Origin of the sequence: Curvibacter gracilis ATCC BAA-807, from assembly GCF_000518645.1 — a bacterium.
GTDB classification, from domain to species: domain Bacteria; phylum Pseudomonadota; class Gammaproteobacteria; order Burkholderiales; family Burkholderiaceae_C; genus Curvibacter; species Curvibacter gracilis.
Map to the genome: position 1 here is coordinate 1 of NZ_JADZ01000029.1, position 56,640 is coordinate 56,640.

The window sequence follows — 56,640 nt, forward strand, 5'->3', positions numbered from 1 at the left end:
AGAATTTCTTCTTTTCGCAAACTTCGCTGCGATCAGCGAAGCCCTCTATTTTAGCACAGTTTTTAAGTAACTGGCAAAACATTTTTTCTTTTCTACTTTAGCAACACCACCAACTTGGCAGCACCGCTTTCTGCAGAGCCTCGAATTATACATCGCTTTTACAGCAGCAAACTCAAAACCAGAAAACTTCTCAAACCACTCACAACCACCACCCCAACCAGGCACCAGAGGCTTTCCACCTCCGACACCCGTAGAGCACTGTTCTGTGCAGCCGAGCCAGCTAGTATACACAGAGAAACGCGACGGAAAGATGAAACGGCGCAGAATTCATTAATAACCAAGATACTTCATTGGTTATTAAGTATCAAATTAAAAGATGCAGCCCTCTTCCAGGAGGGCGCTGCATCTTCCTATTTCAAGCGATTTCGCAGGGCCAGGATTTCACCCATGATGCCGCGCCTGAAGGCCAGCACGCAGATCACAAAAATCAGCCCCGTTACCATGGTGACCGACTCGCCCAGGGTCTTGAACCAATCGACCCCACTGATGGCCGCCAACAGATTGCCGATCTCACCGAGCTTGTTCTCAAGGACGACCACGACCGCCGAGCCGAGCAGAGGCCCCGACAAGGTGCCCAGCCCGCCGACCAGGGTCATGAGGATGACCTCGCCAGAACTGGTCCAGTGCACATCGCTGAGCGTTGCAAAACCCAACACCAGCGTTTTCAGCGAGCCGGCCAGCCCTGCCAGCGCTGCGGACAGAACAAAAGCCAGCAGTTTGTAGCGCTGCGTGTCATAGCCCAGAGAGATCGCCCGTGCCTCGTTCTCCTTGATGCCTTTGAGCACTTGCCCAAACGGCGAGTGGATGATGCGGACGATCAACAGGAAGGCGAGCACCACCACGGCCAGCGCCACGTAGTACATGGCCAGATCACTCTTGAGATCCAGCACACCGAACAAGGCCCCACGCGGAACACCTTGCATGCCATCCTCGCCGCCCGTGAACGGTGCCTGCAGGCAGACAAAGAACAGCATCTGAGCCAGGGCCAGCGTGATCATGGAGAAGTAGATGCCTTGCCGACGGATGGCCAACATGCCGAAGATCCACCCCAGAAACGCGCCACCCGCAGTCCCCAACAGCAAGGCCCACTCGGGGTTCAAACCCCAGACCTTGATCGAGTGGCCACACAGGTAGGCTGCACCACCGAGAAAGGCGGCATGACCGAAAGACAGCAGGCCGGTGTAGCCCAGCAACAGGTTGAAGGCTGATGCGTACAAGGCAAAGCACATCAGCTTCATGACAAAGACGGGGTAGGCGCCAAGAAACGGTGCCGCCACCAAGGCCAGCAACAGCACCCCATAAGCCAGCAGGTTGTTCGTGTTTTTGTTCATGCCCTGTGCTCCTCTTATTTTTCTTTGCCGAACAAGCCGGCGGGGCGAATCAGGAGAACGATGACCATGATGACAAACACGACCGTCGATGAGGCCTCCGGATAGAACACCTTGGTGAAGCCTTCAATCACCCCCAAGCCCAGGCCGGTGAGGATGGACCCCATGATGGAGCCCATGCCACCGATCACCACCACGGCAAAGACCACGATGATCAGGTTCTGCCCCATCAAAGGGGTGACCTGGATGACGGGCGCTGCCAGCACCCCGGCGAAGGCGGCCAGTGCCACACCAAAGCCGTAGGTCAGCGTGACCATCAACGGCACGTTGATGCCAAAGGCCTCGACCAGCCGCGGGTTCTCGGTACCCGCACGCAGGTAGGCACCCAACCGGGTCTTTTCGATGACAAACCAGGTGGCCAGGCAGACCACCACGGAGGCCACCACCACCCAGGCGCGGTAGTTGGGCAGCATCATGAAGCCCAGGTTGGTGGCCCCCACCAATTGGTCCGGAGTGTCATACGCCAGGCCCGAGACACCATAGATGGAACGGAAGACGCCCTCGATCAGCAGGGTCAGACCCAAGGTGAGGAGCAGGCCATACAGATGGTCCAGTTTGTAGATCCATCGCAGCAACAGACGCTCAATGAGGATGCCGAATGCCCCCACGATCAGAGGTGATGCGATCAACATCACCCAGTAGCTGATGTTGAAGTAGGTCATCGCCATCCAGGTGAGGATGGCCCCCATCATGAACAAGGCGCCATGCGCAAAGTTGATGACGTTGAGCAGGCCGAAGATCACCGCCAACCCCAAGCTCAAGATGGCGTAAAAGGACCCATTGACCAGGCCGAGCAACAACTGGCTCAACATGGCGGGCACGGAGACACCGAAGATTTCCATAAGGTACTGGTGGGTGGACGGTAAAAAGCAGTCAGGCCGGCAGAGGGGGAACACCCTCCGCCGGTTTCAGGAGATCATTTCCAAAGCGCACACTTGGATTCGGCCTTGGTCGTGAAGACCTGATCGCCGGCCATCTTCTTGACCACCTTGTAGTAATCCCAGGGCTTGGTCGACTCAGACGGTGCCTTCACCTGCATGAGGTACATGTCGTGCACGTAGCGCCCATCGGCCCGCAGCTGACCTGAGGCGAAGAAGTCGTTCATCTTCATGCCCTTCCAGGTCGTCATCACCTTGTCGGCATCGACCGTCTTGGCCTCTTGCACGGCCTTCAGGTAATTCATGGTGGCCGAGTAATCAGCCGCCTGGATTTCGGTCGGCATGCGCTTGGTCTTCTCGAAGAAGCGAGCCGAGAATTTGCGCGTCTCCTCGTTCAGATCCCAGTACCAGGGCGCCGTCAACAGCAGGCCCTCAGTGTTCTTCAAGCCCAGGCTGTGCACGTCAGAGATGAAGATCAGCAGACCCGCCAGCTTCATGGTCTTGCCAATGCCGAACTCTTTGGCTGCTTTGATCGAGTTGATGGTGTCGCCGCCGGCATTGGCCAGGCCCAGGATCTGCGCCTTCGAGCTTTGCGCCTGCAGCAGGAAAGACGAGAAGTCCGATGCGTTCAAGGGGTGGCGGACACCGCCCAGAACCTGGCCGCCCTTGCCCTTCACCACCGCACTGGTATCGGCTTCGAGGGCATGGCCGAAGGCATAGTCAGCGGTCAGGAAGAACCAGTTGCGGCCACCGCCATCGACCACCGCCCCCCCAGTGCCCTTGGCCAGGGCGACCGTGTCGTAAGCGTAATGAACCGTGTAGGGAGAGCACTGCTCGTTGGTCAGTGCCGATGACGCCGCCCCGTTGTTCACATAGACACGCTTCTTTTCCAATGCCACCTTGGCTAACGCAAGGGCGGTCCCGGAGTTCGTGCCGCCGAACACCATGGTCAGCCCCTGGGTGTCGATCCACTCGCGCGCCTTGGAGGCGGCAATGTCAGCCTTATTCTGGTGGTCGGCGGTCAGCAGTTCGATCGGCATGCCATTGACCTTGCCGCCGAAATCATCGATGGCCATCTGGATGGCCAAGGCCCCGTTCTTGCCTTCAACGTCGGCGTAGAGGCTGGACATGTCGGTGATGAAACCGATCTTGACCTTCTCCTGCGCTTGGGCGGCGGTCATGCCCGAACAGGCCAGCAAGGCGGCGAGGACGGTGAGTTTGGTTTTCATGTTTGTCTCCTGTGGATGGATCGAAAGGGCATTGCCTGGTATCGGGGTGAATGCCAACTCTGGGGCTCAGACACCCAGAAGTTCGTTGAGCACGGGCATCTTCTGGTCCAGTTCGGCAGCGCCAAACTGCTCGACCATCCGGCCATGCTCCATGACGTAAAAACGGTCGGCCAGCGGGGCCGCAAAACGGAAGTTCTGCTCCACCATGACCACGGTGTAGCCCTTGGCGCGCAAGGTGGTGATCATGCGGGCCAGCGCCTGGACGATGACCGGGGCCAGACCCTCGGAGATCTCGTCGAGCAAGAGCAATTTCGCCCCTGTTCGCAAAATGCGGGCTACCGCGAGCATCTGCTGTTCGCCCCCGGAGAGCCTCGTCCCCTGGCTGTGACGACGCTCCGCCAGGTTGGGAAACATGTCGTAGATCTCTTCCACCGACATGCCTCCAGTGGCACCTTTCAGGCGCGGCGGCAGCAGCAGGTTCTCCTCACAGCTCAGGCTGGAGAAGATGCCACGCTCCTCAGGGCAGTACCCCACGCCCAGGTGGGCAATGCGGTGCGTGGGCATGGCGATGGTTTCGACGCCATCGATCTTGAGCGATCCCTTGCGGGCCCCGGTGAGCCCCATGATGGCCCGCATCGTGGTGGTACGCCCCGCGCCATTGCGGCCCAGCAGGGTCACGACCTCGCCTGGGCGAACCACCATGTCGACCCCATGCAAAACATGCGATTCGCCATACCAGGCCTGCAAGCCCTGGATCTCGAGTGCCGCCGGCCCTGCGTTCTTGTGAAGTGCCTCGCTCATCTCAGTGGGCTCCCTGCAACTGGCCGTCGGTGGTGCCCATGTAGGCTTCCATGACCAAGGGGTTGCGTGACACTTCTGCGTAAGGGCCTTCGGCCAGGACGGCGCCACGCTGAAGCACGGTGATCTTGTCCGCGATGTTCGAGATCACGCTCATGTTGTGCTCCACCATCAGGATGGTGCGACCCAGCGACACCTTCTTGATCAACTGGGTGACGCGGTCCACGTCTTCATGCCCCATGCCCTGTGTGGGCTCATCGAGCAGCATCAACTCGGGCTCCATGGCCAGAGTGGTTGCGATTTCAAGGGCACGCTTGCGGCCGTAGGGCAGGTTGACGGTCAGCTCGGTGGCCATGTCTTCCAGACCCACCTCCGCCAACAGGGCCAGGGCGCGGTCATTGAGCTGATTAAGGGTCTTCTCGCTGCGCCAGAAGTGGTAGCTCGTGCCCAGCATGCGTTGCAGGCCGATGCGGACGTTCTCCAGCAAAGTCAGGTGCGGAAACACCGCAGAGATCTGAAACGAGCGGATGATGCCGCGGCGGGCAATCTGCGCCGGGCGCTCACGTGTGATGTCGATGCCGTTGAAAAGGATGCGACCGGAGCTGGGCTCCAGAAACTTCGTCAGCAGGTTGAAGCAGGTGGTCTTGCCAGCGCCATTCGGACCAATCAACGCATGGATGGACCCACGTTCAACTGCAAGATCCACCTGGCTGACCGCTGTGAAGCCCTTGAACTCCTTGGTGAGCTTCTGGGTTTGCAAAATGATGTCGCTCATCGTCTCTGGGGCGCTCCGGAAGATGGGGAAAGATGCAACAAGGTGCCGCTGGCTGCAACACACCTTGTTTCATGTGCATTGAAGTTCATGCTAATGCTGCGCCGCAGCGGCTGATACTGGGGCAAATGCCTAGGCTGGTCGCCAACCGGACATCAGCGCTTGGCACGGGCGTCACAGGGCCTCGCATCGCCCGCCCGGCTTGCAGATGCAATCCACCCACACCCCGTGCAAGCCCGCATGTGCGTCGCTTGTGAATTCCTATAAGGTCATTTGCGCATCAACCCAGAACAACGACCGGCGAGGAGGCCCCTGATGATCGAAGCACACACGCGATTGAACCTGTCTGCGCTCGCAGGCGGGCAGCCCCTGTCGCGCTGAAGCGCCCGCCCACCATGGCCCCGGTCGGCCCGATGCACCAGTGGAACAGCGCACGCCGTGGCGCTGCAAAGGCCCCCCTGCCCTGGCCTGCCACCGCCTTGCCCGCCACAACAGCCTCGGAAGAACTGCAGGCCCAGGTGTTGTGCGCTCTGCAAAAGCAGCCTCGGCAGTTGCCCTGGCCCTATCTCTTTGACCTGCAGGGGTCAGCCCTGTACGAACTGGCCACCGAATCACCAGACTACTTTCTGGCCCGAACCGAATTGAAGGTGCTGCACGAGCACGCTGGCGACATTGCGCGCCGCATGGGCCCCTGCCCCGAGCTGATCGAATACGGTGCGGGCGCCATGCGCGTGGTGCGGCGCCTGATTGAGGAAGCGGACCAACCCGTGCGCTACGTGGCCATGGACACCTCCGAGCAACACCTGCAGGCGCGGGTCTCAGGCCTGCAGCACGACTACCCCAGGCTGGACATCCAGGCCCTGGTCGGCGACTTCACACAGGCCCCGGCCCTGCCGGCGGCGCACCCCGACGCTGCGCGACGCATCGGGTTGATGGGCGGCTCAGGCTGGAGCCGGATCCCGCGACCAGCGAGGCTCCCCCTTCTTCAAGGGCTGGCCGGTGCGCTTCGAGGTGGGGCCTTGCTGATCACAGTGGACCAGGTGCTGGACCCGCTTTTGCAGGAGCGCGCCTACAACGATGCGCAAGGGCGCATGGCCGACTTCAACCTCAATGGCCTGCGCCGATGCCAGAGGGACTTTGCGCTGCGACTGAGCAACGGACAATTCCAGCATCAGGTGAAGGCAGACGCATCAGGGCACAGCGTGGTGTTGCAACTGGGCTGCAGCCGGGCCATGACACTCGAGCTGCACCACCATGGGCAGGTGACGCCCATCGCACTGGCCGCGGGCGAAGCCATCCAGACGCTGCAACTGCACCCCGGTACGGCCGGCGAGTTGCAGGCGTTGGCACGTCGCGCAGGCTTCGCACCCGGCCCCTGCTGGCAGGACCCCTTGAGCCGAGTGGCCCTGTGTTGGCTGGAAGCCCCGCCACTCTGATCAGCCGAAGCCCCCGTTTTGCCGACGCACTGGGGCTCAGTGAGCGCCAGCGGCGGCGTCGGCACTGCCCGCCGTTCCGGGCAGGGGATGGGAAAGCCAGACCAGCGGAATCAAGGCCAGGAAGATGAAGGCCGAGGCCAAAAACACGTCGTTGGCAGCCAGCATGAAGGCCTGCTGATCCACCAGGCGATTGACCTGCGCCAGGGCCTGCTCCGGGCTCAAGCCAGCGGCGTTCAAGCCCTGCAACGCGCCCATGGCGGTCGCATTGCCCTGCTGGATGGACTCCACCAACTGGGCATGGTGCAAGCTGGCCCGGTTCTCCCAGACCGTGGTCGAGATCGAGGTGCCAAAAGCACCCGCCGTGATGCGGGCAAAGTTGGACAAGCCTGATGCAGCCGGAATGCGGTCTGGCGTGATGCCCGACAGGGTGATGGTCACCAGCGGAATGAAGAAGAACGCCATGGCCACGCCCTGCACGATGGTCGGCACCATGATGGTGGCCAAGTCAGCCTGGGTGTTGAAGTTGGAGCGCATCCACAGCACCAGCGCAAACACCGCGAAGGCGAAGGTGGCAAAGTAGCGCGGATCGAACTTGGCGATGTTCTTGCCCACCCAGGGCGACAGCACCAAGGCCATCAGCCCCACCGGCGCCATCACCATGCCCGCCTGGGTGGCGGTGTACCCCATGTACTGCTGCAACCACAGCGGCAGCAACACCACGTTGCCAAAGAACAGGCCATAGCCCACCGACGTGGCCAGGGCCCCAGCCCAGAAATTGCGCCGCTTGAACAGGGCCAGATCCACCACAGGGTGGTCATCGGTCAGCTCCCACACCAGAAACAAGGCCAAGCCGACCACGGCCACCACGGCCAGGCCCACCACCAGGTCCGAGTGGAACCAGTCATTCTCCTTGCCGATGTCCAGCGTCACCTGCATGGCACCAATCCAGATCACCAGCAAGGCCAGGCCCACCGAATCGATCGGCAGTTGCTTGGTCGGTGTCTCGCGCTTGTGGTACAGCATCCAGGTCACCAGGGCCGAGGCAATGCCCACCGGGATGTTGATGTAGAAAATCCAGGGCCAGCTCATGTTGTCGGTGATCCACCCGCCCAGCAAAGGCCCCATCACCGGCGCGATCAAAGTGGTCATCGACCACATGGCCATGGCCAGCCCCGCCAGTGCACGTGGGTAGCTGGACAGCAGCAAGCCCTGAGACAGCGGGATCATCGGGCCGGCCACAAAGCCCTGCAGCGCCCGCAGCGCGATCAGGCTGCTCATGTTGGGGGCCAGGCCGCAAAGCCACGAGGCCAGAACGAACAGCAGCACGCTGATCACAAACAGGCGCACCTGCCCCACCCGCTGGGACAACCAGCCCGTGAGAGGCACGGCGATCGCGTTGGCCACGGCAAAGCTGGTGATCACCCAGGTGCCCTGATTCGGGCTCACCCCCAGGTCGCCCGCGATGGCGGGCAGCGACACGTTGGCAATCGAGGTGTCCAGCACGTTCATGAACGTGGCCGCCGACAGGGCAATCGTGCCCCAGGTGCGGGCCGCCCCCTCCAGCGGAGGTGGGGGCGAGAAGGCCGCAGAGTTGGACGACATGCTGTGGCCTTTCAATGGGCGTTCTGAGCCACCACGGGCGCCGCAGCAAAAGCGGCCTTGGACAGGCGCACCGGGTGCCCCACATTGGCCGAAATGACCCGGTTGATCAGCGCCGTGGCTTCATCATCGGGCACGGCATAGACCTGGGTCTGCACCGCAGCGTTGTCGCGCGGGGCATCGGCCAGCGACTTGCCATCGCGGTTCGTCACATCCACCTCGGCGTCCATGGACAGGCCGATGCGCAGGGGGTGCTTGGCCACCTCTTCAGGGTCCAGCGTGACGCGCACCGGCACCCGCTGCACCACCTTGATCCAGTTGCCGGTGGCGTTCTGGGCCGGCAGCAGCGCAAACGCGGCGCCCGTGCCCACACCCAGGCCAGCCACCTTGCCGCTGTACTCGACCTTCTTGCCCCACAGGTCTGCCGTGAGCTTGACCGGCTGACCGATGCGGATGTTGCGCAGCTGAACTTCCTTGAAATTGGCATCCACCCACAGCTGGTTCAGCGGCACGATGGACATCATCGGGTTGCCGGCGGCCACGCGCTGGCCCAATTGAACCGTGCGCTTGGCCACATAGCCATCCACCGGGGCCGGCAAAGCGGCACGGCGCGAAGCCAGGAAGGCCTCATGCACCTTGGCTGCCGCGGCCAGCACGCTGGGGTGGGTCTCCACCTGGGTGCCATCGGTCATGGCCTTGTTGCTGGCCAGTTGTTCGCGTGCAGCCACCACACCGGCCTGGGCGGCCGCCAGCACGCTGCGAGCATTGGCCAGTTGCGTCTGGGTATGGGCCAGCTCTTCGCGGGACACGGCGCCATTGCCGCTCAGCGACTGACGGCGGTTCAGATCGTCCTGGGCGCGCTCGATCTCCAGTTGGGCCTTGGCCACATCGGTTTCGCGCAGCTTGACCTGGGCTTCCAGCGAAGCGTTGTTGGCATAGACCGTGCGCACTTGGCGCACCGTTTGCGCCAGGTTGGCCTGCGCCTGCTCCAGGGCCACGGCCACGTCAGCGGTATCCAGACGCACCAGAGGTGCACCGGCCTTCACGAAATCCGTGTCGTCGGCCAGGATGGCCGTGACGGTGCCACTGATCTGCGGCGTGATCTGAATCAGGTTGCCTTGCACATAGGCGTTGTCGGTCGTCTCGTAATGGCTGGAAACCAGCCACTCATAGGCAGCCCAGCCTGCGCCGGCGATCACCACCAGTGCGGCAATCGACAGCAGGCCCTTGCGACGCGAGGCCTTGGCGGAGGAGGGATCGAGCGAGGGGGCAGCGTTGTTTTGTGGAGCGTTCATGATGAGGAATCCTGTGTGGGGGATGAGCGGGGCACATCAGCCATGGCCCGCGCTGAAATCAAAGGGGTCAGGGTGCTTTCAAGGGGTGGCCGGGGCCGTTGCGGTGTCCGGGCGCTGGCCGGCCAGCGCCGACTGCAGACGGATAGCGCCGTTTTCGAGGGCCCCACGGTCATTGGCCACCGCCACCGGCGAGGTCGGCAGGCCCCCACCCAAAGCACGCCACAGGGCCACCTGGGTGTCGATCACGCGGGCCTTCAGATCGACCGCCGCACGGCGCTGCTGCAGCACATTGCTTTCGGTGGCCAAGACCTGCAGGTAGGTGCTCAAGCCGGCCTTGTAACGCTGCACCGCGATCTGGTGGGCATCCTCCGCCGCTTGCTGGGCACTTTTTTGCTCAGCCTGCTGGCGCTCAAGCGATTGCACGGTCACCAGCTGGTCGGCGACATCGTGCACCGCTTCCAGCACCGTGCCGTTGTAAGACTCGATGGCAGTGTCCAGATCGGCGGTCTTCACGCGCAGATTGGCCCGCAAGCGCCCGCCTGAAAACAAGGGCAGATTGATGGCGGGGCCGACACCCCACTGCTCACTGCTGGACTTGAACAGGTTGGAAAACCCCAAAGCCGAGAAGCCGGCATAGGCCTTCAGGTTGATGTTCGGGTAGAACTGCGCGCGGGCCACATCGGTGTCACGGCTGGCCGCTTCGACCCGCCAGCGGGCGGCCACCACGTCGGCACGCTGACCGAGCAGGTTCAAGGGCACCTCCGCCGGAGCCGACACCCCCAAGGCCGCCGGCAGGGAGGGCACCTTGAGCCGCTGTGCAACAGAAGGGTCGCCGACCAGGGTGGCCAGCGCATTCTTGGCCAGGGCTTGCTGCTCACGCAGCGCCTCGATCTGCAGTTGAGCCTCGGGAATCCCGCCCTGGCTTTGGCGCAGCTCCAGCTGGGTGTCCAGGCCCGCGGCGAGCCGTGAACGGACCAGACCCAGCATCTCCTTGCGTTGCTCCAGGGTGCGTTCGGCCACCTCCAGTTGGGCCCCTGCACGAGCCAACTGGTAGTAGGAACGAACCACATTGCTCGCCAGCAGCAGCCGGGCGGCCTGCGCATCGGCCGCGGCCGCCTGCACAGAACCGATGGCCGAATCCAGGGCCGCCCGGTTCTTGCCGAAGAAATCCAGTTCCCAGGAGCCCGACAACTGCACCGTGCCGGAATTGTCCACACTGCCGGCCAGCGGCGGTGGGTACAGGCTGTTGGCGCTGTACAGCTCGCGGTTGAGCTCAGCCCCCGCCCCCAGTTGCGGCAGCAAGGCCGCCCGAGCCACGCCGGACTGGGCCTGGGCCCGTTCCAGGCGCAAGCGGGCCTGCTGCAAGCTGGGATTGCCGCTCAGGGCCTGTTCCAGCAAGGCGTCCAGTTGCGCATCGCCATACTCGCGCCAGACATCCGAGCGCAGCCAAGGCAAGGTCGGGCTTGCCTTGTCAGCCACACCACTGGCAGCCAGGCTTGCCGGCTCGCGCATCTTGGCGTGCCCTTGGATGCCGGAGAAGTCGGCACAACCTGCCAACGCGACCACGGCGCCGACGGCGGCCATGGCCAGGACAAAAGGTTTGCGCCGAACGGTATGGCGCTGAGGATGTTGGATCATGACTTGCCCTTCGCAGCAGCGGCTTCGACCTCGGCCTGGATGCGCTCTGCGTTCTTGAGAATGCGTTGAAGAAATTCGACGAGTTGCAGCCACTCCGCCTCCGAGAAGCCGGCGAGCATGGTGTTTTGCATGTTGCAAAGCACCTCGGGAATGGTGCGCGCAGCCTCCTCTCCTTCCGGTGTCAACTCGAGATTGACAACACGCCGGTCTGAAAGAGATCGCACCCGACGACACAGGCCCTTGCTCTCGACCCGGTCCAGCAGGCGGGTCATGGCCCCGTTGTCCAGCTGGCAAGAGCGGGCCAATTCCGCAACGCTGCCGCCTGGGCGTTCGTAAAGCTTGATCAGAGGAATCCACTGCGCATTGGTCAAACCGTGCGGCTCCATCTTGCGATCGATCTCCAGGCCCATCAGCCTGACGATGTGACGCATGGTGTAACCCACACTGATTTGGCCCCCGTAAGACTCGGGGCGGTAGAACCCGGGCGCAGAGGCGTCTTGCAGGGTGGAGGAATCAGAGGACATGGCGAAAATATTATTTGCCCAGGCAATTATTGTCAAGGCTGAGTTTGCTGAAGCAATGTTAATTTTTGGTAAACACAGCGTCTGTAGACCGGGAACGTTACAGTCGCGAAAACCCAGCACACTCGCTCCACCGCAATCCGCTCACAACGCAGGCATGTCACGATGAACACCCCCGCTCCCGCCAAAGCATCTCCCCGAGCACTCGGGGGTTTGCGACCCTTTCTGTCTCCGTACCGGGGTGCCATCGGGCTGGCCCTGCTGTTTCTGCTGCTGGCCGCCGGCGCAACGCTGGTGTTTCCACAAGCCCTGCGCAGCCTGATCGACGGCGGCCTGCTGCCAGCCCACCGCGACCAGCAGGCGCTGGCGCTGGGCCAGCACTTTGGCGCGCTGTTTGGCGTGGCAGCGGCCCTGGCGGTGTTCTCGGCAGCGCGCTTCTACACGGTGAGTTGGCTGGGCGAACGCATCACCGCCGATCTCAGAGATGCGGTCTATGCCCACGTGCTGGACCAAAGCCCGGCCTTTTTTGAAACCACGCAGACTGGCGAGGTGCTGTCACGCCTCACCGCCGACACCACGCTGGTGCAGACGGTGGTGGGTTCCTCCTTGAGCATGGGTTTGCGCAATGGCGTGATGGGCCTGGGCGCCCTGGGCATGCTGGTGTGGACCAATCCGCTCGTCATGGGCCAGGTCTTGCTGGCCCTGTTGCTGATCGTGGCGCCCTCCGTGTGGTTCGGGCGCCGGGTACGACGCCTGTCGCGGGCCAGCCAGGACCGGGTCGCGGACGCCAGCGCCGTCGCCGCCGAAGTGCTGAATGCAGTGAGCACGGTTCAAGCCAACAATGCGGGCCTGCGCGAGGCCACTCGCTTCACCGCAGCCACTGAAGCAGCGTTTCAAACTGCAGTACGTCGCAGCAAAGCCCGCTCCGTGTTGGTGGCCTTTGTGATCATGGCCACCAGCGCGGCCTTGCTCTGGGGGCTGTACGAGGGCACCCAGGCGGTGATGCGGGGCCGGCTGAGTGCCGGCGAATTGGGACAGACGGTGGTCTATGTGCTGATTCTGGCCAGCTCAGCCGCCGTGCTGGGCGAAGTGTATGGCGACCTGTTGCGGGCGGCCGGGGCCACGGAACGCCTGATGGAATTGCTGCACACGCCCCCCGGCATCCCCAACGGCCACCATGTTCCGGCGCCCGCTGACCTTGCAGCGGGTGTGGCGATCGACTTCGAGAATGTGCAGTTTCATTACCCCTCACGCCCCCAGCAAGCGGCGCTGAACCATTTCACGCTGCAGATCGCCCCGGGTGAGACAGTGGCCCTGGTCGGCAGCAGCGGCGCGGGCAAATCGACGGTGTTACAGCTGTTGCAACGCTTTTACGATGTGAGTCCGACACAGGCCATCCGCCTGGACGGTGTGCCCCTGGCCGACTGGGATCTGGACGCGCTGCGTGCCCAGATCGGTGTGGTCCCGCAGGACGCGGTGATCTTTTCGAACACTGCCCTGGAAAACATCCGATACGGCAGCCCCCAAGCCACCGATGCCGAAGTGATGGCCGCCGCCCGGGAGGCCTTTGCAGACGAGTTCATCCGCGCACTGCCCGAGGGCTATCACACGTTTCTGGGAGAGCGCGGCGTGCGCCTGAGCGGTGGGCAGAAGCAACGGCTCTCGATTGCCAGGGCCTTGCTGCGCCGGCCGCGCCTGTTGCTGCTGGACGAAGCCACCAGTGCCCTGGATGCCGAAAGTGAGCGCATGGTGCAGGCCGCACTGGACGCTGCCCTCAACGCAGGGGAACGCCAACGCACCACCTTGGTCATTGCGCACCGCCTGGCCACCGTCCAGAAGTCAGACCGCATTGTGGTGCTCGACCAGGGCCAGGTGGTGGAACAAGGCCGCCACGAAGACCTGATGGCGCTGGGCGGCGTCTATGCCCGCTTTGCCAGCATGCAGTTGCTGAGCTGAGGACTGCTCCAAGTGAGCCCGTCAGGCGGGCCTTACTGCAGCGTTTCCTTGGCAGCCGCCGGCATGGGCAGAGGCAACACCGGAATGCCCTCCTCCACCAGGGCCAAGGTCTCCTGGACCGTGGCCTGGCCCCGGATGCCGCGCTCGGGAGCCTCTCCGTGGTGGATGCGCCTGGCCTCTTCGGCAAAAGCCGTCCCCACATCTTCGGTCTGGCGCACCACTTCACGGGCCAGTTTCAGCCAGGCGGCCTGAAGCTCTCGTTGGTCAACTTGCGGGCCTGGCTGCGAACCAGGCCGGGAGACGGCTTGAGACTCAGCCCCAGGGGATGGGGCACGCGATGCGACCTCGCGGGACGCACTGAGATTCAATCGAGGTGCTGCGGGGAGCTTGTGGATGGTGTGATCGCCACAGACGGGGCAACTCACCAGGCCCTCGGCGAGCTGACGCTGAAACTCCGCCTCGGAGGCAAACCAGCCTTCAAACCCGTGTTGGGCAGCACACTGCAGGTTCAGAACCTTCATGACGGAAAACCTGAATCAGGCGCCGCGGCGGTGCTTGAGAAGATAGCGGTACACAAAGCCCGGAAAGGCCAGCGTGAGGAACAGGCAAAACGTGGTCGCATAGAACTCCCACCCTTGCGGGGCAGCCTGACCGGCACTTTGCTCCATGCCCCAGGCAAAAACACCCACCAGACCATAAAAGAACACCAGCTCCAGCAGACGCCAGGGCAAGGCTTTGTCTGCTGCAAACGGAATCACCGCCAGCAGGCGGTGATTCACAAAGGGCAGATTGGCGGCAAGCAATGCCGCCAAAATGACCAGCCAAACAGAAACCGTCTGGTTCACAGGCCGACTCAGGAACCCAGCGTCAGCACGATGGCGCGGGCACAGAGGGCCATCAGGCCACCAGGCAACAGACCCAGCACCAGGATCAGCGCAGCGTTGATCGACATCACGATCCGCACGTCAGCCGGTGCTGACACGGTGGTGGCCGTCAGAGGCTGGTCAAAGTACATGACCTTGACCACGCGCAGGTAGTAGAAAGCACCGATCAAGGACATCAGCACCGCAAACACAGCCAGGGCGATGTAGCCATTTTCACCCGTGGTCACCAAGGCCTGGAGCACCGACAGCTTGGCGTAGAAGCCTGCCAACGGAGGAATACCAGCCATCGAGAACAGGCACACCGACATCACCGCGGCGTAGAAGGGGCTGCGCTGGTTGAGGCCAGCCAGATCGGAGATCTCTTCGCTCTCGAAACCCTCACGGGCCAGCAGCAGGATCACACCGAAGGTGGCCAAGGTGGTCAACACGTAGACGACCACGTAGAACATCGCCGAGCTGTAGGCATTGGCCGCCGGCAAAGTGGTGCCATTGACCACACCGGGGATCAAACCGAGCAGGACAAAACCCATCTGGGAAATCGTCGAGTAGGCCAGCATGCGCTTGAGGTTGGTCTGAACCACCCCCACCAAGTTACCGATCAGCAAGGAGCAGACCGACAACACCAGCAGCATCTGCTGCCAATCGATGGCCAGCGGCAGCAGGCCTTCCACCAGCAGGCGAATCACGATGGCAAAAGCCGCAAATTTGGGTGCTCCACCGATCATCAGGGTGACAGCAGTCGGCGCACCCTGGTACACATCAGGCACCCACATGTGGAAAGGCACCACACCGAGCTTGAAGGCCAGACCGGCCACCACAAAGACCAGACCGAAGACCAGCACCTGATGATCCACCTGGCCCGAGCCCACGGCCTTGAACACCTGACCCAGGTCCAGCGAGCCGGTGGCGCCATACAACATGGACAGACCGTAGAGCAGGAAACCACTGGCCAGAGCACCCAGCACGAAGTACTTCATGGCCGCTTCGGAGGAGGTGGCATGGTCACGACGCAGCGCCACCAGGGCATAGCTCGACAGGGTGAGCAGTTCCAGGCCGAGGTAGATCAGCAGGAAGTTGTTGCCCGAGATCATCACGAACATGCCGAGCAAGGCGAACAGGCTCAGCGTGAACAGTTCGCCCCCGCGCAGCATGCCGCGCTCAGAGGCGTAAGGGCGACCATAAACCAGGGTCACCAGCACAGCGACTGAGGCAAAGCACTTGAGCCAGTTGCCCATCGGGTCGCTGACCACCATGCCGTTGAAGCCATAGAAGGTCTGACCGCTGTCAGCATACAGGGCCTGCATGCCCGCCACCACCACCAGGGTGATCACGGTCAGCAGGTAGGTGGCGGTGCGACGCGGGCTGCTCACGCCCAGGTCGAGAATGGCGATCACGCTGGCCATGGCCAGCAAAATGACCTCTGGGTAGATCGTGATCCAGCTGAGTTTGTCAATCATCTCGTTTCTCTCTGGTCAGGCTGGTCAGTTCAGCTTCGAGGCTGCGACGTGTTGCAGCAAGTCAGTGACCGACGCGTTCATCACATCGGTGAAAGGCTTGGGGTACAGACCCATTGCCAGAACAGCAATCGCCAGCAGGGTCATGATCAGGAACTCACGGGCGTTGATGTCCGTCAGTTCGCGCACATGGTCATTGGTCACGGGGCCCAGGTAGACGCGTTTGAACATCCACAGGGTGTAAGCCGCGCCGAAGATCAAGGCCGAGGCAGCCAGCAGACCCAACCAGAAGTTGGACTGCACGGCCCCCAGGATCACCATCCACTCGCCCACGAAACCAGCGGTGCCCGGCAGGCCGCAGTTGGCCATCGAGAACAGCAAGGCGAAGGCTGCGAACTTCGGCATGGTGTTCACCACACCACCGTAGCTGGCGATCTCACGCGAGTGGACACGGTCGTACAGCACGCCGATGCTCAGGAACATCGCGCCCGACACAAAACCGTGGGCAATCATCTGCACCAGACCACCGGCCACGCCGAGGTCGTTGAAGATGAAGAAGCCCAGGGTCACAAAGCCCATGTGCGCCACGGACGAGTAAGCCACCAGCTTCTTCATGTCCTTCTGGACCATGGCCACCAGGCCGACATAGATCACCGCCGTCAGCGACAGACCGATGATCAACCAGGCCCACTCACGCGAGGCGTCGGGGGCGATGGGCATCGAGAAGCGCAGGAAGCCATAGGCGCCCAGCTTCAGCATGATGGCGGCCAGCACGGCAGAACCACCGGTGGGGGCTTCCACGTGCACATCGGGCAGCCAGGTGTGCACCGGCCACATCGGCACCTTCACGGCAAAAGCGGCGAAGAAGGCAAAGAACAGCAGGGTCTGCGCGGTCGAACCCAGCGGCAGCTTGTGCCAGGTCTGGATGTCAAAGCTGCCACCCGAGGCGGCGTACAGGTAGATCAGGGCCACCAGCGTCAGCAGCGAGCCGAGCAAGGTGTACAGGAAGAACTTGAACGCGGCGTAGATCTTGTTCGGACCACCCCAGATACCGATGATCAGGTACATCGGGATCAGCGTGGCTTCGAAGAACACGTAGAACAGCATGCCATCCAGTGCGGAAAACACACCAATCATCAGACCGCTGAGGATCAGGAAGGCGCCCATGTACTGGTTGACACGCTCGGTGATCACTTCCCAGCCCGCGATCACGACGATCACGGTGATGAAAGCGGTCAAAGGCACGAACCAGAAGGAAATCCCGTCGAGACCCAGGTGGTAATGGATGTTGAAACGCTCGATCCAACTCACGTTTTCAACAAACTGCATGGCCGAGGTTCCGATCTCGAAGCCCGTGTACAAGGGCCAGGTGACCAGCAGACCGCAGACTGCGCCGATCAAGGCGATCCAACGGACCACCTTGGCGTGTTCATCCCGGCCCAGGGCCAGCAGCACGACACCAAAAACGATCGGTGTCCAGATTGCAAGACTCAACAATCCCATTTTTGTTTTTCTCCTACTTGTTGAGCCAGACGAAATACGTCATGAAGACAAACACACCCAGGATCATCACCAGCGCATAGTGATAGATGTAGCCGGATTGGACCCAGCGCACCAAGCCAGCGACCCAACCGACCAGCTTCCAGGAGCCATTGACCACCGCGCCGTCGATGATGGCTTGGTCACCGGCCTTCCACAGACCCAGACCCAGGCCACGCGCACCGCGGGCGATGATGTTTTCGTTGATCCAGTCGAGGTAGTACTTGTTCTCGAGCAGGTTGTAGATCGGCTTGCAGGCCGACTTGATCGCCGCGGGCAACGCCGGGTTGATCATGTACATGTAGTAGGACAGTGCCACACCCGCCAGGGCCAGCCAGAACGGGGCCGTGCTGACAGCGTGCAGGGCCATGGCAGCCGAGCCGTGGAAGGCATGGGCCAGTTCTTCCATCACCTGGTGCTTTTCGCCGTCCACAAAGATCACGTCCTTGAAGAAGTCACCGAACAGCATGGGCTCGATGCCGATGTAACCGATGATCACGGAAGGGATGGCCAGCAACACCAGCGGCAAGGTCACCACCCAGGGCGATTCATGCGGCTCATGGTGGTCATCGTGGTGACCATGGTCGTCGTGACCGTGGTGGGCATCCGGGTTCTGGTCGAAACGCTCTTTGCCGTGGAAGACCAGGAAGTAGAGGCGGAACGAATAGAAAGCCGTGACGAACACACCGGCCAGCACCGCGAACGAGGCAAAGCCAGCGGCAGGCAGATGGCTCTCATGCACCGCTTCGATGATGCTGTCCTTGGAGTAGAAGCCTGCGAAGAACGGCGTACCGATCAAAGCCAGCGAACCGATCAGCGAGGTGATCCAGGTGATGGGCATGTACTTGCGAACACCACCCATCCAGCGGATGTCCTGGTTGTGGTGCATGCCCATGATGACCGAGCCTGCAGCAAGGAACAGCAGCGCCTTGAAGAAAGCGTGCGTCATCAGGTGGAACACTGCCACGGAGTAGGCCGAAGCGCCCAGGGCCACAGTCATGTAACCGAGCTGCGACAGGGTCGAGTAGGCCACCACGCGCTTGATGTCGTTCTGGATGATGCCCAGGAAGCCCATGAACAACGCTGTGATCGCACCGATCACCATGATGAAGTTCAGAGCCGTGTCGCTGAGCTCAAACAGCGGCGACATGCGAGCCACCATGAAGATACCGGCGGTCACCATGGTGGCCGCGTGGATCAGGGCGGAAATCGGGGTCGGGCCTTCCATCGAGTCCGGCAGCCAGACGTGCAGCGGGAACTGGGCGCTCTTGCCCATGGCCCCGATGAACAGGCAGATGCACGCCACGGTGATCAGCATCCAGTCGGTGCCCGGGAAGGTCAGCTTGGCGAGTTCGTCGGCCTTGGCAAAGGTCTCGGCGTAGTTCAAGGTGCCACCGTAGGCAGCCAGCAGGCCAATGCCCAGGATGAAGCCGAAGTCGCCCACCCGGTTCACCAGGAACGCCTTCATGTTGGCGAAGATGGCCGTCGGCTTGTTGAACCAGAAGCCGATCAGCAGGTAGGACACCAGACCCACAGCCTCCCAACCGAAGAACAGCTGCAGCATGTTGTTGCTCATCACGAGCATCAGCATGGAGAAGGTGAACAACGAGATGTAGGCAAAGAAGCGGTTGTAGCCTTCGTCTTCTTCCATGTAGCCGATGGTGTAGATGTGCACCATCAGCGACACGAAGGTCACGACGCACATCATCATGGCCGTCAGGCTGTCGATGAGGAAACCGACCTCCATCTTCAGGCCACCGACCACCATCCAGGTGTACAGGGTTTCGCTGAAGCGAGCCCCTTCAAAAGCCACGCTCTTGAAGGTGAGGGCCGACAGCACGAAGGCGACGAACACGCCCAGGATGGTCAGCGAGTGGCTCAGGCGGCGACCAATCCAGTTGCCGCCGAACGCCGTGCCAAAAATCCCGGCCAGGATCGACCCGGCCAGCGGTGCCAGCGGCACCGCCAGCAGTGTGGATGCAGAAAGCGTTGCGCTCATTGTTGGATTCTCTGGTTAGCCTTTGAGCGTGTTGAGTTCATCGACATTGATGCTGTTCTTGTTACGGAACAGGAGCACCAGGATCGCCAGACCGATGGCGGACTCAGCGGCCGCAACGGTCAGGATGAAGAACACGAACACCTGACCGTGCACATCACCCAGGAAATGGGAGAAGGCGACGAAGTTCATGTTGACGGCCAGCAGCATCAGCTCGATGGCCATGAGCAGAACGATCAAGTTCTTGCGATTCAGAAAAATCCCGATCACCGACAGCGCAAACAGCACGGCACCGATCGAAAGAAAGTGTCCAAGGGTCAGTGTCATTTGGCTTTCTCCGGTTCAGCGGCGGGTGTCGCTTCAGCCTTGCGGGTGGCAGCCACCTTCACCAGCTGCATGCGATCACGGGCCTTGACGCGCACCTGCTCGGAGGCATCGACGAACTTGCTGTCCTTGCGCTGACGCAGGGTCAATGCAATGGCCGTGATCATGGCCACCAGCAGGATCACGGCGGCAATTTCAATCGGGTAGACATACTGCGTGTAGAGCAGCTTGCCGACTTCCTGGGCGTTGGAGTACTGAACACCCTTGGCCGCGGCTTCGGCCATGGCGGCCGTGGCAGGTTCTTCGGTCAGACGGAAACCACCCAGCAGGACACCAGCCATTTCCAGGGCCACCACGGCACCCATCAGGGCGGCCAGGGGGAAATGTTTCCAAAATCCTTTGCGCATGCTGTCGACATCGATATCGAGCATCATCACGACGAACAGGAACAGCACCATCACCGCCCCCAGGTAGACAAGAACCAGGGCAATGGCCAGGAACTCGGCCTTGAGCAGCAGCCAGATGGCCGAGGCCTGCGAGAAGGCCAGCATGAGGTAGAGGACAGCGTGCACGGGGTTGCGCGCTGTGATCACTCGGAAGGCCGCAAAAAGCAGCACCACCGAGAAGAGATAGAAGAAACCAGTCTTGGCGTCCATGAATCAGATCTTTTCAGGGTTCAGGCGAGGAAGCTGATCAACGGTATTTCGCGTCTGCCGCCTTGGCAGCCGCAATATCGCTCTCGTAACGGTCGCCCACCGCCAACAGCATGTCTTTGGTGAAGTACAGGTCGCCCCGCTTTTCACCGTGGTACTCAAAAATATGGGTTTCCACGATCGAATCCACCGGGCAGCTTTCTTCGCAAAAACCGCAGAAGATGCATTTGGTCAGATCGATGTCGTAGCGCGTGGTGCGACGCGAACCATCGGCACGCACATCGGATTCGATGGTGATGGCCATGGCCGGGCAGACCGCTTCGCACAGCTTGCAGGCAATGCAGCGCTCCTCACCGTTGTCGTAACGGCGCAAGGCGTGCAGGCCACGGAAGCGCGGCGAAAGAGGCGTTTTTTCCTCGGGGAACTGAACCGTCACCTTGCGTTTGAAGGCGTAACGGCCCGTCATGGCCATGCCCTTGAACAACTCGAAAAGCATGAAGCTCTTCAGGAAGTCCGTGAGCGAAAAAGGGGAAGCTGCAGCGACTGTCATGTTCTTGCCCACTCAGTTCCAGATGTTCCAGGGGCTCTGCATCCAGAAACCCACCACGAGCAGCCACACCAGGGTGACCGGGATGAAGATCTTCCAGCCCAGACGCATGATCTGGTCATAACGGAAGCGCGGGAAAGTGGCACGGATCCAGATGAACATGGACACCACGATGAAGGTCTTGGCACCCAACCAGATCCAGCCCGGCACGGCGTTGAAGAGGGCATGGTCGATCGGCGACAGCCAACCGCCCAGGAACATCAGCACGGCCAGGATGGAGACCAGCCACATGCTGGCGTATTCGGCCAGGAAGAAGATCGCAAAGCCCATGCCCGAGTACTCGACCATGTGACCGGCCACGATTTCGGCTTCACCTTCCACCACGTCAAACGGGTGACGGTTGGTTTCTGCCACGCCAGAGATCAGGTAGACCATGAAGATGGGCAGCAAGGGCAGCCAGTTCCACGACAGGAAGTTCAGCCCCAGGCCAGCAGCGATGCCCTTGGCCTGCCCTGCCACGATGACGGACAGGTTCATGCTGCCGCTCACCATCAGCACCACCAGGAAGCAAAAGCCCATGGCGATTTCGTAGCTCACCATCTGAGCCGAGGCGCGCAGTGCACCCAGGAAGGCGTACTTCGAGTTCGAGGCCCAGCCGGCGATGATGACACCATAGACTTCGATCGAAGTGATGGCCATCACCAGCAACAAGCCGGCGTTCAGGTTGGTCAGAGCCACTTCGGGACCGAAGGGGATCGCCACCCAGGCGGCCAGGGCCGGCATGATGGCCATGATCGGGCCCAGACGGAACAAACCATTGCTGGCGGCGTCAGGACGGATCAGCTCTTTGGTCAGCAGCTTGACCGCATCGGCGATCGGCTGCAGCAGACCGGCGGGGCCCACGCGGTTGGGGCCGTAGCGGACCTGGATGAAGCCCAGCAGCTTGCGCTCCCACAGCGTGAGGTAGGCCACAGCGCCCATCAGGGGGGCCAGCACGGCCACGATCTTGAGAAGAATCCAGATCACCGGCCAGGCGGCCGCAGTCCACCAGCTGGCAGGCAGCAAGCCCAGTCCGGCGTTGTACAGCGCGTCGATCATGCGGTCACCTCGTTCGTGGTCGACCGTGCATCGGCCGTCAATTGCAGGGACGGCGAGCGGCGCACCAAACCGTCAAGCTGGTAGATGGAAGCCGTCACCGGAGCCGATTCGCCAGCCACCGAGGCGCGGATGGCAGCGCCGGTGTCGTTGCTCAGCTGAGCGCTGACCACCTGCTGGCTGCCGGCCGGAACCAGCGCTGCACGAGCCAGAACGTCTTGCGAAGACTCATCTGCAAAACCATTCAAACCAAGCATGTTGCCCAGCACGCGCAGCACCTTCCAGGCCGGACGGGTTTCGCCCAGGGGCTTGACCACGGCGTGGAAACTTTGCAGACGCCCTTCGGCATTGACGAAACTGCCCGAGGTTTCTGTGAACGGAGCGATCGGCAGCAGCACGTCGCTGATGTCGAGGTTGGTCTTGAAGGGGCTCAGCGTCACCACCATCTCGGCCTTGTTCAGGCCCGAAACAGCGGCTTGACCAGCGGCCAGATCGGCACCCGGCTCGACGTTCAGCAGCAAGGCGGCCTTCAGCGCGCCCTGAGCCATCTGGGCCGCATTGAAGCCGGCAGCCAGGGGTTGAGCCTTGACGAGTTGAGCGCCCACGGTGTTGGCAGCCTCGGTGAGGTAACCGACCGAAGCACCGGTCTCGCGCGCAATCCAGTTGGCCAGGGCCAGCAGGCTCGAAGCGTTGGCATGGTGGGCTGCGGCATTGCCCAGCAGCACGGCCTTGCGATCGCCACCCAGCAGCGACTTGGCCACGGCAGCGGCGGCCGGGGTCACCTCAGCCGCCCAGGGAGCCGCCAAGCCTTTTTCGGCTGCCACGGCAGCGGCAATGCTGGCCAGCACGTTCAGCCACTCGGCAGCCGGTGCGACCTGGAACTGGGCCACAGGCAACGCCCAATCAGCTTCGGCCGAGTACACCGCATGAACCTGGGCCCCCTTGCGGGCGGCCTGGCGGATGCGTTGGGCAAACAGCGGGTGATCCTTGCGCAGGTTCGAACCCACCACCAGCACGCGTTGCAACTCGGACAGCGAGGCAATCGACGTGCCCAGCCAGCGAGCACCTTCGGGTGCGGTGAATTCGGCGTTGCGCAGACGGTAGTCGATGTTGTCGCTGCCCAGGCCGCGCACGAGCTGAGCGGCCAGGAAGAGCTCTTCCACCGTGTTGTGCGGGCTGACCAGGGCGCCAATGCTGGCCGCACCATGGTTGGTGCCGATCTGCTTCAGACCGTTGGCGACATACTCCAGAGCGGTCTGCCAATCCACGGTCTTCCATTCGCCGCCCTGCTTCAGCATGGGCTGGGTCAGACGGTCCGGGCCATTGAGCGATTCGTAGGAGAAACGGTCGCGGTCGGCAATCCAGCATTCGTTGACGGCATCGTTCTCCAGCGGAACAACGCGCAACACCTGGTGGTTCTTGACCTGGACGATCAGGTTGGCACCGGTGGAATCATGCGGGCTCACGCTCTTGCGACGCGACAGTTCCCAGGTACGGGCGCTGTAGCGGAAGGGCTTGCTGGTCAAGGCACCGACCGGGCAGATGTCGATCATGTTGCCGGACAGCTCGGAGTCCACCGTGTCGCCAGCAATGGTGGTGATCTCGGAGTGCTCACCGCGGTTGATCATGCCCAGTTCCATGACACCGGCCACTTCCTGGCCGAAGCGCACGCAGCGGGTGCAGTGGATGCAGCGGCTCATCTCTTCCATCGAGATCAGCGGGCCGACATCCTTGTGGAAGACCACGCGTTTTTCTTCCTCATAGCGGGAAGAAGAGCCACCGTAGCCCACGGCCAGATCCTGCAGCTGGCACTCGCCGCCCTGATCGCAGATCGGGCAGTCCAGCGGGTGGTTGATCAGCAGGAACTCCATCACCGATTGCTGGGCCTTGATGGCCTTGTCGCTCTTGGTGCGGACGATCATGCCCTGCGTCACCGGGGTGGCGCAGGCGGGCATGGGCTTGGGGGCTTTTTCAACATCCACCAGGCACATGCGGCAGTTGGCCGCAATGCTCAGCTTCTTGTGGTAGCAAAAGTGCGGAATGTAGGTGCCAGCCTTTTCAGCAGCATGCATGACCATGCTGCCTTCATTGACCTCTACCTTTTGACCGTCGAGTTCGATTTCAACCATATGTTCTCTCGCGATCAAGCGTGCGCAGTCTTTTGCGACTTGGCTTGCTCAATCAATGCCTGGAATTCGGGCTTGAAGTGCTTCAGCATGGCCCGCACGGGCATGGCGGCGGCGTCACCCAAGGCGCAGATGGTGCGGCCCTGGATGTTGTCAGCCACCGAGTTCAGCAATTCGAGATCGCCATCGCGACCCTGGCCGTGCCAGATGCGGTCGATCACGCGCCACATCCAACCTGTGCCTTCGCGGCAAGGCGTGCACTGGCCACAGGATTCATGCGAATAGAAGTAGGACAGTCGCAGCAGGCTCTCGACCATGTTGCGCGAGTCATCCATCACGATCACGGCGCCCGAACCCAGCATCGAGCCGGCCTTGGCGATCGAGTCGTAATCCATGGTGCATTCCATGATGATGGACGCAGGCAGCACGGGAGAGGACGAGCCTCCAGGAATCACAGCCTTCAGCTGACGGCCCTTGCGCACGCCACCAGCCAGTTCCAGCAACTTGGCAAACGGCGTGCCCAGCGGAATCTCGTAGTTGCCGGGGCGTTCGACGTCGCCACTGACCGAGAAGATCTTGGTGCCGCCGTTGTTGGGCTTGCCACATTCCAGATAGGCCGCACCGCCGTTGCGGATGATCCAGGGGACCGCAGCAAAGGTTTCGGTGTTGTTGATCGTGGTGGGCTTGCCGTACAGGCCGAAGCTGGCCGGGAACGGTGGCTTGAAACGGGGCTGGCCTTTCTTGCCTTCGAGCGATTCGAGCAAGGCGGTTTCTTCGCCGCAGATGTAGGCGCCAAAGCCGTGGGCGGCATGCAGCTGGAAGCTGAAGGCGCTGCCCATGATGTTGTTGCCCAGGTAACCCGCAGCACGGGCTTCTTCGAGGGCCTCTTCGAAGCGCTCGTAGGTCTGGAAGATCTCGCCGTGGATGTAGTTGTAACCCACCGAGATGCCCATGGCATAGGCGGCGATGATCATGCCTTCAATCACGATGTGCGGATTGAATTGCAGGATGTCACGGTCTTTGCAAGTACCCGGCTCACCTTCGTCCGAATTGCAGACGAGGTATTTTTGGCCAGGGAACTGGCGCGGCATGAAGCTCCACTTCAGGCCGGTCGGGAAACCCGCACCGCCACGACCACGCAGGCCGGACTCCTTGACCGTGGCAATCACCTGGTCCTGGGTCAGGCCTTCGCCGCCGTCTTGAGCCAGGATCTTGCGCAGAGCCTGGTAGCCGCCACGGGCTTCGTAATCCTTGATGCTCCAGTTGCTGCCATTCAGGCCGGCATAGATCTGCGGGCCGATATGACGGTCATGGAAGCAGGTCTCGACACCGGTGGCCTGGAACTGGGAAAGAATGCTTTGAGCGGAGGCCATCACTTCACCTCGGCAGCGCGCAGGCCGTCCACCAGTTGATCGAGCTTGTCGTTGCTCATGAAACTGCACATGGTGCGGTCATTCACCAGCATCACCGGCGAATCGGCGCAAGCGCCCAGGCATTCACATTGCTGAAGTGTGAACAGGCCGTCCGGGGTGGTTTCACCCATGGCGATGCCCAGCTTTTGCTCCAGGTGGTGCAAGGCCTTGTACCCGTCTCGCAGCTGGCACGGCAGGTTGGTGCAGACGTTGAGCTTGTACTTGCCCACCGGCTGCTGGTTGTACATGTTGTAGAAGGTGGTGACTTCGTGCACCGCGATCACGGGCATCTCCAGCACCTCAGCGATGACTTTTTCACTGTCTTCACTGACGTAGCCCTGCTCTTGCTGAACGATAGACAGGCAAGCCATCACTGCCGACTGCTTTTGATCAGCGGGATACTTGGCAACTTCACGGGCAAAACGAGCCCTGGTCGAATCAGAGATCATCGATCAATCTCTCCAAACACAATGTCCATGGTGCCAATGATGGCCACCGCATCCGCCAGCATGTGGCCGCGGGCCATTTCGTCCAGGGTTGCCAGATGGGCAAAACCCGGGGCGCGGATCTTGAGGCGATAGGGCTTGTTCGCGCCATCGCTCACCAGATAAATACCGAACTCACCCTTGGGGTGCTCCACGGCAGCGTAGGCCTCGCCTTCGGGCACATGGAAGCCTTCGGTGAAGAGCTTGAAGTGGTGGATCAGCTCTTCCATGCTCGACTTCATGGCCTCACGGGCCGGCGGAGCCACCTTGTGGTTGTCCGTGATCACCGGGCCTGGGTTGGCACGCAGCCAATCCACGCATTGCTTGATGATCTTGTTGGACTCGCGCATTTCAGCGACACGCACAAGATAGCGGTCGTAGCTGTCACCGGTCTTACCCACCGGGATGTCGAAGTCGACGCGGTCGTAGACGTCGTAGGGCTGCGTCTTGCGCAGATCCCAGGCAAAACCAGAGCCACGCAGCATCGGGCCGGTCATGCCGAGGTTCAGGGCACGCTCAGGCTCGACCACGCCGATGCCCACGGTACGCTGTTTCCAGATGCGGTTTTCGGTCAGCAGGTTTTCGTACTCGTCCACGCACTTCGGGAAGCGACGCGTGAAGTCGTCAATGAAGTCAAGCATCGAACCCTGGCGGTTCTGATTGAGTTCGGCCAAGGCCTTGGCGTTCTTGATCTTGCTGACCTTGTACTGCGGCATCGTGTCCGGCAGGTCGCGGTAGACGCCACCCGGGCGGAAGTACGCCGCATGCATGCGCGCGCCCGACACGGCTTCATACATGTCGAACAGATCTTCACGTTCACGGAAGGTGTAGATCAGGATGGTCGAGCTGCCGATGTCGTTACCGTGCGAACCCAGCCACATCAGGTGGTTCAGCAGGCGGGTGATCTCGGAGAACATCACACGGATGTACTGTGCACGAACCGGCACTTCCAGACCCAGCAGCTTTTCGATGGCCAGGCAGTAGGCATGCTCGTTGCTCATCATCGACACGTAATCCAGTCGGTCCATGTAGGGCAGCGACTGGATGAAGGTCTTGTGTTCGGCCAGCTTTTCAGTGGCACGGTGCAGCAGACCGATGTGAGGATCAGCGCGTTGAACGACTTCGCCGTCCAACTCCAGCACCAGGCGCAGAACGCCGTGGGCTGCCGGGTGTTGAGGCCCGAAGTTCAGAGTGTAATTTTTGATTTCAGCCATGATGCATCACACAAGGCAGAGCGCCTCAGTGCAGGCCTCCATACTTGTCTTCACGAATGATGCGGGGCGTGATTTCCCGCGGCTCGATGGTGACGGGCTCGTACACCACACGGCGGCGTTCTGCGTCGTAGCGCATCTCGACATGGCCGGAAATCGGGAAATCCTTGCGGAAGGGGTGACCGATGAAGCCGTAGTCCGTCAGGATGCGACGAAGGTCGTTGTGCCCTTCGAAGACGATGCCGTACAGGTCGAAGGCTTCGCGCTCGTACCAGTTGGCAGAGTTCCAGATGTCGGCGACCGAGACCACCTGCGGCGCATCGTCGTCTGGGCAGAAGACCCGCACGCGCACACGCTGGTTCAGACTGACCGACAGCAGGTGGCTGACGACGCCGTAACGCAGACCATCCCAAGTGCCATCACCATAGGTGGAGTAGTCCACACCGCACAGGTCAACCAATTGTTCAAAGCGGCAGGTGGGCGCATCACGCAGGATCTGCATGGCCGCCAGGTAGTCGGCAGCAGCCACCTCGATGGTGACCTCATCCAACGCCACAACCGCGGTTTTGATCTTGTCACCCAAGGCGGCAACAATCGCGTCCTTCAAGGCTTCTGCCTGGATTGCAATCTGTGTCATGGTGCTATCTCAAACCCGAGCGATCGTGTTGGTGCGGCGGATTTTTTGCTGCAGCTGCATGATCCCGTAGATCAAGGCTTCTGCCGTCGGCGGGCAGCCAGGCACGTAGACATCCACCGGCACAATGCGGTCGCAACCGCGCACCACGGAGTAGCTGTAGTGGTAGTAGCCGCCGCCGTTGGCACAGGAACCCATGGAGAGCACCCAGCGCGGCTCGCTCATCTGGTCATACACCTTGCGCAAGGCCGGAGCCATTTTGTTGCAAAGCGTACCGGCCACGATCATCAAATCACTTTGACGCGGACTGGCGCGGAACACCTCGGCACCAAAACGGCCGATGTCGTAACGCGCAGCCGCTGCGTGCATCATTTCGACCGCGCAGCAGGCCAACCCGAAGGTCATGGGCCACAGCGACCCCGTCTTTGCCCAGTTCACCACCGCGTCGTAGCTGGTGGTGACAAAGCCTTCTTTCATGACACCTTCAATCATTGCATGCGTCCTTGTTGATGCTTTCGCTCATTCCCAATCCAGCGCGCCTTTTTTCCACGCGTAGATGAAGCCCACGAGCAGATCGATGAGGAACACCACCCCGGTCCAGAAGCCGCCCGAGCCGGTGTCGGTCAGAGACACCGCCCAGGGGACGAGGAAGGCAATTTCGAGGTCGAAGAGAATGAAGAGGATGGCCACGAGGTAGTAGCGCACGTCAAACTTCATGCGCGCGTCTTCAAACGCTTCGAAACCACACTCGTAAGGGGAGTTTTTGGCCGGATCAGGCCGATTCGGGCCAAGGAGGTAGCCCAGCGCCTGAGGGATCACCCCAACGCCTAGACCAACCAGAATGAACAAGAGAACGGGGAGGTATTGATCGAGGTTCATCTGGAGGATTTCATCACCGCAATCCTTCCTGTGAATTACAGGAAGGATTTTTATTTTGGTGCCGTCGGCGAGACTCGAACTCGCACAGCTTTCGCCACTACCCCCTCAAGATAGCGTGTCTACCAATTTCACCACGACGGCGGGATGTTGCTGCTCGGATGGCATGAGGACCTTGCGGTTTTGGCTTTCCGAACAGAAGTCAATTCTACCCGGAAAAACCCACCCCTCTTGGGTTGCCGGGCAGAAAATCAAGAGCTCATTTGGTCGGAATTGCAGCCGCGCCCTTGGCCGGTTCGGCCGGCGCAGCAGGCGCAGCCGCAGGGGCGGCCGGCGTCACGACAGCAGCCCCCTCAAGCACGCTGCCCGAGCTGGCTGCCGGACGCAGATTGCCGAAATAGGCCAGCGCCAGCGTGCAGACAAAGAAGACCGCTGCCAGCACAGCCGTGGTGCGCGACAGGAAGTTGGCACTGCCACTGGCACCAAACAGACTGCCCGAGCCGCCACTGCCAAAGGCCGCACCCATGTCGGCGCCCTTGCCATGCTGAATCAGAATCAAACCGATCATGCCCAAGGCTGCCAGCATCTGTACCGCCAGGATGATGGTGGTGATGATGTTCATAAAAACTCCAGATAAAAAATCAAACGGCCAACGCCGATGCGGCAGCCACGATGGTCAGGAAATCAGGCGCCTTCAATGAGGCCCCGCCGATCAGGCCGCCGTCGATGTCCGGCTGAGCCAGCAATTCAGCCGCATTGGCCGCATTCATGCTGCCGCCGTACAGCAGCTTGACCCGGTCTGCACGCGGCGTGGCCGCCTGCAGTTGAGCACGCAACACCGCGTGCACCGCCTGCGCCTGCTCGGGCGTCGCGGTGCGACCCGTGCCGATGGCCCACACCGGCTCATAGGCCACCACGATCTCACTGATGCAATGGCCATTGAGGTGGATCACAGCTGCCAACTGGCGCTTGACCACCAACTCAGTCTCACCCGCCTCACGCTGTGCCAGCGTCTCACCGACACAGACGATCGGCACCAGGCCGGCAGCCAGTGCGCGTTGCGCCTTGCGTGCCACCAGTTCGTCGCTTTCGGCGTGGTATTGACGACGTTCGGAATGCCCCACGATCACGTAGTGCACACCCAGATCACGCAGCATGCCAGCCGACACCTCGCCGGTGTAGGCACCCGACTCGTGGGCCGACAGGTCTTGCGCACCCAGGGCCACCGTGCCACGCAACGCGGCCACCTGCGCCAGATAAGGAGCCGGCACGCACACCGCCACCTCCGCGGCCGCATCAGCCACACCAGCGGCCACAGCACGCACCAGGGCGTCATTGGCAGCCAGGCTGCCATTCATTTTCCAGTTGCCGGCAATCAGCTTCTTTTTCATGAATTCACCAGGTCAAAACAATTTTTCCGACATGCTGACCAGACTCCATCAGCGCATGCGCCTGGGCAGCCTGCTCAGCAGGGAAGGTAGCAAAAATGATGGGGGCAATCTCACGGCGCGCCAGCACGGGCCAGACCTGCTCACGCAAAGCACGGGCAATGGCCGCCTTGAACGCCACAGGACGGGGACGCAGGGTCGAGCCCGTGATGGTCAGACGCTTGCGCAGCACCATGCCGGCATTGAACTCGGCCTTCACCCCACCTTGCACGGCAATGATCACGATCCGGCCATCTTCCGCCAGGCACTCGACCTCGCGGGCCACATAGGCCCCGGCCACCATGTCCAACACCACATCCACACCGCGGCCATTCGTGAGTTCCTTGCAGACCTGCACGAAATCCTGGGTCTTGTAGTTGATCGCATGGTCGGCACCCAGCTTCAGGCAGGCCGCGCATTTGTCATCACTGCCCGCCGTCACGATGACGCGGGCCCCACGGGCCTTGGCCAACTGGATGGCCGTGACGCCGATGCCGCTGGTGCCCCCCTGGATCAACAGGGTCTCACCCGCCTGCAAGCGGCCACGATCAAAGACATTGCTCCACACGGTGAAGAAGGTCTCGGGCAAAGAGGCTGCCTCGACAGCCGTCCAGCCCTCAGGCACCGGCAGGCACTGACCCACAGGTGCTACGCACAACTCGGCGTAACCCCCACCGGCCACCAGTGCACACACCGCATCACCAACCCGAAAGCCCGCTTCGGCCATGGCCACCGGATCACCGGCGACCACCACCCCGGCCACTTCCAGCCCGGGAATGTCCGAGGCACCCGGCGGCACCGGGTAATTGCCGGTGCGCTGCAGCACATCAGGACGGTTGATCCCGCTGGCCGCAACGCGGATCAGCAGCTCACCCTCACCCGCAACAGGCTCGGGACGCTCTGCAGGCTGCAACACCTCCGGAGCACCGTAGGTGGTGATTTCAATGGCTTTCATGAGACCTCTCACCGAAGACCACCCGCCAGCCCAGCTGGCGGACAGCCCTCGCAACCGGGATTACTGTTGCTGTTGTTGCTGCTGGGGAGCAGCTTCACCATGCGCAGGACGATCGGCCAGTGCCTTCATGGACAGCTTGACGCGGCCCTTGTCGTCGGTTTCGAGAACCTTGACGCGCACGATCTGACCTTCGGACAGGAAGTCGGTGACCTTTTCAACGCGCTGGTGGGCGATCTGGCTGATGTGCAGCAGACCGTCCTTGCCAGGCAGCAGGTTGATCAGGGCGCCGAAGTCCAGGATCTTGGTGACCGGGCCTTCGTAGATCTTGCCGATCTCGACTTCGGCCGTGATCTGCTCGATGCGACGCTTGGCTTCATCAGCCTTGGCGCCGTCGGTGGCGGCGATGGTGATGGTGCCATCTTCCTCGATGTTGATCTGGGTGCCGGTTTCTTCGGTCAGCGCACGGATGGTGGCGCCGCCCTTGCCGATCACGTCACGGATCTTCTCGGGGTTGATCTTCATGGTGAAGAGCTTGGGAGCGAAGTTCGACACTTCGGTCTTGGCCTCACCCATCGCTTCTTGCATCTTGCCCAGGATGTGCAGGCGGGCTTCCTTGGCTTGCGCCAGGGCCACTTGCATGATTTCCTTGGTGATGCCCTGGATCTTGATGTCCATCTGCAAGGCGGTGATGCCGTTGGTGGTACCGGCCACCTTGAAGTCCATGTCACCCAGGTGATCTTCATCGCCCAGGATGTCGGTCAGCACGGCGAAGCGGTTGGCGTCCTTGATCAGACCCATGGCGATGCCAGCCACATGGGCCTTCATCGGCACGCCGGCATCCATCAGCGACAGGCAGCCGCCACAGACCGAAGCCATCGACGACGAGCCGTTCGACTCGGTGATTTCAGACACCACACGCATGGTGTACGGGAACTCTTCCTTGGTCGGCAGGACCGCGACCAGGGCGCGCTTGGCCAGACGGCCGTGGCCGATTTCGCGGCGCTTGGTGCTGCCCATGCGGCCCACTTCGCCGGTGGCAAAGGGAGGCATGTTGTAGTGCAGCATGAAGCGGTCTTCGTACTCGCCAGCCAGGGCGTCGATGCGCTGGGCATCGCGCTCGGTGCCCAGAGTGGCCACGACCAGCGCCTGGGTTTCGCCACGCGTGAACAGGGCCGAGCCGTGGGTGCGGGGCAGCACCGAGTTGCGGATTTCGATCGGGCGCACCGTGCGGGTGTCGCGGCCGTCGATGCGGGGCTCACCCGCCAGGATCTGGCCGCGCACGATGCGGGCTTCGATCTCGAACAGCAGGCCTTCGACCTTGACGCTGTCGAACTCCACGCCTTCGGCCTTCAGGCCGGCCATCACGGCAGCGTAGGCTTCGCGGCAGGCCTGGGTACGGGCTTGCTTGTTGCGGATCTGGTAGGCGGCGCGCAGGGCTTCTTCAGCCAGGGCGTTGACCTTGGCGATCAGCGGCTCGTCCTTGGCCGGGGCTTCCCATTGCCAGACCGGCTTGCCGGCTTCGCGCACCAACTCATGGATGGCGTTGATGGCGATGTTGCCTTGCTCATGACCGAACACCACGGCGCCCAGCATGATGTCTTCGGACAGTTGTTGCGCTTCGGATTCGACCATCAGCACGGCCGACTCGGTACCCGCCACCACCAGATCCAGCTGGCTGTTCTTGCGCTGGGTCTGACCCGGGTTCAGCACGTATTCACCGTTGATGTAACCCACGCGGGCGGCACCGATCGGGCCGTTGAACGGGATGCCCGACACGGCCAGAGCGGCCGAGGTGCCGATCATGGCGGCGATGTCGGCGTCCACTTCGGGGTTCAGCGACACGGTGTGGATCACCACGTGCACTTCATTGAAGAAACCTTCGGGGAACAGCGGGCGGATCGGGCGATCGATCAGGCGGCTGGTCAAGGTTTCGAGTTCGCTCGGCTTGGCTTCGCGCTTGAAGAAGCTGCCCGGGATCTTGCCGGCGGCGTAGGCCTTCTCGATGTAGTCGACGGTCAGGGGGAAGAAATCCTGGCCGGGCTTGGCCGACTTGGAGGCCACCACGGTGGCCAGCACCACGGTGTCGTCGATGTTCACCAGCACGGCGCCGGTGGCTTGACGGGCGATTTCACCCGTTTCCAGGGTGACGGTGTGCTGACCCCACTGGAAGGTCTTGGTGACTTTGTTGAAAATGCTCATGTTCAGCTCCTGCTGCTTGACCGGCCGCGAGGCCAGCCTCATCGCCACCCACCCCGGGTGGCAAGGGACAGTTGAAAACCCGGAACACGATGCCATTCCAGAAGACCCGGCGAGCCCGAGGGCCGACCCTTTTGGAATGACACAGCGCGCATCCCTGCTTTCAGCTGTGGAAAAACAAAAAACAAACGCCTGAGCTAGTGAACTAACTCAGGCGTCCAGCATTCGTTGCTCGAATTACTTGCGCAGACCCAGCTTGGCGATCAGTGCGGTGTAACGATCAGCGTCCTTGCCCTTCAGGTAGTCGAGCAGCTTGCGACGGCGGCTCACCATGCGCAGCAGACCACGGCGACCGTGGTGATCCTTGGCATGGGTCTTGAAGTGAGGGGTCAGTTCGTTGATGCGGGCGGTCAGGATGGCGACCTGAACTTCCGGGCTACCTGTGTCGTTGGCGCTGCGTGCATTGGCCTTGACAACTTCGGCCTTGATTTCGGATGCGATCATTTTTGTTCCTTTGAATATTTGACTTGCGCTGACTGCCGGAAATGCGGCCAGCGTGCTGCCTTGCAAAACGCAAAGCCTTGAAATTATAGCCCGAGCCAACGACGAAGGCGAATCACCCCTTCGTCCAGGCGATTCAGATCACGCGAGGCGAAGCACCAGCGCAGCCAGCCGTCGGCCTCCGGGGCAAAGGCGCTGCCCGGCGCCAGCCCCAGCCCGGCCTCGGCCACCAGGCGCTTGGCCACCGCCAGCGAATCGTCATGCCCCTGCAGCCGGAAGAAGGCGTACATGCCGCCCGCGGCCGAGGCCACCTGCACCCCAGGCAGCGCCTGCAGCTGCGGCACCAGGCGATCCCGGCAGGCTTTCAAGTGCGCCACCACCCGTGGGGTGATGCTGCCGCCCTCACGCAAGGCGGCCAGGCCCGCGCGCTGGGTGAAGACCGAGGCGCACGAGGTGTTGAACTCGATCAGCTTGCCCATGGAGGCCAGCATCGAAGGCGGCATGACCAGCCAGCCCAGGCGCCAGCCCGTCATCAGAAAGCTCTTGGAGAAGCTGTGCGCCACCACCAGGCGATCCTCGGGCTCCGCCAGGTCGAGGAAGCTGGGCGCACAGCCCTTGGCCGAGGGCTCGTAATAGAGCCGCTCATACACCTCGTCGGCCAGGATCCAGGTGCCGGTGCGGCGGCAATGCGCCAGGATCTGCGACTGCTCTTCGGCACTCAGCGTCCAGCCTGTGGGGTTGTTGGGCGCGTTCACGATCAGCAGTCGGGTGGCCGGCGTGATGGCGGCCAGCAACTCCGGCAGGTCCAGGCGCCAGGCCCCCTGATCAGCCCCTTGCGCCACCGGCTTGAGCGACACCGTCTTCACCACGCCGCCCATGATGGCGGGCTGGGCCAGCAGATTGGGCCAGACCGGGGTCACGGCCACCACCTCGTCGCCGGACTCCACCAGGGCCTGGATGGCCAGCATCAAGGCATTCACCCCACCCGACGTGACCGCAATGCGCTCCGACACCACCGGCCGGTGCAGGGCACTGGTGTAGTCGGCCAGCGCCTGGCGCAGCTCGGGCAGGCCCAGGTTGTGGGCATAGAAGGTCTCACCCTGGGCGATCGAATCGATGGCGGCCTGGCGCACGGCTTCAGGCGTGACCTCGTCACTCTCGCCAAACCAGAAGGCCAACACATCGGCCCGGCCCATGCCGGCATTGGCCACTTCGCGGATTTTCGATTCTTCAAGCTGGAGGATGGCGGGTCGCATTCGGGGGTCCTGTAGTTGCACAGCGCAACGCGATTGAACAAGAGTCGCATGGTAGCGGAGCCTGCCGCCCCGCACACCCTCGACCGGAGCCTTTCATGCCCACCCGCCTCACCCGTCGCCAAGCCCTGCTCGGGCTGAGCACCCTGCTCAGCACTGCAGCGCCCCAGGCTTTCGCCGCATCAGGCGCCAAATCCAAGAGCCCCAAAAGCCGGGGGCGCAGCAAGCCTGCTGCGCCCTCCGGCTCTGAAGAAAGCCGCGCCGACCGGGACCGCCGCCTCAGCCGCGAATGCCGAGGCCGTGCCAATGCCGGCGCCTGCCTGGGCTACGCCCAGTGAATTCCCCCCTCAGGGGCGCTGCATGCGACAGGTGGTCGCCATCTCGGCCTTGCTGGCCGGAATCTGGCGGATCACCTTGAAGCCATAGCCTGAGCCTTCGACGTCAAATCGAACTCCAGGCTGACCCTGCTTTTCCATCACACCCACCACCAGGGCTTGCTGGAACTGGTGGTCGCTGGCCCGCACCGTGCCCGACTGGCCGTGCAAGGACACGCTGCTGCCCTCCAGCTTCGCCGCGACGGCGGCCGCCTCGGTCGAACCGGCCTTTTCAATGGCCTGAGCCAAGGCCTCGACCATCAACTGCATGCGCATGTGCACATAGTCATCGGCAGGCTTGGGAAAGCGCTGGCGGAAGGCCTGGTAGAAGGCCTCGCTCTGGGCACCCGGCACGTTGGGCAACCAATCGGCCACGGCCACCACCCGACCCAGGCCGGCGTCACCGATGGCTGCCGGCGCGCCCAGCGCGTTGCCGTAGTAGGTGAAGAACCGCCCTTCGTAACCCACCTCGCGCGCTGCCTTGATCAACAGCGTCAGGTCATTGCCCCAATTGCCGGTGATCACGGCCTGCGCGCCGCTGGCCTTGATCTTGACCGCGTACGGCGCGAAGTCCTTCACCCGCCCCAGGGGGTGCAGCTCCTCGCCCGCCACCTGCACATCCGGGCGTTGCTCACCCAGCTGGCGACGCGCCTCCTTGAGCACGGCCTGACCAAAACTGTAGTCCTGCCCGATCAGGTAGACGCTCTTGACCGCGCGATCCTCCCGGATCACCTCCATCAAGGCGGCCATGCGCATGTCGGCATGGGCGTCGAAACGGAAGTGCCAATAGCTGCATCGCTCATTGGTCAGCGCCGGATCGACCGCCGAGTAGTTCAGGAACAACACCCGGCGCGCCGGATCGCGCTCGTTGTGCTTGTTGATGGCGTCCAGCAGCACCGCCGCCGTGGCCGAGGAATTGCCCTGCAACACCACCCGTGCGCCATCGTCGATGGCCGAGCGCAGGGCCGACAAGGCCTCTTCGTTCTGCCCCTTGCTGTCGTAACGGTCCAGCTGCAGCGGGCGAGCCCCGCCAGCCGCCGCGGGCAGATGCACCCCGCCCCGGGCATTGACACGCTCCACCGCCCACAGGATGTTGCGATAGACCGCTTCGCCGGCATTGGCAAACGGGCCGCTCAGCCCTTCGATCAGCGCCACCCGGATCGGGCCGGACGCGCTGGCCGCCTGCGCCGACGCCCACGGCAAAGCCGCTGCAGATAACGTCGACAAAGCCCTTTTCAAGAGGGACCTGCGCAGATATTCCATGAAGAAAAATCCTTGAAAAAAAGCCGCCGGATCGCACCTGTGATCCAAGCGGCACTCAGTTCGAGAGCCGCGCAGTGTAAAGGACTTGCACCATGATCTTCGCCCCCGTGATTCGCTCCTCCGCCCACCTCAACGGCCTGCGTGCCATGGACCGAGGCCTCGAAAGATTCCTGGCCCAGACCCTGCACCAGCAAGCCCAACGCCAACAGGCCAGCACCCAGTCGATCGAAGAAACCGAGCAGGGTTACAAGCTCCAACTCGACGTGCCCGGCCTGAGCCGCGAGCAACTCCAGGTGGACATCGAAGGCCGCGTGGTGCGCATCGAAAGCACGGCCGACGCGGCTCGTCGCTACCGCTGGGCCTTCGAGCTGCCGCAGGAGCTCGATGCCGCCGCCAGCGCGGCCCAGCTGGTCAACGGCGTGCTCACCCTGCAGCTCGGCAAAAAGGCGCCCCCGCAGCCGCAAGGCACCCGCATCACCATCTCCTGATGGCTTCATCACCGCCCCGCTCCAAGGCCCGTCAAGGGCCTTTTTTCTGCCGCTCATGACGAAGTGGTCCAGGCGTCTTCCCGCATGGAGGCCATGTCAGTTTCATCGCTTGCAGCAATACGCGCGCAGACCTCAATCACCCCTGGTATTTCAAGCACTTCGGTAGCAAGAAACACCTTTCGCGCGAAGCAAGTGACCGACCAATCTCCAGAAAATGAAAAACCCCGCAGACCCTGAGGTGCTGCGGGGCAAAGACCAGCCAAGGCCGGTCGGGGAGGAAGCGGTCAGGAGCTGGTGACAGGCCGGGCGTCTGCCGCCGCGGCCGGGCTGGCGTCGCCCTCGTGGAGCAACTCACCCAGGAGTTTGGGCAGGTCGGTGACCAGGTTGGGCTTGTAGACCAGGGGAATGTCACGCAGCGCAAAGGCGTAGGGGCGGCGCTGCTCTTCGTCGAGCGAGGTGACCACCACCAATTGGCTTCGGTTCAGCTCCGGGTGGGCGCGCAGGCTGGTCAGCAGCGTGGCCCCGTCGATGCCCGGCAGCAAGAGGTCCAGCAGCAGCACATCGGGCTGCAACTGCCCATACATGGCGAGGCCCACGATGCCATCGTCGGCCAAATGCAGCGATACCTCGGGGAAGTGCTGCTGCATCATCAGCGACACCAGGTTCTGGTAGTGGGCCGAATCCTCGATGAACAACACCCGGCGCGGGTTGGCCGGACTGCCACGCTGGCTGCCCCGGCGGCCGGCGCGGCGGTTGGCCAGCCAGCGGTCCACCGACACCCGGGAGATCCGTCGGTGCCCGCCGGGCGTTTTCCAGGCTTCCAGCTCGCCACGGTCCACCATCATCTGGACCGAGCGCACTGCCATGCCCAATTCACGAGCCACCTCGATCGTGGTGCAGTGCTCACCAGACGGAGGGACGGAGGAAAAGTTGTTTTCGAAGCTCATGAATCAATTCTACCGAATTTGCCGAATAAATTGTCAAGTTCAACAAAGTGATAGTTGAAAAAATTAGTTTTTCAAGACCCACTAGCACACTGGGGCTCTGCCGGCTCAGGTGTCAATGGCATCCAGCGGCCAGCGCGGGCGCACATCAAAGCTGTAGTCCCGCCCCGCCTCGGCGCGACCGGACTGCAGGCGCATGGCGGCCGCCATGGCGATCATGGCGCCGTTGTCGGTGCACAGGTGCAGCTCGGGGTAGTGCACACGCACCCGGGCCACCAGACAGGCGGCATTCAGACGCTGCCGCAGTTCGCGGTTGGCTCCGACGCCGCCTGCCACCACCAGACGGCGCAGGCCGGTCTGGCGCAAGGCCGCCATCGACTTCTTCAACAGCACTTCGACAATGGCGGCCTGGGTGCTGGCCGCCAGATCGGGCTTGCGCGACTCCAGCGCGTCGCCCAGCTTGCGGGCCTGGGTCAGCACCGCGGTCTTCAGCCCCGCGAACGAGAAGTCGAGATCGCCGCTGTGCAGCAAAGGCCTGGGCAGCTTGAAGGCGGCCGGGTCGCCCGCCTCGGCCAGGCGCGACAGGGCCGGCCCACCCGGGTAGCCCAGGCCCATGAGCTTGGCCGATTTGTCAAAGGCCTCGCCGGCGGCATCGTCAATGGTCTCGCCCAGGATCTGGTAGTCGCCCACCGCGTCCACCCGCATCAGCTGGGTGTGCCCGCCCGACACCAGCAAGGCCACAAAGGGGAACTCCGGCGGATCGGCACTGAGAAACGGCGACAGCAGGTGGCCCTCCAGGTGATGCACACCCAACACCGGCCGGCCCAGGGCCGCCCCGAGCGCGCAAGCCACGCCCGAGCCCACCAGCAAGGCCCCGGCCAGGCCGGGCCCGCGCGTGTAGGCCACCACATCCACCTCGGCCAGACTGCGCCCTGCGGCCGCCAGCACTTGGGTTGCCAACGGCAACACGCGCCGGATGTGGTCCCGGCTGGCCAGCTCTGGCACCACCCCGCCATAGGCCTGGTGCATCTCGATCTGGCTGTGCAGGGCATGCGCCTCCAGACGCGGCACGCCCTGGCCGTTGGCATGCACCAGGGCCACCCCCGTCTCATCACAGGAAGACTCGATGCCCAGCACCAGGCCGGGTGCCCGGCCTGGGGTGTGATCAGCAAAAGAGGGGGTGGAAGAGGTCACGGACATGGGCAGACGGTTCATCATCGGTGCCGAAGTGTAGGCCCTGACGGCCTCGCCTGATCGACAGGCCGCCCATGCCCCCACCCCTGCGGGGCCTCCGAACGCGCATCGGCGATCGGCAGATTGGTGCATCGCACAAAAGCAGTGCAGCGCCCCGTCCCAGGGCCTGCCCTGCGCACCAAGCCCGAACCGCGCGCACCGGCATGCGTCACAGCCAGCCTTACCAGCCCCTGTTCTGGCTACCGTCACGGCCATTTATGTCTGGCATGCCCTTTGCTTGACAGGTGCATGACCCCAACGGGTCAAACAACATGTCAGACCCAAAGGCGGGCCTGACGCGTTGCCAGGACAAAGGCGTCCCCACCACGGCAGGCCCATCGGGCCCAGTCGCTGCGTGAGGACGCCTTTTTTGCTTTGTACGTTCCGAATGACTTCAGCTTCAAGGAGTAGCCCATGTCCGACCTGTTGAACACCCGCCTGAGCCGGCGCGCCGTGCTGCAAACCGCTGCCGTGGCCGCCACCGGCCTGTCCCCGGCCCTGCGCTCGGTCGTCTACGCCGGCGGCTCCGACAAGCCCGAGAAGGAAGAGGTGAAGATCGGCTTCATCCCCCTCACCGACTGCGCCAGCGTGGTCATGGCCTCGGTGCTGGGCTTCGACAAGAAGTACGGGGTGAAGATCATCCCCAGCAAGGAAGCCAGCTGGGCCGGCGTGCGCGACAAGCTGGTCAATGGCGAATTGGACTTTGCCCATGTGCTCTATGGCCTGGTCTACGGCGTGCACCTGGGCCTGGGCGGCCCCAAGAAGGACATGGCCGTGCTGATGACCCTGAACAACAACGGCCAGGCCATCACCCTGTCCAAGAAGCTGGCCGACAAAGGCGCCGTCGACGCGGCCAGCCTGGCCAAGCTGATGGCCAGCGACAAACGCGAATACACCTTTGCCCAGACCTTTCCCACCGGCACCCATGCCATGTGGCTGTACTACTGGCTGGCCTCGGCCGGCATCAACCCGCTGCAGGACGCCAAGGTCATCACCGTGCCCCCGCCCCAGATGGTGGCCAACATGCGCGTGGGCAACATGGACGGCTTCTGCGTGGGTGAGCCCTGGGGCCACCGCGCCATCATGGACGGCATCGGCATCACCGGCGTCACCACCCAGGACATCTGGAAGGACCACCCCGAGAAGGTGCTGGGCACCACCGCCGAGTTCACCAAGAAGTACCCCAACACCTCGCGCGCCGTGATGATGGCCATCCTCGAGGCCAGCCAGTGGATCGATGCCAGCCTGCAGAACAAGCTGAAGATGGCCGAGACCATTGCCGACAAGTCTTACGTCAACACCGGTGTGGACGCCATCAACCAGCGCATCCTGGGCCGCTACCAGAACGGCCTGGGCAAGACCTGGGACGACCCCAACCACATGAAGTTCTTCAACGACGGCGCGGTCAACTTCCCCTACCTGTCCGACGGCATGTGGTTCCTGACCCAGCACAAGCGCTGGGGCCTGCTCAAGGAGCACCCCGATTACCTGGCCGTGGCCAAGCAGATCAACCAGATCGAGCTCTACAAGCAGGCCGCCGGGGCCCTGAAGATCAATGTGCCCAAAGACCCCATGCGCACCAGCAAGCTGATCGATGGCGTGGTCTGGGACGGCAAGGACCCCAAGAAATACGCCGAATCCTTCAAGGTTCACGCCTGATCCGCCACTGAGCCCCAACCACCCATCAGGAGCCCGCCATGGTCAGTGCCGTCTTTCACAACCCCGTCGAACTACCCGCCACCCCCCAGGTGCCCACGCCCAAGCCTGCTGCCTCGATCGCCCCAGCCCCCATGACAAAAGCCGCCCCCGCCGCCCCGCGCCCTGCCCGCCTGCCGTTTGACTGGCGCGCCTTCTGGCTGCGCGTGCTGCCCCCGGTTTTCGGGCTGGGCCTGATGCTGGGCCTGTGGGCCATCGTGTCGATCACCACCGCCAGTGCCATCCCCTCGCCGGCCGATACCTTCAAGCAGGCCCTGGAGGTGTTCAGCGACCCCTTCTACAGCAAGGGCCCCAACGACCAGGGCGTGGGCTGGAACGTGCTGTTCTCGCTCAAGCGCGTGGCCATGGGCTTCGGCCTGGCCGCGCTGGTGGGCATCCCGGCGGGTTTTCTGATCGGGCGCTTCGAGTTCCTCTCGCGCATGTTCAACCCCTTGATCAGCCTGCTGCGCCCGGTGTCGCCACTGGCCTGGCTGCCCATCGGCCTGCTGGTCTTCAAGGGGGCCAACCCGGCCGCCATCTGGACCATCTTCATCTGCTCGATCTGGCCCATGATCATCAACACCGCCGTGGGCGTGCAGCGCGTGCCCCAGGACTACATGAACGTGGCCCGCGTGCTCAAGCTGTCGGAGTGGAAGATCTTCACCAAGATCCTGTTCCCCTCGGTGCTGCCCTACATGCTCACCGGCGTGCGCCTGGCCGTGGGCACGGCCTGGCTGGTGATCGTGGCGGCCGAGATGCTGACCGGCGGCGTGGGCATCGGCTTCTGGGTCTGGGACGAGTGGAACAACCTCAACGTCAAGAACATCATCATCGCCATCTTCGTGATCGGCGGCGTGGGCCTGCTGCTGGAGTACGCCCTGATCCGCATCGCCACGGCCTTCACCTTCGAAGAAGTCAAGAGCTGAACCGCACCCTGCCCTGCCCCACCACCAAGGAACACGCCATGAACACCGCCAAGTACATCGAGATCCAGGGTGTCGAACAGACCTTCCGCACCGCCAAGGGGGCCTTCCCCGCCCTGCGTGACATCCACCTCACCATCGCCAAGGGCGAGTTCGTGGCCCTCATCGGCCACAGCGGCTGCGGCAAGTCCACCCTGCTGAACCTGATCGCCGGGCTGACCTCGCCCACCCAGGGCGCCATGCTCTGCGCCAACCGCGAAATCAAGGGCCCTGGCCCGGAGCGGGCGGTGGTGTTCCAGAACCACTCCCTGCTGCCCTGGCTCACCTGCCACGAGAACATCCACCTGGCGGTGGAGCGCGTCTTTGGCAACCGCGAAAGCAAGGCCCAGCTCAAGGCCCGCACCGAGGCGGCCCTGGCCCTGGTCGGGCTGACCGCCGCCGCACAAAAGCGCCCGGGTGAAATCTCGGGCGGCATGAAGCAGCGCGTGGGCATTGCCCGGGCCCTGTCGATGGAGCCCCAGGTGCTGCTGATGGACGAGCCCTTTGGCGCCCTCGACGCCCTCACCCGCGCCAAGCTGCAGGACGAGTTGCTGGAGATCGTGGCCCAGACCCAGGCCACCGTGGTCATGGTGACCCACGATGTGGATGAGGCCGTGCTGTTGTCCGACAAGATCGTGATGATGACCAACGGCCCGGCGGCCACCATCGGCGAGGTGCTGAGCGTCGACCTGCCCCGCCCCCGCTCGCGCGTGGCCCTGGCTGAAAGCACCCAGTACCTGGCTTACCGCAAGGCCGTGATCGACTTCCTGTACACCCGCCAGGCCCACGTCGAAAAAACGGCCGCCTGACCCAGGCCCCCTCCCCCAAGCGCCCCTCACGGCCCTGCGCCGTCGAGGGGCGTTTTTCTTCCTCGGGCCAGCGCGTGCACCAAAGCCATGCAAAAACACCGTGTTTTGGCGGCATGGAGTTTGCTTCACCCTGGGCATCGGCCCCCCGGGGCCGTTGGGGCCCCAAGGTGTGACGATGCACCCGGCCCCACAGGACACAGGCGTCCCCACAGCGGGCTTCTCACCAGAAGCGGGCTGATGCGGACGCCTTTTTTGTTTTCCGGAACGCCTTCGGGCCCGCAAAGACACCCATGTTCAATTTCCGAGACTTCCACCGCTCAGGTCACAGCCCCACGCTCTGGTCGGCCTTTCTGTACTTTGGCTTTTCCTTTGCCATCTGGTCCATCAACGGCGCCATGGCCCCCTTCATCACCGAGGCCTTGCAGCTCAGCCCCACCCAGAAGGGCCTGATGCTGTCCATCCCGATCTTTGCCGGGGCCTTCATGCGCTTTCCACTGGGTCTGATGGCCCAGTACATCGGGCGCAAGAACGCCACCCTGGTCGAGATGGGCGGCATCAGCCTGAGCATGGCCTACGGCTACTTCTTCGTGCAGAGCTTCAACGACCTGCTGGCCATGGGCGTGCTGCTGGGGGTGGCCGGCGCCAGCTTCGGCGTGGCCATGTCGCTGGGCTCGGGCTCGTTCCCGCCCCGCTACAAGGGCCTGGCCATGGGCATCGTGGGCGCCGGCAATGTGGGCACGGCCTTCGCGGCCCTGCTGGCCCCGGTGCTGGCCCAGAACTTCGGTTGGCAGACGGTGTATGGCATCGCGGCCCTCAGCGTGGCCATCCCGGCGGCGGTGATGGTGGTCTTTGCCAAGGAGCCGGCCGACCTGTCGCCCCACACCACGCTGCGCGAGCACCTGTCGTGCCTGTACGAGAAGGACGGCTGGGCCTTCAGCCTGATCTATGCCGTCACCTTCGGTGGCTTCGTGGGCCTGTCGGCCTTTCTGCCCAGCTATTTCTACGAACAATTCGGGGTCAGCAAGGTTCAGGCTGGCCAGCTCACCATGCTCGCTGCCTTCCTGGGCGCAGCACTGCGGGTCATGGGGGGCTGGCTGTCTGATCTTTGGGGGGGCGTGAACACGCTCACCGGCGTGCTGGTCGTCACCGCCGCCTGCCTGCTGCTGTGCGGCTTTGCGCAGGGCTCGCTGCCGGTCACGGTGCTGCTGTTCCTGATCTGCTTCTCGGCCCTGGGCGCGGGCAATGGCGCGCTGTTCCAGCTGGTGCCCCTGCGCTGGCCGCTGACCACCGCGGTGGCGGGCTCCATGATCGGCGAGTTGGGTGCACTGGGGGGTGGCCTGGTGCCCAATCTGATGGGCATCTCCAAGCAATACACCGGCTCGTACCTGCTCGGCTTCGCCTGCTTTGCGGCCTGCGCCGTCGGGGTGCTGCTGCTGTTGCGTGTGATGCAGATCCGCTGGACCCGCACCTGGGCCGAAAAAGGCGGGCGGGCCCGCCACTGACATCCACCACTGACATCCGCCACCGAGGCCCAGCAGCCCCGAGGCCCCGCCGAACTCAGCGGGGCAGGAAGAGCAGGCAGTAAACCAGCGCCGCGTTGAACAGCGCACTGACCACCAAGGCGATCTTCCAGACCGCCGTCGGGTCGCGCTGGATCAAGGGCGTGGCCACCGGCGCACTCAAGGGGCGCGACGCGCCGCGCTCCAGCGCCAGCAGCATCTCCTCGGCCGTCTCGAAGCGCTGCGCGCGCTGCCGCGCCACGGCCTTCAGGGCCACGTGGTCAAGCCAGATCGGCACCAGCGGGTTGTGCCGGCTGGGGGGCTGCGGATCGCGGTGATAACGCCCGCTCTGGTAAGGCAAGACCTCGCCATAGGGCAAGCGGCCCAGGCTGAGCAACTGGTACAGCGTCACGCCCAGCGCATACAGATCGCTGCCGGCATCGGGCGCTTGCGCCTTCAGGCCGGCCGGGCCCGGCCCATGCCCGGCCCATTGCTCGGGGTTCATGTAGCTGGGCGTGCCGGCATGCAGTTCGCGCGTGGCGGCTGGCTCACGCCCGCTCAGGGCCACGCCCAGGTCCAGCAGGCGCAGCACGCCGTCTTCACCCAGGTGCAGGTTGTCGGGCTTCACATCGCGGTGCACCACCCCTTGCCGGTGCAACACGGCCAGCGTGCGCAAGGCCTGGGTGACCAGGTTCAGCACCTGGGGCAGCGGCAGCGCCGGCTGACGCCGCAGCAAGGCCCCCAGGGTCTCGCCGTCGTACCAGTCGTACAACAGGTAGAAGCCGCTGGCCGCGGCCGGGCCCTGCGGCGGCCAGTCGTTGAGCCGGGCCAGGTGGCCCGCCGCGCTGCCCCCCTGCATGCGGCGCGCCACCCAGGCCTCGTGGGCCAGGGTCTGGCGCTCCTCGGGGTCGTGCGCACGCTGGGGGTGCAGCGACTTCAGCGCATAGCGCCGCTGCGTCAGCGGATCACGCACCTGGTAGAGACGGTGGATGCCGCTGTCGGCCGCCAGCGCCAGCACCTCCAGCCCATCCACCATGTCACCCACCTTCAGCAAGGGCAGCACGGGTTGCTGCAGGGCATGGCGGGCCTCGTCCTGCAGCGTTCCTTCCAGCGCCCCCTGCACCCGCACCACGGCGGCCGTCAGGTTGTCGTCGCTGCCGCTGCGCAGGGCCGCCTTGACCAGGGCTTCGCTCAAGGCCTGGGGCGCCAGGCCCTGCGCCAGCAGGCCCAGGATGTCACGCCCCGGCAGGCTGCCATGCACCCCGTCGGACAGCAGCACAAAGGTGTCGCCACTTTGCAGGTCGCCCTGGCTGTAGTCGACCAGCAGGCGCTCATCCAGCCCCACGGCCCGGGTCAGCTGGTGGGCCAAGTCGGTGTGCGGCATCACATGATCGACCGTCAGCTGCTGCATCTCGCCACCACGCACCAGATAGGCCCGGGTGTCGCCGACATGGGCCACGGTGTAGGTCTGCCCGCGCAGCACCAGGGCGGTGAGCGTGGTCAGGCCCAGCGCCGGCTGCCGGCGCCGGTTGATGCCCGCCAGCCAGGCGTTCTGGGCGCTGATGACGCGGTCCAGGGCCACCGTGGTGTCCCAGGTTTCGGGGGTGCCGAAATAGTCGCGCACCAGCGTGGTCACCGTGGTCTGGGCCGCCTCGCGGCCAAAGCCCCCGGTACTCACGCCGTCGGCAATCGCCGCGATGGCGCCACGGCCGCGCTCCAGGCCCTGGCCGACGACCAGGGCCGCGAAATCCTCGTTCTCGGACTTGCGCCCAGGCAGCGAGACAAAACCAAATTCGAGATCAAAGCTCATGCACCAGTGGAAAGCAGTTTCCATGCCCGAAGCTGGTGCACCCCGCCCGACCGATCCGGGCCCCAGGGGTGATGCACCGCACCAATTTCGAGCGCCACCCGAGGCATCGGCGCCAGCGCGGCCCCCACAGGCTGGCACGGCCATTGCTTGAAATCCTCAACGGCCCCCGGGCCGCCGGAGGGATCCCGTGCAAAGGCGCACCGGATCCCCCGGGACGAAGGCGTCCCCACATGCTGTCTCGAACCCTCGAGAACGCATCGTGTGGACGCCTTTTTTGTTTTCCGGCCCGACTGGCATGCCAGTGCGGCCCCAAGCGACGGAGCATGACGATGAAAAAACTCAAGCTGGTGATGGTCGGCAATGGCATGGCCGGTGTGCGCACGATCGAAGAACTGCTGAAGATCGATCCCTCGCTGTACGAGATCACGATCTTCGGCGCCGAGCCGCACCCCAACTACAACCGCATCCTGCTGTCGCCCGTGCTGGCGGGCGAGCAGACGCTGGAGGAGATCGTCCTCAACCCCTACGACTGGTACCGCGACAACGACATCACCCTGCACACCGGCAAGAAGGTGGTGCAGATCGATCGCATCCGTCGCGTGGTCCGGGCCGACGATGGCACCGAGGCGGCCTACGACCGCCTGCTGCTGTGCACCGGCTCCAATCCATTCATGCTGCCGGTGCCCGGCAAGGACCTGCAGGGCGTGATCGCCTACCGCGACATCAACGACACCAACACCATGATCGAAACCGCCACCACGCACCGCCATGCCGTGGTCATCGGCGGCGGCCTGCTGGGTCTGGAGGCGGCCAACGGCCTGATGCTGCGCGGCATGAGCGTGACGGTGGTGCATGTGAACGCCTGGCTGATGGAGCGCCAGCTCGATGACGTGGCCGGCCGGATGCTGCAGAAATCGCTGGAAGAACGCGGCTTGCAATTCCGCATCGGCGCGCAAACCCAGGAACTGGTCGGCGGCGAAGACGGCCGCGTGAAGGCCGTGCGTTTCAAGGATGGCACCGAGGTGCCCGCCGACCTGGTGGTGATGGCGGTGGGCATCCGACCGAACACCGGACTGGCCGAACAGGCCGGCCTGCTGGTGAACCGCGGCATCGTGGTCAACGACACGATGCAGACCGTGACCGACCCACGCATCTGGTCGGTGGGCGAGTGCGCCGCGCACCGCGGCACCGCCTATGGCCTGGTGGCCCCCTTGTTCGAGCAGGCCAAGGTGGCGGCCAACCACCTGGCCGAGTTCGGCATTGCGCGCTACCAGGGTTCACTCACCTCCACCAAGCTCAAGGTCACGGGCATCGACCTGTTCTCGGCAGGCGAGTTCATGGGCGGCGAAGGCACCGAGGAGATCGTCATGAGTGACCCCTACGCCGGGGTCTACAAAAAGCTGGTCATCCAGAACGACAAGCTGATCGGCGCCTGCCTGTACGGCGACACCGTGGACGGCAGCTGGTACTTCAAGCTGTTGCGCGACGGCCGCAGCGTGGCCGACATCCGCGACAAACTGATGTTCGGCGAATCCAACATCGGCGACGTGGGCCACGAAGGCCACAGCAAGGCCGCCGCCATGCCCGAAGAGGCCGAGGTCTGCGGCTGCAACGGCGTCAGCAAAGGCGCCATCTGCAAGGCCATCAAGGACAAGGGCCTGTTCACACTGGAGGAGGTGCGCAAGCACACCAAGGCCAGCGCCAGCTGCGGCTCCTGCACCGGCCTGGTCGAGCAATTGCTCATGTTCACGGCCGGCGGCGACTACTCGGCCACCCCCAAGACCAAAGCCATGTGCAGTTGCACCGAGCACGGCCACCAGGCCGTGCGCGAGGCCATCGTGAAGCACAAGCTGCTGACGATCGCCGAGGTGTTCCGCTTCATGGACTGGAAGACCCCCAATGGCTGCGCCAGCTGCCGCCCGGCGGTCAACTACTACCTGATCAGCAGCTGGCCCAAGGAGGCCCGCGACGATCCGCAAAGCCGCTTCATCAACGAGCGCAGCCACGCCAACATCCAGAAGGACGGCACCTACAGCGTGATCCCGCGCATGTGGGGCGGCGAGACCACGGCCGATGAGCTGCGCCGCATCGCCGATGTGGTGGACAAATACAAGATCCCCACCGTCAAGGTCACCGGGGGCCAGCGCATCGACCTGCTGGGGGTGAAAAAGGAAGACCTGGTCAACGTCTGGAAAGACATCGGCATGCCCAGCGGCCATGCCTACGCCAAGGCCCTGCGCACCGTGAAGACCTGCGTGGGCAGCGAGTGGTGCCGCATGGGCACCCAGGACAGCACCCAGATGGGCAAGGACCTGGAGCGCGCCATGTGGCGCATGTACGCCCCGCACAAGGTCAAGTTCGCGGTCTCGGGCTGTCCGCGCAATTGTGCCGAGGCCGGCATCAAGGACGTGGGCATCATCGGCGTCGACAGCGGCTGGGAGATGTACATCGCCGGCAACGGGGGCATCAAGACCGAGGTGGCGCATTTCTTCACCAAGCTCAAGACCGCTGCCGAGGTGCTCGAGTACACCGGTGCCTTCATGCAGCTCTACCGCGAGGAAGGCTGGTACCTGGAACGCACCGTGCACTACGTGGCCCGGGTCGGTCTGGACCATGTGAAAAAGCGCATCCTGGACGATGCCGCCGGTCGCCTGGCCCTGTGGGAGCGGCTGCAGTTTGCCCTGGACGGTGAGCCCGACCCCTGGTTCGAGTTCGATCGCGCCGAGGTGGACACCCGTCAGTTCAGCGCGCTCAAGGCCTGAGCACCCGGCCGGAGACACGAACGGATGAACACCATGGGTCTGCAACGCCGACACCTGCTGGGGCTGGCCGCCTGCTGGGCGGGCACCGCCTGGGCTCAAGCCGATCTGGCCGATGCCATCAACATGGCAGGGCGCCAGCGCATGCTGTCGCAACGCATGGTCAAGGCCTGGCTGGCCCTGGCCGCCCAGGCGCCCACACCGACAGCACAGCAGGTGCTGAGCCAGTCGATGGCGCTGTTCGAGCGCCAGCACGAGCAACTCAAGGCCTATGCACCCAGCACGCCGATCCGCAACACCTATGCGGCCCTGGACCCGGCCTGGCAGGCCCTGCGTGAAGGGCTGTCCGCCGCCCCCAGCCAGGCCCGGGCCGCCGCGCTGCTGCAAGCCGATGCCCAGGTCCTCAGCCTGGCCCAGCAAGGCACGACCCAGCTCGAAGCCACCTCCACCCGCCCCGCCGGCCCCCTGGTCAACCTGGCCGGGCGCCAGCGCATGTTGTCGCAGCGGCTGGCCAAGCTCTACCTGGCCGGCGTGCTGCAGATCGACCCAGCCACCGTGGCCACCGAGATGGCCCGGGCGCGCAGCGATTTCCTGCAGGCGCAGGAGACGCTGCGCAAGGCGCCCGAAACCAGTGCCCGCATCACAGACGAACTGGCGCTGGCCGACGGCCAGTGGGTGTTCTTTGATGCCGCACTGAAAAAGATGAGCTCGGCCACCCCCGGCAGCAAACCGTTGTCGGAGGTGTTCGTGGCCAGCGAAAACCTGCTCTCGGTGATGGACCGCATCACCGGGTTGTATGCGGCCCTCAAGGCCTGAATGGAGAACAAGATGAGCCTCTGGAAACCCATCTGCCGCGTGGACGAGATTCCCGCACTGGGCGCACGCCGTGTGAGCCGCGATCATGGCCTGGAGGTGGCGCTGTTTCGCAACGACCGAGACGAGGTCTTTGCCTTGCTCGACCGCTGCCCCCACAAAGGCGGCCCCTTGTCACAAGGCATCGTCTTCGGTCAAAGCGTGGCCTGCCCGCTGCACAACTGGACCATCGCCTTGGCCGACGGCCAGGCCCAGGCGCCCGATGTGGGCTGCACGCCGCGCTTCGCCGTCAAGGTGGAGGACGGGGTGGTTCACCTGGACGCCGACGAACTGCAGCACCACGCCACTGACCTGCAGCGCCCCGTGGCCGGCCCGGCCGGCCGCCAGCCCCTGCCCGGAGGGCCCACGCCATGAGTGCCGCCTGCCAGGAAACCCGCTCCACCTGCCCCTACTGCGGCGTGGGCTGCGGCGTGATCATCGAAACCCGGGGCCATGCCATCACCGGCGTGCGTGGCGACCCGAGCCACCCGGCCAATTTCGGCCGCCTGTGCACCAAGGGATCGACCCTGCACCTGACGGCCAGCGCCGACATCAACCGCCAGACCCGACTGCTGCAACCGCTGCAGCGCCTGGAACGGCGCGGCCCCACCCAGCCCCTGGCCTGGGACGCGGCCCTGGACCTGGCCGCTGAGCGCCTGAGTGGCATCGTGCAGGCGCACGGGCCCGACGCCCTGGGCTTCTACCTGTCGGGCCAGCTGCTGACCGAGGACTACTACGTCTTCAACAAGCTGGCCAAGGGCCTGCTGGGCACCAACAACCTCGACACCAACTCGCGCCTGTGCATGAGCAGCGCCGTGGCCGGCTACAAGGCCACCCTGGGGGCCGATGCCCCACCGGCCAGCTACGCCGACTTCGACCACGCCGACTGCCTGTTCATCGCGGGCAGCAACACCGCCTGGGCCCACCCGATCGCATTTCGCCGCATCGAAGACGCCAAGCGGGCCCGCCCGGGCCTGAAGATCGTGGTGGTCGACCCGCGCCGCACCGACACGGTCGAACTGGCAGACCTGCACCTGCCCATCCAGCCCGGCACCGACGTGATGCTGTTCCACGGCATGCTGCACATCATGCTGTGGGAGGGCTGGACCCAGCCGGCCTACATCGCGGCCCACACCAGCGGCTTCGAGGCGCTGAAGGCCGTGGTGCGCGACTGCACGCCCGAGCGCGTGGCCCAGGTCTGCGGCATCAGCCCGCAAGACCTGCACGAGGCGGCGCGCCTGTTTGCCACCTCGCCCGCCACCTTGAGCCTGTATTGCCAGGGTCTGAACCAGTCCAGCAGCGGCACGGCCAAGAACGCCGCGCTGATCAACCTGCACCTGGCCACCGGCCAGATCGGCCGCCCAGGGGCCGCCCCGTTCTCGCTGACCGGCCAGCCCAATGCCATGGGCGGGCGCGAGGTCGGCGGCCTGGCCAACCTGCTGAGCGCCCACCGCGACATGGCCAACCCGCAGCACCGCGCCGAGGTGGCCGCGCACTGGGGGGTGGAGCAGGTGCCCGGCACCCCGGGCAAGAGCGCGGTCGAGATGTTCGAGGCCGCAGCCGACGGCCAGATCAAGGCCTTGTGGATCGCCTGCACCAACCCTGCCCAGTCGATGCCCGACCAGGCCACCGTGCGCCGCGCCCTGCAGCGCGCCGAGTTCGTGGTGCTGCAAGAGGCCTTCGCCACCACCGCCACGGCCGAGTTCGCCGACCTGCTGCTGCCCGCCACCACCTGGGGCGAGAAGCTGGGCACCGTGACCAACAGCGAACGCCGCATCAGCCGCGTGCGCGCCGCCCTGCCCCCGGCCGGCGAGGCACGCCACGACTGGGCCATCGGCGTGCAACTGGCCCGGCGCCTGGAGGCCCGGCTGCGCCCCGGCCGGGCCACGCTGTTCCCCTACCCCACCGAAGCCCCTGAGGCCGGGGTGGAGGCCATCTGGTGCGAGCACCGTGAGTCGACCCGGGGCCGCGACCTGGACATCACCGGCCTGAGCTATGCCCTGCTCGACAGCCAGGGCCCGCAGCAATGGCCCCTGCCCGCCGGCGCACAGACCGGCAAGACGCGGCTGTACGAAGATGGCGTGTTCCCCACCCCGGATGGCCGCGCCCGCTTCAGCGCCACCGCCTACCAGCCGGTGGCCGAGAGCCGCGATGCGCGCTACCCCTTCTCGCTCAACACCGGCCGGCTGCGTGACCAGTGGCACGGCATGAGCCGCACCGGCACCCTGGGCCGCCTGTTCGGCCATGTGCCCGAGCCGGCAGTTCAGGTCCATCCGCAGGACATGGCCCGCCGCGGGTGGCAAGAGGGGGACCTGGTGACGGTGCAATCCCGCCGCGGCGCCATCGTGCTGCCCGTGCAGGCCAGCACCGACATCGGGCTCAGCCAGGCTTACATCGCCATGCACTGGGGCCCCGAGTTTCTGAGCGGCTGCTCGGCCACCGGCGAGGCGCTGGCCGGCATCAACGCCCTGATGCCCAGCACCTTCTGCCCGGGCTCCAAGCAGCCCGAGCTCAAGCACGCGGCCGTGCGCATCAGCAAGGCGGAGCTGCCTTGGTCTCTGGTGGCCATGGCCTGGTTGCCGACCGACCAGGCCCTGGCCGTGCGCGAGCAGCTCAAGCCCCTGATGGCGGCCTTCGCCTTCGGTGCCTGCGTGCCCTTCGGGCCGTCCGGCACACCCGAGCCGGCACAGGCCGGACGCACCGGGGTGCTGTTCCGTGCCGCCGCGCCTGAAGCCCCCCCGTCCGAGCTGCTGGAGCAGATCGAAACCCTGCTGGGCCTGCGCACCACCGAATCGCTGCGCTACATCGATGCCCGGCGCGGCCTGCGCCGTACCGTGCGGGTCGAGCCCCATGGCGAGGACACCCGCGTCACCGGGCTGCTGCTGGGCGGCGACACCCGTGCCGAGGTGTGGCTCAAGACCTTGCTGCAAGAGGATCTGCCTGCCCAGGCCTACGGGCGCCTGCTGCTGTCGCCGGGCGCCGAAGCCCCGGTGGCCGTGGTGAGCCAAGGCCGAACCGTGTGCAGTTGCCTCGGTGTGACCGACCAGGCCATCGAGGCCAGACTGGCGCTCTGTGAGGGGCGGGACGAGGATCGGCTGGGCCAACTGCAGGGGGCGCTGAAATGTGGCACGAATTGTGGTTCATGTGTGCCGGAGCTCAAGCGCATGGTGCGGTTGATCAAGCCCGTGACCGGCTGATACTCAATGCAGGTGTGGCAGCACAGAAGCCGCACCAAAGTTGGGCATATAGCGGAAAGTCAGAAGGCTTCAGGGACAATGCGCGGCTCTGTTTCAACAGACCTTCCAAAAAAAGCAGACCACGACATGGCAATCAGTCAGTACATCAAGGAAATTGGCCGCGGCAAAGAGGGTGCACGCCCCCTGAGCCGGGAGCAGGCGGCCGACCTCATGGGGCAGGTGCTGGATGGAACGGTGACCGATCTGGAAATCGGCGCCTTCTGCCTGGCCATGCGCATCAAGGGAGAAACCCCCGAGGAGATGGCCGGGTTTCTCGATGCCACCCATGCCCGCATGACCCGCATGCCCCCCTCGCTCAAACCGATGGTGGTGCTGCCCAGCTACAACGGTGCGCGCAAGCTGCCCGTGCTCACCCCGCTGCTGGCCTTGCTGCTGGCGCGCCGCGGTGCCAGCGTGCTGGTGCATGGCACCCCCACCGAAGAAGCCCGGGTGCCCGCTGCCGCGGTGCTGTCAGCACTCGGCACCCCTTCCCTGGTGGCGGTGCGCCCGCTCAAGGCCGGTGAGCTGGTGTACGCCCCCACCGGGCTGCTGCTGCCCGGCCTCAAGCGCCTGCTGGAAGTGCGCCGGGCCGTGGGCCTGCGCAACTCGGCCCACAGCATGGTCAAGCTGATGAGCCCCTGCCAGGGCCCCAGCGTGCTGGTCAGCAGCTACACCCACCCCGAGTACGCCGAATCGATGGCGGCCACGCTGGCCCTGACCGGCCAGCGCGCCCTGCTGCTGCGCGGCACCGAGGGCGAGGTGGTGGCCGACCCGCGCCGCACCCCCGAAATGACGGCCTACATGGACGGCCAGGCCCACCGCTGGCAAGAGGCCCAACAAGGCCCGTTGGCCAGCCTGCCGGAGTTGCCCCGCGACATCAGCGCGGCCTCCACCGCCAACTACATCCAACTGGTGCTGGCCGGCAAGCTGCCGGTACCGGCCCCCATCGCCCGCCAGGTCGAACACATCCTGCGCCTTGTGGAACACCCATGACAGACTCTTTCGCCTCCGACGCCAAGACCCCAGCCCCCCGGCCAGGCCACTGCACCCTGGTGGGTGCCGGCCCCGGCGACCCCGAATTGCTCACGCTCAAGGCCGTCAAGGCCCTGCAACGCGCCACCGTGCTGCTGGTGGATGACCTGGTCAGCGACGACATCGTGGCCCTGGCCTCGCCCCAGGCCCGCGTGGTCTATGTGGGCAAGCGCGGCGGCTGCAAATCGACCCCGCAGGCCTTCATCGAGAAGCTGATGATCACCGCGGTGCACGAGGGCGAGCAGGTGGTGCGCCTCAAGGGGGGCGACCCCTTCATCTTCGGGCGGGGTGGCGAAGAGGTCGAGCACCTGCGCGCCGCCGGCATCGAGGTCAGCGTGGTCAATGGCATCACCTCCGGGCTGGCCGCGGTGACCTCGCTGGGCGTGCCCCTGACGCACCGCGAACACGCCCATGGCGTGGTGTTTGTCACTGGCCACGCCAAGCCCGGCGACAGCGGCACCGACTGGCCCGCCCTGGCCGCCACCGCCCACAGCGCCCGCCTCACCCTGGTGATCTACATGGGCGTGAGCGGGGCCGAACGCATCCAGCAGGAGTTGCTGCAAGGCCTGCCCGGCCACACCCCGGTGGCCATCGTGCAGCACGCCACCCTGCCCACGCAGCGCCACGCCATCACCACCCTGGCGCAGCTGTGCCACACGCTGCAGTCCGAACAACTGGGCAGCCCCTCGGTGATCGTGGTGGGCGACGTGATCGGCGGGGTGCAGGCCCTGGCCCATAGCCCCTGCCTGCCTGCGGGCGACGAGGCCTTGGACGAGCGCACCGGCACGCGCTGAAAGCGCCCTGTCGGACTGACTCGGCGCTGACAATTCTGGCCCGGCAATTGCTTCGTGTCTGGGGTGTTCACCAGGGAAAGAGAAGTCCAGATGACTGCATTGGCTCGACACCACTCCACGGCTCACACGGCCCCAACGGCCTATGCGCCAGCCCTGCCCACCGGCCCCGGCGCCGCAGCCAGACCCAAGGAGGGCGACATCTCCCTGGTCAACATGGCCGCCCGCCAGCGCATGCTGTCACAACGCATGATCCTGCAGACCGTGCTGGCCGCCCAGGGGCACGCCGGGCAACTGGCGGCCGCACGCAAATCACTGGACCTGTTCACCAGCAGCCAGCAGCACCTGCGCGAGACCGGCCGGGCCCTGCCCGCCGAACAGTCGCAGACCATCCTGCGCGCCTATGAAGGCCCCCAAGGCGCGGGGCTGACCATCGACACCTTCATCGAACAACTGCGCTCCACCCTGGACCAGATCGAACGCCAGGACCGGCGGGTGAGCGACACCCTGGCCGCGCTGGTGGACAGCACCGATCGGGTGCTCGATGCCCTGAACCGTGCCACCACCGCCTTCGACCAGGTCACGGCCGCGCAATCGCAAGCCATGATGCGCGAGCTGACCGGCATCGTGGCCTCGATCCAGACGGTGGCCCGCGAAGCCAAGGTGGTGAGCTTCAATGCCCAAGTCATGGCGGCCCGCGCCGGCCAGCACGGCCGCGAGTTTGCGGTGGTGGCCAATGTGCTGTCGGGCATCACGGCGGAGATCGACGGCCTGTCGCTCAAAGCGGTGTCACTGGCCGGGCGCCAGGGCGTCAAGCACTGAACGGGCGCCGCCCTCCCCCTGCGCCTCAGGCCCCTGAAGGACGGGACATCTCCTCGCGGTAGGCGCTGGGGCTCATGCCATAGCGGCGCTTGAACTGCCGGCAAAAATGGGAGACATCGCCAAAGCCCCACTGAAAGGCAATCGAGGCGACCGGGCGGGCCCGCTCGGTCTGGGCCAAGGCCTGTGCACAATGCGCCAGCCGACGCACCAGCACCTCCTGGGTGAAGGAGTGTTCCCGCCCCTCGAACAGTTTGTGCAGGTAGCGCTCGGACACCCGGAAATGTGTCGCCACCTGGCGAACCTGCAGCCCAGGATCACGCAAATGGGATTCGATGTAGCGCAACATCGCGCCATACAGTTCTTGGCGCAGTGACGCTGCGTTGGGCGCGTCGGCACCTGCCGTGCTCTGCAGGGCCGCCGCCAGCAAGGTACTCAAGTTGTCTGCCAGCACGCGCTGCTGCCCCTGGTCGAACACCACGGCCTGATCCGCCAGGGTCTGAACAAAATCAGCGGCCACCCGCCCCATCCCAGAATCCCGATTGAGGTGGCGCGCCGTCAACGCATGCGCAGGCCGCTCCAGCAGGGGTGAAAGGCTGGCATGCGGCACGGTGCAACACAAGGACTGCCAATCGTCATCGGCCTGTTCGATCTCGTAGGGGCGCGTGGTGTCCACCAGGTACAGGTCACCGGCCTGCGCGACGATCTCTCGCCCGTCTTGCCGAACCAGGCACCGCCCCATGACCTGCAGGTTGGCAAAAAAATACTCGGAGGGCCTTCGACTGATTTCCGGGCGGCCCCGCCGGACGCATTGAGCCCGCGACTGCAGGTGTGACACCCCCAGATCCGCAAAGGTGTTGCTGAGCACGCGGCTCGAAAAACCACTCTGGCGGTCCTGTTCACGCGGCACCACGCAATCCAATGCCGTGAAGGCCT

Annotated in this window: 52 protein-coding genes and 1 tRNA gene (1 of these 53 only partly in view); 16 read left to right on the forward strand and 37 right to left on the reverse strand. The window is 64.0% G+C overall.

All coding sequences use genetic code 11. The features are described from left to right. Nucleotides 1-410: 410 nt before the first annotated feature. The 5 genes from L880_RS0119955 to L880_RS0119975 all read right to left on the reverse strand — a co-directional run bounded on the left by L880_RS0119955 (nt 411) and on the right by L880_RS0119975 (nt 5,128). A complete protein-coding gene (locus tag L880_RS0119955) occupies nt 411-1,391 on the reverse strand; it encodes a branched-chain amino acid ABC transporter permease (protein ID WP_027477179.1) in 981 nt (326 codons plus the stop codon). Nucleotides 1,392-1,405: 14 nt separating this feature from the next. Further along, nucleotides 1,406-2,290: a branched-chain amino acid ABC transporter permease gene (locus tag L880_RS0119960; protein ID WP_019577551.1), complete on the reverse strand. Its 885-nt coding sequence runs from the start codon at nt 2,288-2,290 to the stop codon at nt 1,406-1,408. A gap of 74 nt (nt 2,291-2,364) precedes the next feature. Beyond that, nucleotides 2,365-3,555 carry an ABC transporter substrate-binding protein gene (locus L880_RS0119965; protein ID WP_027477180.1) on the reverse strand — a complete coding sequence of 397 codons (1,191 nt, stop codon included), beginning with the start codon at nt 3,553-3,555 and terminating at the stop codon, nt 2,365-2,367. A 66-nt stretch (nt 3,556-3,621) separates the two neighbouring features. Further along, entirely contained in the window at nt 3,622-4,356 is a 735-nt protein-coding gene (locus L880_RS0119970) for an ABC transporter ATP-binding protein (protein WP_043330054.1), read from the reverse strand. A gap of 1 nt (nt 4,357) precedes the next feature. Next, nucleotides 4,358-5,128 (reverse strand): ABC transporter ATP-binding protein, encoded by a 771-nt coding sequence (locus L880_RS0119975; RefSeq protein ID WP_019577554.1) that lies wholly within the window; start codon nt 5,126-5,128, stop codon nt 4,358-4,360. A gap of 392 nt (nt 5,129-5,520) precedes the next feature. On the opposite strand from L880_RS0119975, the gene L880_RS0119980 reads away from it, so the two are divergent. After that, the gene (locus L880_RS0119980) at nt 5,521-6,561 is read left to right on the forward strand and encodes an L-histidine N(alpha)-methyltransferase (protein WP_084461477.1); all 1,041 of its coding nucleotides are present in this window, start codon (nt 5,521-5,523) and stop codon (nt 6,559-6,561) included. A 36-nt stretch (nt 6,562-6,597) separates the two neighbouring features. Here the strand turns inward: L880_RS0119980 and L880_RS0119985 are convergent, their stop codons facing one another. The 4 genes from L880_RS0119985 to L880_RS0120000 form a co-directional block, all read right to left on the reverse strand. After that, a complete protein-coding gene (locus L880_RS0119985) occupies nt 6,598-8,163 on the reverse strand; it encodes a DHA2 family efflux MFS transporter permease subunit (protein WP_027477183.1) in 1,566 nt (521 codons plus the stop codon). A gap of 11 nt (nt 8,164-8,174) precedes the next feature. Continuing rightward, nucleotides 8,175-9,455 carry an HlyD/EmrA/EmrK family protein gene (locus L880_RS0119990; protein WP_027477184.1) on the reverse strand — a complete coding sequence of 427 codons (1,281 nt, stop codon included), beginning with the start codon at nt 9,453-9,455 and terminating at the stop codon, nt 8,175-8,177. Nucleotides 9,456-9,533: 78 nt separating this feature from the next. After that, on the reverse strand, nt 9,534-11,093 hold the full coding sequence (locus tag L880_RS0119995) for an efflux transporter outer membrane subunit (RefSeq protein WP_157463000.1): 1,560 nt from the start codon (nt 11,091-11,093) through the stop codon (nt 9,534-9,536). Beyond that, nucleotides 11,090-11,524: a MarR family winged helix-turn-helix transcriptional regulator gene (locus L880_RS0120000; protein ID WP_027477186.1), complete on the reverse strand. Its 435-nt coding sequence runs from the start codon at nt 11,522-11,524 to the stop codon at nt 11,090-11,092. Before L880_RS0120000 ends, L880_RS0119995 begins: the two co-directional genes overlap by 4 nt. Before the next feature lie 255 nt (nt 11,525-11,779). Here L880_RS0120000 and L880_RS0120005 point away from each other — a divergent pair, with 255 nt between their 5' ends. Beyond that, complete coding sequence (locus tag L880_RS0120005; protein WP_027477187.1) at nt 11,780-13,570, forward strand: ABC transporter transmembrane domain-containing protein; 1,791 nt, start codon at nt 11,780-11,782, stop codon at nt 13,568-13,570. A gap of 32 nt (nt 13,571-13,602) precedes the next feature. Here L880_RS0120005 and L880_RS0120010 read toward each other — a convergent pair whose 3' ends face one another. The 21 genes from L880_RS0120010 to pnp form a co-directional block, all read right to left on the reverse strand. Next, the gene (locus tag L880_RS0120010) at nt 13,603-14,091 is read right to left on the reverse strand and encodes a DUF1178 family protein (protein ID WP_027477188.1); all 489 of its coding nucleotides are present in this window, start codon (nt 14,089-14,091) and stop codon (nt 13,603-13,605) included. Nucleotides 14,092-14,106: 15 nt separating this feature from the next. Next, a complete protein-coding gene (locus tag L880_RS0120015; RefSeq protein ID WP_027477189.1) occupies nt 14,107-14,415 on the reverse strand; it encodes a DUF2818 family protein in 309 nt (102 codons plus the stop codon). A gap of 8 nt (nt 14,416-14,423) precedes the next feature. Further along, entirely contained in the window at nt 14,424-15,911 is a 1,488-nt protein-coding gene (gene nuoN, locus L880_RS0120020) for an NADH-quinone oxidoreductase subunit NuoN (protein ID WP_027477190.1), read from the reverse strand. 24 nt (nt 15,912-15,935) lie between these two features. After that, the gene (locus tag L880_RS0120025; protein WP_027477191.1) at nt 15,936-17,411 is read right to left on the reverse strand and encodes an NADH-quinone oxidoreductase subunit M; all 1,476 of its coding nucleotides are present in this window, start codon (nt 17,409-17,411) and stop codon (nt 15,936-15,938) included. 13 nt (nt 17,412-17,424) lie between these two features. Then, a complete protein-coding gene (gene nuoL, locus L880_RS0120030; RefSeq protein WP_027477192.1) occupies nt 17,425-19,446 on the reverse strand; it encodes an NADH-quinone oxidoreductase subunit L in 2,022 nt (673 codons plus the stop codon). Between the two features lie 15 nt (nt 19,447-19,461). After that, complete coding sequence (gene nuoK, locus L880_RS0120035; RefSeq protein ID WP_019577566.1) at nt 19,462-19,770, reverse strand: NADH-quinone oxidoreductase subunit NuoK; 309 nt, start codon at nt 19,768-19,770, stop codon at nt 19,462-19,464. Next, nucleotides 19,767-20,423, reverse strand: coding sequence for an NADH-quinone oxidoreductase subunit J (locus L880_RS0120040; RefSeq protein ID WP_027477193.1), 657 nt, complete (start codon nt 20,421-20,423; stop codon nt 19,767-19,769). Before L880_RS0120040 ends, nuoK begins: the two co-directional genes overlap by 4 nt. 37 nt (nt 20,424-20,460) lie before the next feature. Beyond that, complete coding sequence (nuoI, locus tag L880_RS0120045) at nt 20,461-20,970, reverse strand: NADH-quinone oxidoreductase subunit NuoI (RefSeq protein ID WP_027477194.1); 510 nt, start codon at nt 20,968-20,970, stop codon at nt 20,461-20,463. A gap of 12 nt (nt 20,971-20,982) precedes the next feature. Continuing rightward, entirely contained in the window at nt 20,983-22,065 is a 1,083-nt protein-coding gene (gene nuoH / locus L880_RS0120050; protein WP_027477195.1) for an NADH-quinone oxidoreductase subunit NuoH, read from the reverse strand. Further along, nucleotides 22,062-24,191 carry an NADH-quinone oxidoreductase subunit NuoG gene (gene nuoG / locus L880_RS0120055; RefSeq protein WP_027477196.1) on the reverse strand — a complete coding sequence of 710 codons (2,130 nt, stop codon included), beginning with the start codon at nt 24,189-24,191 and terminating at the stop codon, nt 22,062-22,064. Before nuoG ends, nuoH begins: the two co-directional genes overlap by 4 nt. Nucleotides 24,192-24,205: 14 nt before the next feature. Continuing rightward, nucleotides 24,206-25,561, reverse strand: a complete 1,356-nt coding sequence (gene nuoF, locus L880_RS0120060; RefSeq protein WP_027477197.1) for an NADH-quinone oxidoreductase subunit NuoF — start codon at nt 25,559-25,561, stop codon at nt 24,206-24,208. Continuing rightward, nucleotides 25,561-26,049, reverse strand: a complete 489-nt coding sequence (gene nuoE, locus L880_RS0120065) for an NADH-quinone oxidoreductase subunit NuoE (RefSeq protein ID WP_027477198.1) — start codon at nt 26,047-26,049, stop codon at nt 25,561-25,563. The genes nuoF and nuoE overlap by 1 nt, the downstream gene beginning before the upstream one ends. Further along, complete coding sequence (locus L880_RS0120070) at nt 26,046-27,299, reverse strand: NADH-quinone oxidoreductase subunit D (RefSeq protein WP_027477199.1); 1,254 nt, start codon at nt 27,297-27,299, stop codon at nt 26,046-26,048. Before L880_RS0120070 ends, nuoE begins: the two co-directional genes overlap by 4 nt. A 25-nt stretch (nt 27,300-27,324) precedes the next feature. Further along, on the reverse strand, nt 27,325-27,933 hold the full coding sequence (locus L880_RS0120075) for an NADH-quinone oxidoreductase subunit C (protein ID WP_019577574.1): 609 nt from the start codon (nt 27,931-27,933) through the stop codon (nt 27,325-27,327). A gap of 9 nt (nt 27,934-27,942) precedes the next feature. Further along, a complete protein-coding gene (locus L880_RS0120080; RefSeq protein ID WP_019577575.1) occupies nt 27,943-28,422 on the reverse strand; it encodes a NuoB/complex I 20 kDa subunit family protein in 480 nt (159 codons plus the stop codon). 27 nt (nt 28,423-28,449) lie between these two features. Further along, complete coding sequence (locus L880_RS0120085; protein WP_019577576.1) at nt 28,450-28,809, reverse strand: NADH-quinone oxidoreductase subunit A; 360 nt, start codon at nt 28,807-28,809, stop codon at nt 28,450-28,452. A 56-nt stretch (nt 28,810-28,865) separates the two neighbouring features. Next, nucleotides 28,866-28,950: transfer RNA gene (locus tag L880_RS0120090), tRNA-Leu, on the reverse strand. A gap of 115 nt (nt 28,951-29,065) precedes the next feature. Further along, the gene (gene secG, locus L880_RS0120095) at nt 29,066-29,428 is read right to left on the reverse strand and encodes a preprotein translocase subunit SecG (protein ID WP_027477200.1); all 363 of its coding nucleotides are present in this window, start codon (nt 29,426-29,428) and stop codon (nt 29,066-29,068) included. A 19-nt stretch (nt 29,429-29,447) separates the two neighbouring features. After that, the gene (tpiA, locus tag L880_RS0120100) at nt 29,448-30,197 is read right to left on the reverse strand and encodes a triose-phosphate isomerase (RefSeq protein ID WP_027477201.1); all 750 of its coding nucleotides are present in this window, start codon (nt 30,195-30,197) and stop codon (nt 29,448-29,450) included. Between the two features lie 4 nt (nt 30,198-30,201). Further along, nucleotides 30,202-31,188: an NAD(P)H-quinone oxidoreductase gene (locus tag L880_RS0120105; RefSeq protein WP_027477202.1), complete on the reverse strand. Its 987-nt coding sequence runs from the start codon at nt 31,186-31,188 to the stop codon at nt 30,202-30,204. Between the two features lie 60 nt (nt 31,189-31,248). Beyond that, nucleotides 31,249-33,387, reverse strand: a complete 2,139-nt coding sequence (gene pnp, locus L880_RS32965; protein WP_051443461.1) for a polyribonucleotide nucleotidyltransferase — start codon at nt 33,385-33,387, stop codon at nt 31,249-31,251. Here pnp and L880_RS35795 point away from each other — a divergent pair. Next, entirely contained in the window at nt 33,386-33,580 is a 195-nt protein-coding gene (locus tag L880_RS35795; RefSeq protein WP_157463001.1) for a hypothetical protein, read from the forward strand. The two genes, pnp and L880_RS35795, sit on opposite strands and share 2 nt — an antisense overlap. Before the next feature lie 41 nt (nt 33,581-33,621). On the opposite strand, the gene rpsO is transcribed toward L880_RS35795, so the two are convergent. Together rpsO and L880_RS0120120 are read right to left on the reverse strand one after the other, a co-directional pair. Next, the gene (rpsO, locus tag L880_RS0120115; protein ID WP_019577581.1) at nt 33,622-33,888 is read right to left on the reverse strand and encodes a 30S ribosomal protein S15; all 267 of its coding nucleotides are present in this window, start codon (nt 33,886-33,888) and stop codon (nt 33,622-33,624) included. Between the two features lie 83 nt (nt 33,889-33,971). Next, nucleotides 33,972-35,141 carry a pyridoxal phosphate-dependent aminotransferase gene (locus L880_RS0120120; RefSeq protein ID WP_027477203.1) on the reverse strand — a complete coding sequence of 390 codons (1,170 nt, stop codon included), beginning with the start codon at nt 35,139-35,141 and terminating at the stop codon, nt 33,972-33,974. A 95-nt stretch (nt 35,142-35,236) separates the two neighbouring features. On the opposite strand from L880_RS0120120, the gene L880_RS0120125 reads away from it, so the two are divergent. Further along, entirely contained in the window at nt 35,237-35,476 is a 240-nt protein-coding gene (locus tag L880_RS0120125; protein WP_027477204.1) for a hypothetical protein, read from the forward strand. Nucleotides 35,477-35,485: 9 nt separating this feature from the next. On the opposite strand, the gene L880_RS0120130 is transcribed toward L880_RS0120125, so the two are convergent. Beyond that, nucleotides 35,486-36,775, reverse strand: coding sequence for a branched-chain amino acid ABC transporter substrate-binding protein (locus L880_RS0120130; protein WP_051443456.1), 1,290 nt, complete (start codon nt 36,773-36,775; stop codon nt 35,486-35,488). Nucleotides 36,776-36,867: 92 nt separating this feature from the next. Here L880_RS0120130 and L880_RS0120135 point away from each other — a divergent pair, with 92 nt between their 5' ends. Continuing rightward, nucleotides 36,868-37,263, forward strand: coding sequence for an Hsp20/alpha crystallin family protein (locus L880_RS0120135; RefSeq protein ID WP_027477206.1), 396 nt, complete (start codon nt 36,868-36,870; stop codon nt 37,261-37,263). 284 nt (nt 37,264-37,547) lie between these two features. Here the strand turns inward: L880_RS0120135 and L880_RS0120140 are convergent, their stop codons facing one another. Next, nucleotides 37,548-38,210, reverse strand: coding sequence for a helix-turn-helix domain-containing protein (locus L880_RS0120140; protein WP_027477207.1), 663 nt, complete (start codon nt 38,208-38,210; stop codon nt 37,548-37,550). Nucleotides 38,211-38,315: 105 nt separating this feature from the next. Next, nucleotides 38,316-39,407 carry a tRNA (adenosine(37)-N6)-threonylcarbamoyltransferase complex transferase subunit TsaD gene (gene tsaD, locus L880_RS0120145; protein WP_051443457.1) on the reverse strand — a complete coding sequence of 364 codons (1,092 nt, stop codon included), beginning with the start codon at nt 39,405-39,407 and terminating at the stop codon, nt 38,316-38,318. Between the two features lie 447 nt (nt 39,408-39,854). On the opposite strand from tsaD, the gene L880_RS0120150 reads away from it, so the two are divergent. The 4 genes from L880_RS0120150 (at nt 39,855) to L880_RS0120165 (ending at nt 44,408) form a co-directional block, all read left to right on the forward strand. Continuing rightward, on the forward strand, nt 39,855-41,099 hold the full coding sequence (locus tag L880_RS0120150; protein ID WP_027477209.1) for a CmpA/NrtA family ABC transporter substrate-binding protein: 1,245 nt from the start codon (nt 39,855-39,857) through the stop codon (nt 41,097-41,099). A 38-nt stretch (nt 41,100-41,137) separates the two neighbouring features. Further along, complete coding sequence (gene ntrB / locus L880_RS0120155) at nt 41,138-42,061, forward strand: nitrate ABC transporter permease (protein WP_027477210.1); 924 nt, start codon at nt 41,138-41,140, stop codon at nt 42,059-42,061. 38 nt (nt 42,062-42,099) lie between these two features. Continuing rightward, complete coding sequence (locus tag L880_RS0120160) at nt 42,100-42,906, forward strand: ABC transporter ATP-binding protein (RefSeq protein ID WP_027477211.1); 807 nt, start codon at nt 42,100-42,102, stop codon at nt 42,904-42,906. A 290-nt stretch (nt 42,907-43,196) separates the two neighbouring features. Further along, nucleotides 43,197-44,408 (forward strand): MFS transporter, encoded by a 1,212-nt coding sequence (locus tag L880_RS0120165; RefSeq protein WP_027477212.1) that lies wholly within the window; start codon nt 43,197-43,199, stop codon nt 44,406-44,408. Nucleotides 44,409-44,463: 55 nt separating this feature from the next. Here L880_RS0120165 and L880_RS0120170 read toward each other — a convergent pair whose 3' ends face one another. Further along, nucleotides 44,464-46,215 (reverse strand): bifunctional protein-serine/threonine kinase/phosphatase, encoded by a 1,752-nt coding sequence (locus L880_RS0120170; RefSeq protein WP_027477213.1) that lies wholly within the window; start codon nt 46,213-46,215, stop codon nt 44,464-44,466. Between the two features lie 329 nt (nt 46,216-46,544). Here L880_RS0120170 and nirB point away from each other — a divergent pair, with 329 nt between their 5' ends. The 7 genes from nirB to L880_RS0120205 all read left to right on the forward strand — a co-directional run bounded on the left by nirB (nt 46,545) and on the right by L880_RS0120205 (nt 55,707). Then, nucleotides 46,545-48,977, forward strand: a complete 2,433-nt coding sequence (nirB, locus tag L880_RS0120175; RefSeq protein ID WP_027477214.1) for a nitrite reductase large subunit NirB — start codon at nt 46,545-46,547, stop codon at nt 48,975-48,977. A gap of 24 nt (nt 48,978-49,001) precedes the next feature. Beyond that, nucleotides 49,002-49,790, forward strand: coding sequence for a type IV pili methyl-accepting chemotaxis transducer N-terminal domain-containing protein (locus L880_RS0120180; protein WP_342669183.1), 789 nt, complete (start codon nt 49,002-49,004; stop codon nt 49,788-49,790). 12 nt (nt 49,791-49,802) lie between these two features. Further along, complete coding sequence (gene nirD / locus L880_RS0120185; protein ID WP_027477216.1) at nt 49,803-50,201, forward strand: nitrite reductase small subunit NirD; 399 nt, start codon at nt 49,803-49,805, stop codon at nt 50,199-50,201. Then, nucleotides 50,198-53,023 (forward strand): nitrate reductase, encoded by a 2,826-nt coding sequence (locus L880_RS0120190; protein ID WP_027477217.1) that lies wholly within the window; start codon nt 50,198-50,200, stop codon nt 53,021-53,023. Before nirD ends, L880_RS0120190 begins: the two co-directional genes overlap by 4 nt. Nucleotides 53,024-53,149: 126 nt before the next feature. Further along, complete coding sequence (gene ybiB, locus L880_RS0120195; RefSeq protein WP_027477218.1) at nt 53,150-54,055, forward strand: DNA-binding protein YbiB; 906 nt, start codon at nt 53,150-53,152, stop codon at nt 54,053-54,055. After that, nucleotides 54,052-54,888 (forward strand): uroporphyrinogen-III C-methyltransferase, encoded by an 837-nt coding sequence (gene cobA / locus L880_RS0120200; protein WP_027477219.1) that lies wholly within the window; start codon nt 54,052-54,054, stop codon nt 54,886-54,888. Before ybiB ends, cobA begins: the two co-directional genes overlap by 4 nt. 90 nt (nt 54,889-54,978) lie before the next feature. After that, nucleotides 54,979-55,707 (forward strand): type IV pili methyl-accepting chemotaxis transducer N-terminal domain-containing protein, encoded by a 729-nt coding sequence (locus L880_RS0120205; protein WP_027477220.1) that lies wholly within the window; start codon nt 54,979-54,981, stop codon nt 55,705-55,707. Between the two features lie 25 nt (nt 55,708-55,732). Here L880_RS0120205 and L880_RS0120210 read toward each other — a convergent pair whose 3' ends face one another. Continuing rightward, nucleotides 55,733-56,640: the 3' portion of a helix-turn-helix domain-containing protein gene (locus L880_RS0120210; protein WP_027477221.1), read on the reverse strand. 70 nt of this gene lie beyond the right edge of the window; 908 of the gene's 978 nt are visible here — the last part of the coding sequence; the start codon falls outside the window, past its right edge — the gene reads right to left on this strand; its stop codon occupies nt 55,733-55,735.

Excerpts from the sequence above, each read along its gene's own strand:
- L880_RS0119955 (WP_027477179.1), bottom strand. The coding sequence starts at position 1,391 with ATGAACAAAAACACGAACAACCTGCTGGCTTATGGGGTGCTGTTGCTG.
- L880_RS0119960 (WP_019577551.1), bottom strand. The coding sequence starts at position 2,290 with ATGGAAATCTTCGGTGTCTCCGTGCCCGCCATGTTGAGCCAGTTGTTG.
- L880_RS0119965 (WP_027477180.1), bottom strand. The coding sequence starts at position 3,555 with ATGAAAACCAAACTCACCGTCCTCGCCGCCTTGCTGGCCTGTTCGGGC.
- L880_RS0119970 (WP_043330054.1), bottom strand. The coding sequence starts at position 4,356 with ATGAGCGAGGCACTTCACAAGAACGCAGGGCCGGCGGCACTCGAGATC.
- L880_RS0119975 (WP_019577554.1), bottom strand. The coding sequence starts at position 5,128 with ATGAGCGACATCATTTTGCAAACCCAGAAGCTCACCAAGGAGTTCAAG.
- L880_RS0119980 (WP_084461477.1), top strand. The coding sequence starts at position 5,521 with ATGGCCCCGGTCGGCCCGATGCACCAGTGGAACAGCGCACGCCGTGGC.
- L880_RS0119985 (WP_027477183.1), bottom strand. The coding sequence starts at position 8,163 with ATGTCGTCCAACTCTGCGGCCTTCTCGCCCCCACCTCCGCTGGAGGGG.
- L880_RS0119990 (WP_027477184.1), bottom strand. The coding sequence starts at position 9,455 with ATGAACGCTCCACAAAACAACGCTGCCCCCTCGCTCGATCCCTCCTCC.
- L880_RS0119995 (WP_157463000.1), bottom strand. The coding sequence starts at position 11,093 with ATGATCCAACATCCTCAGCGCCATACCGTTCGGCGCAAACCTTTTGTC.
- L880_RS0120000 (WP_027477186.1), bottom strand. The coding sequence starts at position 11,524 with ATGCGTCACATCGTCAGGCTGATGGGCCTGGAGATCGATCGCAAGATG.
- L880_RS0120005 (WP_027477187.1), top strand. The coding sequence starts at position 11,780 with ATGAACACCCCCGCTCCCGCCAAAGCATCTCCCCGAGCACTCGGGGGT.
- L880_RS0120010 (WP_027477188.1), bottom strand. The coding sequence starts at position 14,091 with ATGAAGGTTCTGAACCTGCAGTGTGCTGCCCAACACGGGTTTGAAGGC.
- nuoN (WP_027477190.1), bottom strand. The coding sequence starts at position 15,911 with ATGATTGACAAACTCAGCTGGATCACGATCTACCCAGAGGTCATTTTG.
- L880_RS0120025 (WP_027477191.1), bottom strand. The coding sequence starts at position 17,411 with ATGGGATTGTTGAGTCTTGCAATCTGGACACCGATCGTTTTTGGTGTC.
- nuoL (WP_027477192.1), bottom strand. The coding sequence starts at position 19,446 with ATGAGCGCAACGCTTTCTGCATCCACACTGCTGGCGGTGCCGCTGGCA.
- nuoK (WP_019577566.1), bottom strand. The coding sequence starts at position 19,770 with ATGACACTGACCCTTGGACACTTTCTTTCGATCGGTGCCGTGCTGTTT.
- L880_RS0120040 (WP_027477193.1), bottom strand. The coding sequence starts at position 20,423 with ATGGACGCCAAGACTGGTTTCTTCTATCTCTTCTCGGTGGTGCTGCTT.
- nuoI (WP_027477194.1), bottom strand. The coding sequence starts at position 20,970 with ATGACAGTCGCTGCAGCTTCCCCTTTTTCGCTCACGGACTTCCTGAAG.
- nuoH (WP_027477195.1), bottom strand. The coding sequence starts at position 22,065 with ATGATCGACGCGCTGTACAACGCCGGACTGGGCTTGCTGCCTGCCAGC.
- nuoG (WP_027477196.1), bottom strand. The coding sequence starts at position 24,191 with ATGGTTGAAATCGAACTCGACGGTCAAAAGGTAGAGGTCAATGAAGGC.
- nuoF (WP_027477197.1), bottom strand. The coding sequence starts at position 25,561 with ATGGCCTCCGCTCAAAGCATTCTTTCCCAGTTCCAGGCCACCGGTGTC.
- nuoE (WP_027477198.1), bottom strand. The coding sequence starts at position 26,049 with ATGATCTCTGATTCGACCAGGGCTCGTTTTGCCCGTGAAGTTGCCAAG.
- L880_RS0120070 (WP_027477199.1), bottom strand. The coding sequence starts at position 27,299 with ATGGCTGAAATCAAAAATTACACTCTGAACTTCGGGCCTCAACACCCG.
- L880_RS0120075 (WP_019577574.1), bottom strand. The coding sequence starts at position 27,933 with ATGACACAGATTGCAATCCAGGCAGAAGCCTTGAAGGACGCGATTGTT.
- L880_RS0120080 (WP_019577575.1), bottom strand. The coding sequence starts at position 28,422 with ATGATTGAAGGTGTCATGAAAGAAGGCTTTGTCACCACCAGCTACGAC.
- L880_RS0120085 (WP_019577576.1), bottom strand. The coding sequence starts at position 28,809 with ATGAACCTCGATCAATACCTCCCCGTTCTCTTGTTCATTCTGGTTGGT.
- secG (WP_027477200.1), bottom strand. The coding sequence starts at position 29,428 with ATGAACATCATCACCACCATCATCCTGGCGGTACAGATGCTGGCAGCC.
- tpiA (WP_027477201.1), bottom strand. The coding sequence starts at position 30,197 with ATGAAAAAGAAGCTGATTGCCGGCAACTGGAAAATGAATGGCAGCCTG.
- L880_RS0120105 (WP_027477202.1), bottom strand. The coding sequence starts at position 31,188 with ATGAAAGCCATTGAAATCACCACCTACGGTGCTCCGGAGGTGTTGCAG.
- L880_RS35795 (WP_157463001.1), top strand. The coding sequence starts at position 33,386 with ATGTTCAGCTCCTGCTGCTTGACCGGCCGCGAGGCCAGCCTCATCGCC.
- pnp (WP_051443461.1), bottom strand. The coding sequence starts at position 33,387 with ATGAGCATTTTCAACAAAGTCACCAAGACCTTCCAGTGGGGTCAGCAC.
- rpsO (WP_019577581.1), bottom strand. The coding sequence starts at position 33,888 with ATGATCGCATCCGAAATCAAGGCCGAAGTTGTCAAGGCCAATGCACGC.
- L880_RS0120120 (WP_027477203.1), bottom strand. The coding sequence starts at position 35,141 with ATGCGACCCGCCATCCTCCAGCTTGAAGAATCGAAAATCCGCGAAGTG.
- L880_RS0120125 (WP_027477204.1), top strand. The coding sequence starts at position 35,237 with ATGCCCACCCGCCTCACCCGTCGCCAAGCCCTGCTCGGGCTGAGCACC.
- L880_RS0120130 (WP_051443456.1), bottom strand. The coding sequence starts at position 36,775 with ATGGAATATCTGCGCAGGTCCCTCTTGAAAAGGGCTTTGTCGACGTTA.
- L880_RS0120135 (WP_027477206.1), top strand. The coding sequence starts at position 36,868 with ATGATCTTCGCCCCCGTGATTCGCTCCTCCGCCCACCTCAACGGCCTG.
- L880_RS0120140 (WP_027477207.1), bottom strand. The coding sequence starts at position 38,210 with ATGAGCTTCGAAAACAACTTTTCCTCCGTCCCTCCGTCTGGTGAGCAC.
- tsaD (WP_051443457.1), bottom strand. The coding sequence starts at position 39,407 with ATGTCCGTGACCTCTTCCACCCCCTCTTTTGCTGATCACACCCCAGGC.
- L880_RS0120150 (WP_027477209.1), top strand. The coding sequence starts at position 39,855 with ATGTCCGACCTGTTGAACACCCGCCTGAGCCGGCGCGCCGTGCTGCAA.
- ntrB (WP_027477210.1), top strand. The coding sequence starts at position 41,138 with ATGGTCAGTGCCGTCTTTCACAACCCCGTCGAACTACCCGCCACCCCC.
- L880_RS0120160 (WP_027477211.1), top strand. The coding sequence starts at position 42,100 with ATGAACACCGCCAAGTACATCGAGATCCAGGGTGTCGAACAGACCTTC.
- L880_RS0120165 (WP_027477212.1), top strand. The coding sequence starts at position 43,197 with ATGTTCAATTTCCGAGACTTCCACCGCTCAGGTCACAGCCCCACGCTC.
- L880_RS0120170 (WP_027477213.1), bottom strand. The coding sequence starts at position 46,215 with ATGAGCTTTGATCTCGAATTTGGTTTTGTCTCGCTGCCTGGGCGCAAG.
- nirB (WP_027477214.1), top strand. The coding sequence starts at position 46,545 with ATGAAAAAACTCAAGCTGGTGATGGTCGGCAATGGCATGGCCGGTGTG.
- L880_RS0120180 (WP_342669183.1), top strand. The coding sequence starts at position 49,002 with ATGAACACCATGGGTCTGCAACGCCGACACCTGCTGGGGCTGGCCGCC.
- nirD (WP_027477216.1), top strand. The coding sequence starts at position 49,803 with ATGAGCCTCTGGAAACCCATCTGCCGCGTGGACGAGATTCCCGCACTG.
- L880_RS0120190 (WP_027477217.1), top strand. The coding sequence starts at position 50,198 with ATGAGTGCCGCCTGCCAGGAAACCCGCTCCACCTGCCCCTACTGCGGC.
- ybiB (WP_027477218.1), top strand. The coding sequence starts at position 53,150 with ATGGCAATCAGTCAGTACATCAAGGAAATTGGCCGCGGCAAAGAGGGT.
- cobA (WP_027477219.1), top strand. The coding sequence starts at position 54,052 with ATGACAGACTCTTTCGCCTCCGACGCCAAGACCCCAGCCCCCCGGCCA.
- L880_RS0120205 (WP_027477220.1), top strand. The coding sequence starts at position 54,979 with ATGACTGCATTGGCTCGACACCACTCCACGGCTCACACGGCCCCAACG.